Origin of the sequence: Polynucleobacter wuianus (assembly GCF_001659725.1) — a bacterium.
In the GTDB taxonomy this organism is placed as follows: Bacteria; Pseudomonadota; Gammaproteobacteria; order Burkholderiales; family Burkholderiaceae; genus Polynucleobacter; species Polynucleobacter wuianus.
On sequence record NZ_CP015922.1, the window covers coordinates 565679 to 621658 of the forward strand.

The window sequence follows — 55980 nt, forward strand, 5'->3', positions numbered from 1 at the left end:
GCTCAGGCAATAAAGAATGGTCTACAGATTTGTGGACATAGCGATTTCACAACTTTTGAGCTTGGTCTCTTGGCTAAAACTGGTGCCATCACTTTATCTGGCCCTATGCTCAATTACGATTTTGGAAAAATTGATGAGGCTGGCAAAGCGATTGCCCCGGACGAGTTTATGTGGAAGCATTTCTTGTCCGCAGTGCAGGATCGAAAATTAGATTGCGTTATTCATTCAAAGCAAGTCTTCTTAGGTCAAGCAAGCTCAGGTGTTAAGGCTGGAATGCTTTGGGGCGGTAATCTGACGGTGCTTGCGAGTCTCATCGGCACCCCATATTTGCCCTCATTAAGCCAAACAAAAGGCGGTATTTTGTTCTTGGAGGATGTAAATGAGCATCCCTATCGCCTTGAGAGAACTCTGATGCAATTATTGGATGCCGGAGTACTTGGCAATCAATCGGCAATATTGTTAGGCGGCTTCTCGGCATATCGTTTGTATGAGAACGATAAGGGTTATACGCTTGAACGTGCAATTGAGATGATTCGAGAGCGCTTGCCAAAAGACATTCCAGTATTGACTGACTTACCGTTTGGTCATCAGGCTAATAAGTTGACCTTGCCTGTTGGCGCAAACGCAAGCCTCGATTACAGCGCTACAGGATTTACTCTTAAAGCAAGTTGGTAAACATGTTTCTGAGAAGATTTATCTCTCACAGCATTCTTTTTATAGGATTGATTTTTACTGGGACTGCAATGGCGATCGAAGAACCAAAATACACCGTTCTCGAAAAGACGCCCCCATTTGAGCTTCGCTCTTATGCGCCTATGATTTTGGCTGAGGTTCAGCTTGAAGGCGATCTAGATGAGGCCTCAAGCCAGGGCTTTAGACTAATTGCTGCTTATATCTTTGGGCAGAATCAGGTAAGTGAAAAAATTGCCATGACTGCGCCAGTTGCGGTAGAAGAGCAAGCCGTAAAAAGCGCCAAGATAGCCATGACTGCGCCAGTCAACATTGAGAGCAATGCTGGTCAATGGACAGTTTCCTTTGTGATGCCCTCTGAATACACCATGGAAACTTTACCCAAGCCATTAAATTCAAAAGTACAGCTCAGGCAAATTCCTGCAGTAAAGAGGGCTGTTATTACCTTCTCTGGTTTTTATAACAGCCAAAAGGTGGCTGAGAAGACGCTTGAGCTAGAGGAGTGGATGAAGACCAAAAATCTGCAAGCTACTGGGGCACCTAAATTTGCTCGCTATAACCCGCCTTGGACCTTGCCATTCATGCGGCGTAATGAGGTCATGATTGATGTGCGTGACTAGTGAGCGTCACAGTTCATTTTAGGCTTCAAAACTCTTCAGTAGGAACTGCGCTCCACCATCAATACCCAAGGCTTTAGTAATTACTGGAAGTGCTTCAGCCAGATGCTTTTCAAGAGTCCATGGTGGATTAAGGATGAACATGCCACTAGCTTGTAGACGTCGCTCTCTAGGCGCATTCTCAACTCGAAGTTCGGCGTGAAGCCAGGAACGTATATGCAGAGCACAAATCTTTTTCATGCGATCGGGCAGAGCGGCTGATTCTCTTCTAGAAAGAATCGGATACCAGATTGCATAACAGCCAGTAGCGAAGCGCTGTAATGCTTCTTCAATAGCCTCTTCAAGATAACGATAGTCTTGTTTGTCTTCATATGAAGGGTCAATCAGCACAAGACCGCGCCTACTTGGTGGCGGTAGTAAACCTTTAAGTCTGCTAAAGCTATCTACTGCGTAAACATCGATTTGCTTTGCGCATTCTAATTCGTCAATATTGTGGCGAAGAATATCAATCTCTTTAGGGTGTAGCTCAAATAACTTTAGGCGATCTTGTGGTCTCAGAAGTCGAGCCAAGATGAATGGGGATCCAGGGTAGGTATTGAGCTCTTCAGCAGTATTTTCCGCTTCAATATAGTCCAAATATTTTTGAATACTCTCTGGAATGGGGTTGCCCGCTTCTTTGAACTTCATCAAGCGAAATATTCCGCCTTCAGCTTCTTTGCTCACGGTTGCAAAACCATCTTGAAGGCTATAAATGCCAGCGCCAGCATGAGTATCAACTATTGTTAACGCAACGGGTTTCTCCTGCAAATACTCTACTAGATGAACTAGGGTGAGATGCTTCAGAATGTCAGCATGACTGCCGGCATGAAACGCATGTCGATAGCTAAACATAAGGAGTTATTTGTTAGTACCAGGCAAATGGTTGAATTGTGCTTTTACATAAAATACCAATGTGATTGCCACGATAGCAATAGATGCATACTGCAACGGTAGATTCAACTCTAGATCCATGATCTGCGTATAGTGTGCATAGATTGCTGCAACCCCACCTAGCGCAATCAAGTGAGACCAAATACTTTTAGGCTTAAGTTGGAATTCTGAAACATGTCCAGCCAGAAGTGCACCAATCATGCCGCACCAAATGCCAAAGCCGGCTCCACCAAGTACATCTGTCAGCCAGTGTGCACCAACAGCATTACGAGATAAACCCACTAATGCAGCTACAAAAAAGACAATGCTTAGATGGCTACGCTTACCTTGGGCAGAAACGAAATAAAAAGCGCTTGCAATGGAAAATGCAGTCAAAGTATGACCGGATGGAAATGCGTTATGAAGCAATGGATCGCCAATGCGATAGAAGCTCCCATCCTCTAGTAGGCCTGCTGGTCTTGGTAGATCAAATAGATTCTTGAGCATAATACTGACAATTGCAGAAATTGCTCCCCCAAATATTCCAGCGGTTAACAGTCGTGGTGCTAAAAGTATTAATGGAAAGGCGAGAGCAAAAGCACCCCAGCCATTACCCAAGAAAGTTAGCCATGCCCAAATGATGTCTGGCAGTGATCTAGTAAAGCGATTGATGAATAAAAAACTACCGCTCTGTAATTCGCCAAAGTAAATTGCTGCTGCTAGAGCTAAAGGAATAAGCGGTACAAACCAAGCTAGCTTGGGGATTGCTCTATTACTCATCCGGCTTGGCGACCTTTTGCCTTATCAACTTCTTCTAACTGGAATGTGACTTTATCTAATACTTGTGCAACAGTAATAGCCTGCATACAAATATTTTCTTGACAGGGTGTCTTGCGGTGGTTTGCAGCACTTACACAGGGAGAGCAAGCAAGATTGGCAGTAATGGCAATGGAGTTGCCTACTGAGCCATACAGGGCCGGAGTTTCTGGGCCAAATAGTACGACCGTTCTCAGTGGCGTCACTGCAGAGAAGTGTCCTGGCCCAGAATCATTGGTTACCATCACATCGGATAATGTGTACAGAGGCGGCAATTCAGAGAAAGTAACTTGACCTGCAAAATTCAAGGCATTTTTCACATTCGCAACAGAGCGTACTTTGTCGACATAAACAAATTCTGCAGGCGACCCAGTAACCAGAATCAAATCATTTGGATAGCGTTGATTTACAGCTTGAATCAATTCAGAAAAACGCTGTTGTGCCCAGCGACGCTGTGGCAAAAGATCACTAGCGTTTGGGTTGATCAGAATCAAGCGATTTTTGCCATGGGAATATGTAATTCCTGCTTCAGAGGCTTTCTGCTCAATTCGTGAGAGTACTTTTTTCATGACATCTGGATTGATGACCGCTTGCTCTAGCTTCACTTCTGAATCTGCAATATGAATTTTGCTAAAAGGCACTTCGATCTCTTTGGCAAAAGCTGCATGAATCAGGGACAGAAAGTTTTTAGTAATATGAATATGTGGGTTGTAATGAACTTTGCGAGTGAGCATGAAGCCACGCCATAAGCCTTCGCCATGGAAGATGTGATAACCAACGCGACGACGTGCACCGCAAAGGCCGGTGAGTAGGGCGGTAAAGCGGGAGAAGAGCTCAAGATCAATCACGGTGTCAATGCGGTGAGCGCGTGCCACAATTAAAAAGCGCAAAGTATCTTTAATTAATCCACCTAGACTTGAAGAGTCAATGGTGAAAATATTTTCTGGTTTAACAGTATTTAAGAGTGTGAGACTGGCGCGATTGCTCTTAAAGATTAAGAAGAACAATTCAGCACCACGAGCCTGGGCATTACGCATTGCTGGGTCAACTAAGATTGCACTTCCCATTTCTGAGAGCTCAATAAAGAGTAATTTTTTAGGTGCCTGAGGTCTACGGCTGAAAATATTTTTGATGCCATCGATCAAAGCTACCAATGGACTGGCAATAGCGCAAAGCGGTACTCCAACCCAATGATCAATGGCACGCATGGTATTGACGCTAATAGTCATAGTTTTTTTCTGAAAGAATTATTTTCGTTTTAGTAAAAAGTACGCACCAGGTAGCACTGAGATAACTGTAATGGCGCCGTAACTCATGGAGGCCAATACTGTTAAGGAGGGATTGACGCCCCATAAAGCTAGCACGGAAGATAAAGTAGCTTCACGCAAGCCCCAGCCGGAAATACTAATTGGTAGCATCAGCAAAAGACTTAATGCAGGCAGGCCAATCATCAGGCTAGAGACAGGCGCTTCAGCACCATATGCGCGAAGACAAAAACCAAAGGCCAAAATAATGAAACCATGTATGCCGATTGCAAACAGCGCTTGGGGAATATTCATCGGCCATGAAAAAGCCAGGTGAATGCCAGGCATTGCATTATTCATGCGCAAGCGATCCAGTAATTTTTGCAAGAGCTGGCGAGTAGGCGTCCATGCTAAAACGAAAGCAATAACAAGGCCCGCTAAAACCATGATAGCTACCACTGCGTAACCTAAGTCTTGCCCCCAAACTGCGAGTGTTGCGCCACCGAGAATCAAGCCTAATCCACCAAGTAAGTTATTGCCAGCCAAACCCAATAGGCGATCCACCAATACCATTGCAAAGCTCAGACGAAGTTTGGGGGTCGCATGCTCTAAATCAACGGAGTGATGAAGTTCTTCATTAAGCTCTTTTGTCTCGCTCAGATTTCCGGCGCTGGTCAGGTGGGTTGCGGTGATGGCGCGGTAGCTATCTCCACCGAGCGTACTTGGTAAACCTTGATTTATTAAGCCACCCGCAAAGTAAAGTGCGACATATGTTTTAAGGCTGCCTTGAAAGCCCACACTGCGCATTAAAAATCCCCAGCGTAAACCACCACAAATAAAGGCACAACAAATTGCTACCGCGGCTGCGATGAGCCACATTGGCTGCATCTTGATTTCGGAATCTAATAGGGTGTGCCAATCAATTCCGCTGGTTGCTTTCCAGAGTAGGGCAATTGACAGCAAAATTCGAATAGTGGGCCATGCCCGCTTGAGAATTGATTTCCACCCGCATGGGGTTTCAGGGGTGGATTCGGGTATTGAACTCATAGGCGTAAGGATAATGCTTTGGGCGCCTAAGGTCTTGAATTTGGGTGAATTACTCCGTCAATTCAGGGCCTTGCCAGTTGCGGCAAAGGCTAAAGTCAAATTTAGACAGAATTTGTCCGAATCGCTCGATCTCTAGAGTCTCCAGGGGCTCACAGCGTTCAAAAGCAGGCCCACTCCCTACTGGGGGCGCAAAAGACATCCCAGACCAGTTAATGAGGAGAATGTTCGCTCCGCGTGGTAGTTGACCAAACCACAGATCGAATTGATCTTTTCGAGCATCCAAAACAAATACAGGGATGGGTTGGGCATACCAAGCCGCGCGACTGCCTAAAGTCCAGTTTTGAACAGCAATCCCATTTGCTTTGCTTGCTTGCGTTAACTCAGCCGCTCTTTGACCTGCGAGTTTCCAGCCATAGAGATCTGCAATTGGATTAGATTTAAATGCTGCCGAACTGATGCCACCAGAAAGAACATAAGTAAAACCCATACAACATATTGCTATCTGTGTAATGAATAAAATTCGAATGAGGTGATGATGTTGTGTTGACCACGCTTTTGCTAAACCAATTCCAGCAAATGGTGCCAAGCAAAACCATGCGGGTGATGTCCAATGTGGCAAGCCACCACCACCAGAGAGACTTATGAATACTACAAAAGGGATCACAAAGAATCCGAGCAGTGCCAATAAAGAAAGTTTGGTGCCGTGAATGAAGTGCTTAACAAAGAGATAAGCACCCAAAATCATCAAAGGTCCAAAGACCAAAACCTGAATACCTAAATAAGCGCCTAGTCGACGCCAAAGCCACACGCTGCCAGCCCCATGGGCCATTTGATATTTAAAGGAAATCCAATCATTTATCCAATTCCAATAGAGCACGGGACTGATTAAGATAAGAGCAACAACCACAGCAATCCAAAAACCAAGCTTATTAATCCATGGCTTTCTAGGATTGCTTAGAAAAATGAGCAGGAGGGCAATAGCGGTAAATGCGGCGGTGTATTTACTTAAGCCTGCCAATCCCAACAATACTCCAGTAACCAGCCAGTCTGCAATGCTGAAATGATCTTTGATTAACCAGCGTAAGGCCACGAGCATCAGACCAAGACTTAATGGCGCAAGTAATGTATCTGGTAATAATCCAATCGCCAATACATGAGGCATTGGTGCGGCAATGATGGCAAGTACTGCCATAAGACCGCAAGTATTGGCTGAAGGTAATGCGCTGGTAAGGTAGCCAGTATTCCGACCTTGAATGAAGTGATGCACTTCCAAAGTCACTTGATAGACTAAGTAACAAGAGAGGATCCAGAGTAATTCCGGAAGCAATCGGATGATCCCCTCGCAAGAGGTAAGTGTAACTAGTGGCCACTGAATCCAACCTACTAGAGGAGGGTGATCAAAATAGCTCCAGGCAAGATGCTGTGCATACAGAACGTAGTGAGCCTCATCGACCGAGAATTCAATCGCAAAGCCTAGGGCAAAATGGACTAGCGCTGCAATGCAGACACAGATTGCGGCCCAGCTTGAAGGGGATTGTTGGCGCATGATCTGATTTTAGACTCACTTTATGTATCAGCTATAGCATTAATTTGGGACAATGAGCGCATGCTGAAGTCTGTCTTTTTCTCTCTGTTTATCTCGATAGTGTTTGCTCTTACAGGCTGCGCAGGTCTTGGCGGCGGCTCGGTTCAAAACGAATCAGGACAAACATTCAATGTGGATCAAATGCCAGCTCAAGAGGAGCTTCCCAAGTTTTCGGCAGAGACTGCGCGTGATGGTATGCCGAATGGTTGGAATTTCTATCGTATCGCACCTTATAAAAAGAATACGGTTTATCGTTTAGAAAACTATCAAGGTAAAACCGTTCTAAGTGCTAACTCTAAAACCTCTGCCTCTGGTTTGGCTGTGAAGTTGCGCCCACGCCAAGTAAGCAATTTATGGCTTCAGTGGGAATGGAAGGCCTTGGATGCGTTGCCAGAAGCAGATAACGCTGAAGGCGTGCGCGATGATGCTCCTTTGCGTATCTTGGTTGCATTTGATGGGAATAAGTCCAAACTCCCCCTCAAAGAAAAAATGACTTTCGAGATGGCCAATCTCATTAGTGGTCAAGAAATGCCATACGCAACCTTGATGTATATCTGGTCTGGAAAATCTCCAGTCGATACCATCATCACTAATGCACATACCTCGCGCATCAAAATGATCGTTGTCGACTCTGGTTGGGATAATTTAGGCCAATGGCACAAACATCAACGCGATTTGGCTGCAGACTATAAGCGTGCTTATGGAGAGGCCCCAGGTGAATTGATTGGGATTGCTTTACTTACTGATACTGATAACACCAAGTCTGAGACGCGAGCTCTGTATGGGGACATTGAGCTAGTGCGTAAGAATTCAAAATAATCAGATTAGCGGTGGGACGGGCGCCAGCGTTTTAATAAGAGGGCGTTGCTCAAAACACAAAAGCTAGACAGCGCCATTGCACTACCAGCAAGCATAGGTGACAGATAACCAAGGGCTGCCAATGGAATGCCAGTGGAATTAAAGGCAAAAGCCCAAAATAAATTCTGTTGAATCTTCTTCCAAGTTCTTTTAGAGATATCAATTGCGTCAGCAACCAAGCTTGGGTCTCCCCGCATCAAAGTAATGCCGGCAGCCTGCATGGCGACGTCCGTGCCTGTAGACATTGCCATGCCAACATCGGCCGTAGCTAACGCCGGGGCGTCATTGATGCCATCGCCAACCATGGCAACATATTGACGCGGATGCTCTTTGCTTGAAGTTTGCAGTTTGAGAATGATCTCCGCTTTATTGCTTGGCATGATTTGTCCAAAGACTTTATCAATACCAATCGATTGCCCGACGCGATTAGCAGCGGCAGAGTTATCGCCTGAGAGCATCACTGTGCGGATATGCAATTGATGTAAAGAATGAATCGCATCTTTTGCATTGGGTTTGAGCTCATCGCCAAATGCAATGATCGCTAGCGGTGAGGGTGGCAACTCTTGATTCATCAATATCGATACGGTTTGCCCTGCATCTAAAAGGGGTTGGACTTTACTTGATATTTCTGCCCAGCTTCCGGTGCCAGTCAATGAGGCAACGCTCTGCAGGGCAATGTTTTGACCCGCCCAGGGTCCAGAGTTCGGCTTGCCGGTAATGCCAATTCCTGCGATAGCTTGACTATCTGAAGGCGGTATCGGTTTAACACCAGCATCTTTAGCAGCATCTAACAATGCTTTAGCGAGAGGGTGTTCGCTACCCATTTGCAATCCCGCTGCAGTAGCAAGCAGAATATTTTCTTCTGATACATCGGTAACGGGTATAAAAGCCAATACCCTTGGTTTACCGATAGTGAGAGTGCCCGTCTTATCAAACGCCACAATATTTAAACGATGAGCAAGTTCCAATACCTGGGGATCTTTGATTAAGATACCGAACCGTGCTGCCACACCCGTGCCCGCCATGATCGCAGCTGGGGTTGCTAAACCTAGAGCGCAAGGGCAGGCAATAACGAGTACTGATACTGCGCGCAATATCGCAATCGAAGCGGAGTCCAAATAAAACCAATTGGCTATTCCAGTAATAATTGCAATAGCAATAACGCTGGGAACAAAAATCTCGCTGACGCGATCTACTAATTTCTGAATTGGCGCCTTCTGTGTTTGTGCATCCTCGACCAAAGTAATGATCTGAGATAAAACACTTTCTACGCCTACTGCGTGCGCATCAATCACCAATACGCCTTCGCCATTGAGTGAGCCGCCAATTACTTTTGTGCCAAGTAATTTCTTGACAGGCTCGCTCTCGCCAGTAAGCAAGGACTCATCGATATGACTATTGCCAAACACAATCACGCCATCAACCGGAATACGTTCGCCAGGTAGAACTAGAATGCGGTCCTTCGGAAACACTTGATCTAAAGGAAGCTCATGGTATTGCTCTAAGAAAGTGCCTTCGCCAATTGCAACATTTGGATTGAGAACCTTGGCGTTTTCTGGCCAGAGTTTTTGTAAAGCGCGAATAGCTTCACTAGTTTGTTGCTTTGCTCTCGCTTCAAGCCACTTGCCTAGCAAGACCATGCAAATAATGACAGTTGAACCTTCAAAGTAGAGTTCATGACTTGCGTGAGGTGATGCAATCATTTGATACACGCTTAAGCCATAGGCCGCACTAGTGCCTAGCGCAACGAGTAAATCCATATTGCCCGCGCCTGCAAGCAGTGATTTAAATCCAGCCTTATAAAAGCGCCAACCCAAAATGAATTGCACGGGAGTTGCTAAAAGAATTTGCCACTTTGGTGAGAGGGCCCAATGAATTCCAAAGGGCATCAGGAACATTGGTAAGAAGAGTGGGGCTGAGAGGGTAAAGCTAAGCAGAACCCGAGCCAAGCCATCCGAACCCCAAAAAGAGTGCGATTGTTTTGTTTGGGTATTTCCGTGGGGGGTGCTTAACTTGGCCTCGTAACCTGTTTTTTGGACGGCAGCAATGACCCCGGCAAGCATTGTTTCTGAGTTGGCTTTTAGGCGAACTTTTGCCTGCTCGGTAGCTAAATTGACGCTGGCAGCCTCTACCCCGGGAATTCTGTCTAACGCTTTTTCAACCCGTCCCACACAGGATGCACAGGTCATACCAGTGATATCGAGGGTAAGAATGGATGAATTTGGGTCGTTTTGACTGCTCATATAGAAGATAATCCACTAGATAGAGTACAAATTCAATGCAAACGGGGGGTTGTATGTTGAATCTCAAAGTATCAGGAATGACCTGTGCCGGCTGTATTAATGCCGTGACTAGAGCAGTTCAGTCTCAGGATCCAAGCGCGAAAGTCCTAGCGGATCTAGCAACCCAGACTGTCACCTTAGAAACCACCTTGTCCTCTGCTGAGGCAAGCCAGCTTATAACAGATGCTGGTTTTCCAGTTGTTCAATAGGTGTTTGTTTAGAATGTCGGCAAACCTAACAAAAACAGTATTTTGTTCCTAAAGGATCGTGATTTATGTTCTTCAGTAAGTTAATGCCTCACGATGGTAATTTCTTCGAATTGTTCAATGAGCATGCTGGAAATATAGTTGCCGCTTCAGAATCTTTTCTGAAGTTTGTTGAGCACTACAACGATGAAGCCTTGCGCGCAAAATACACTCAAGAAGTAGACAAGGCAGAGCATGCTTGCGATGATGTGGTGAAAGAGGTGCATCGCCGCCTTCACAAAACATTTATCACTCCAATCGATCGTGATCAAATCTTCTCGCTTATCAATACGATGGATGACGTAGCGGATCTTTTGCAAAACGGTACGGAAGCAATGCATTTGTACGATGTAAAACAAATGACCCCAGAAATGTTGCAGATGGCTGAGTTATGTAATCAATGTTGTATCAGCATGAGAAATGCCGTTGCGACATTAAAAGATATTTCTGATCCCGAAGTAGCTAAAGCGGCCCTGAAGACTTGTGATGAGATTGATCACTTGGAATCTGGCGCTGACCGCCTGCTATCAACCGCTATCACGAGACTTTTCCGTGAAGACATTGAAGTGCGGGAGCTCATTAAGTGCCAACGTATCTACGAATTGCTTGAGGAAGTAACTGATAAATGTGAAGACGTTGCCAATTTGGTTGAAGGCATCGTTCTTGAAAACTCTTAAGGCGAAATAAGTTGCCAGCGACAGATGTAGCTTTCTGGGTAGTAGCGCTACTAGTAATCCTAGCGCTTGGATTCGACTTCATGAATGGATTTCATGATGCGGCTAACTCCATTGCTACAGTTGTTTCAACAGGCGTTCTTAAGCCACAACAAGCGGTAGTCTTTGCCGCCTTCTTCAATTTCCTTGCAATCTTTATCTTTCATTTAAGTGTTGCGGCGACAGTTGGCAAGGGAATTGTTCATCCTGCAGCAGTAGATTTGCATGTCATCTTCGGCGCTTTGGTTGGCGCAATCGTTTGGAATATAGTGACTTGGTATTACGGCATTCCATCGAGTTCATCCCATGCTTTGATTGGCGGTCTAGTTGGTGCTGCACTACCAAAAGCAGGAGTTGACGGCTTGGTGTGGTCTGGAATCATCAAAACCGTATCTTTTATTTTCATTTCGCCACTGGTAGGTTTCTTGCTAGGTTCACTCATGATGTTGTTGGTGGCCTGGGTGTGCAAGAACGCAAACCTTGCCAAGACAGATCGTTGGTTCCGTCGCTTACAGTTGGTTTCAGCTAGTGCTTACAGCTTGGGTCATGGTGGTAACGATGCACAAAAAACGATCGGTATTATTTGGCTGCTCTTGATCATTACAGGCTACGCTGAAGCTGGTGCAAAGATGCCTCCAACCTGGACCATTATTTGTTGTTATATCGCTATTGCGATGGGGACGATGTTTGGTGGTTGGCGGATTGTGAAAACGATGGGACAGAAATTAACCAAGCTTAAGCCCGTAGGGGGCTTCTGTGCTGAGACTGGTGGCGCAATTACATTGTTTGCTGCAACAGCCTTGGGTGTACCTGTCTCAACTACCCACACCATTACTGGGGCTATTGTTGGCGTGGGTTCCACTCAGAGGGCAAGCGCAGTACGTTGGGGTGTAGCCGGAAATATCGTGTGGGCATGGATTTTCACCATTCCAGCAACTGCATTGATGTCGATGCTGGTTTATTACCTCAGCTTAATGATCTTTTAATTTAGCCTCTAAAGATCTCTCTATCTCATTTCAAGCAATTTTTGGCTGGTGCGGTTAATCTACCTGCTATTCAATAAAAAATTCCATTTAGCAAGTCTGGGTTGATATCTCTAGATTTGCACATTCTAGGAGAAGGTAGTGTCAGTGACTGTAGAAGCTGTTCAGGGAGCTTTAAAAAGCTTAATTGATCCAAATACCAAGATCGATTTTGTAACGGCAAAAAATGTAAAGAACCTAAAAGTAGACTCTGGCGATGTCTCGATGGATGTCGTGCTGGGCTATCCTGCAAAAAGTCAATTTGACACAATCCGCAAAGCGATCATTAATAGTATTCGTGAATTGCCTGGCGTCAAGAATGTTAGTGTCAATGTCTCTAGTCAAATTGTTGCTCACGCAGTACAGCGTGGTGTGAAGTTACTTCCTGGTGTAAAAAATATTATTGCGGTGGCAAGTGGCAAAGGCGGTGTTGGTAAATCCACTACTGCAGTTAATTTAGCATTAGCGCTTGCAGCAGAGGGTGCGCAAGTTGGTATGTTGGATGCAGATATTTATGGTCCAAGTCAGCCAATGATGTTGGGCATTACTGGTAGGCCAGAATCGATTGAAGAGAATACGATTGAGCCGATGGAAGGTCATGGACTTCAAGCAAGCTCTATTGGCTTTTTGATTGAGGAAGATGCACCCATGGTATGGCGTGGCCCAATGGTGACTTCTGCTTTGGAGCAATTGCTGCGCCAAACTCGCTGGCGTGATCTAGATTATTTGATTGTTGATATGCCTCCGGGCACCGGTGACATTCAGTTAACTTTGTCGCAAAAAGTTCCCGTGACTGGTTCTGTCATTGTGACGACACCGCAAGATATTGCTTTGCTAGATGCTCGTAAGGGTCTCAAGATGTTTGAGAAGGTTGGTGTCCCAATCATCGGCATTATTGAAAACATGAGTACTTATATTTGTCCTGGCTGTGGCCATGAAGAGCATGTCTTTGGTAGTGGTGGCGGCGAAAAGATGTGCAAAGAGTACGGCGTCGAATTTTTGGGTGCATTGCCTTTGAATCTCTCGATACGTGAGCAAGCTGATGCAGGACGTCCAACTGTCATTGCTGATCCTGAAGGGGCTATTAGTGCAATCTATAAAAATATTGCCCGGCAGGTTGCGATTCGAGTCGCCACCCTTGCCAAAGATATGAGTAGTAAATTCCCAAACATAGTGGTTCAAAACACTTAAGGCTCTGAGGACTTATGCGCTTTGCAGTATTGATGCGTAAACAAAATATGGATAACCCATGGGTTTCATACCGATGGGCCCCTCACGAGGTAATGCCTGATTTCGGAGAGTTCAACAGCAATTCGAGCAATTCGATTACGGGCCAGTTTTTAGGGCGCGATAACGAAGGCGAATCTTGGTTGTTTACTGGCTTTGAATTGAATCTTTTTCCTGATGAGGCTGAGGGCTACTATCTCAATGTGACTGCTACAACACCATGTTGGTTTGTGATGTGGCGCTTAGAAGAAGATATCGATCGTTATGTTGATGCCCAGTCTCTTGAAATTGCAAAAGCAGATGCAAATATCGCCGTTCCTCATCGTATCTGTGTAAGTTATAACGAGGCCGCCCGTTTGCTGGATGGTGGTGAGTCTGTCGATACCGTTCCGATGAATGATGAACACACCTCTTGGCTGCAGGAGTATGTAAACGAAAAATATCGACCTGAGCCTAAAAAACGTCATAAGCCTGCATCATTTAAAGGTGCTGAGCGTCCTGCGGAGAAATAATGACTGATGGTTTTCTAAGTCGCTGGTCGCGCCGCAAGGCTGGCAAACAAGATGAGCTTCCTGAGCAGGCAAAAGAAGTTGCTCAGACATCTGCGTCGATCCCTTCTGAAGTTAAGGAGCCCAATGGCGATAAACCACCGGTAACCTTAGATGATGTGGAAAAGATTGATCGGTTCGACCCTGATTTTTCTGCATTCATGAAATCCGATGTTGATCCCGCCGTGCAGCAGGCTGCTCTCAAGAAAATGTTTACGGATCCGCACTTCAACGTGATGGATGGCCTTGATATTTACATTGACGACTACTCCAAGCCAGATCCATTGCCGCCTGGAATGCTCGAAAGAATGGCGCAAAGCGGTATGCTCAATTTGTTTCAAAAGACTGATGAGGGAGGCACCAAGGCGAGCGATCAGGCTGTTGGAGCGGCAGGCCCTGATAAACCAGCTTTAGAAGCTTCTTCTGAAAGTGATTTAACATCCACTCAATCCCAAGAACTGGAAAAATCCACCAACTTGGATGAAATGCCGATAGAGTCAGATAAGAAAAAAACCTAAGAAGGTTGTCAATGAGTCAAAAATTAGTCTGTAACTGCAATGGCACGATGCCACTAGATGCGAAGGCTTTGGGAGTTACTGTTCATCAATCTCTATGTAGGCAAGAGCTTGGATCTTTTATTAAGGCTCTTGATGGCTCTGAAGAGTTAGTTATTGCTTGTACACAAGAAGGCGCCCTGTTTACTGAGATAGCAGAGCAATCTGAAAAGCCCTTGGTGGCGCCACTGCGCTTTGTCAATATTCGTGAAGTAGCTGGCTGGACGCAAGAAGCAAAATTATCGGGACCAAAGATTGCGGCTTTATTGGCCTTGGCCGATATGCCAGAAGCAGAACCCGTGCCCGTAGTGAATTACGAAAGCCAAGGAAGGTTATTGATTGTTGGTCCTGGATCACAAGCAATTCCTTGGGCAGAAAAGATTTCTATTTCTTTAGATGTTTCTGTTCTCTGTACTGAGCCAGGCGATTTACCGCTGACACGTAACTATCCAATTTATAGCGGACTCATTACAAAGTTGGATGGGTATCTTGGCAATTTCTCGGTGGATTGGGATCTACAAAACCCAATTGATCCAGAGATGTGTACGCGTTGCGGGGCTTGCCTTGAAGCTTGTCCTGAAAATGCGATTGATCTTTCATTTCAAATTGATTTGGAGAAATGCAAATCGCACCGAGCTTGCGTGACAGCGTGTGCCAGTATTGGCGCTATAGCTTTTGATCGATCTGATCGTAAACGTAATGCTGAGTTTGATTTGATTTTGGATTTACGTGCCGATCCTAAAATGCGCATGAGCCAAACTCCGCAAGGTTACTTTGCTCCAGGCAAGGATCCACTTGATCAAGCTTTGGTAGTCAACCAATTGCTAGAGATGGTTGGTGAGTTCGAGAAGCCAAAGTATTTTGTCTACAACGAAAAAGTCTGTGCGCATGGCCGCAACGGCAAGGTGGGGTGCAGTGCCTGTATTGATGTCTGCTCAACTGGTGCTATCAGTTCTATATTTAAGAGTGGGCAGGGCACTGTTGAGGTCAATCCAAATCTTTGTATGGGTTGCGGCGCTTGTTCCACAGTCTGCCCGTCTGGCGCAATGCGCTACAACTATCCGAGCGTTCCGCATCAAGGTAAAGAATTAAAAACTCTCGCCACCGTGTTTCAGGCGGAGGCGAAGAAACTCGATCAATCAGCAGCCCCAAGCTTGCTTCTGCATACCCTGAAGGCTGGCACTCAAATGATTGATGGCCTAGGCCGCTCTGCCCATGTGATGCCAAAGCAATATGAGGCATTACCATCTTTTGTGATCCCGTATGGTATTGAACATATCGCTTCCACTGGTTTGGACCTTTGGTTGGGCGCTCTGACTTACGGCTTTGCTGAAGTAATCTTGTTATTGAGTGGGGATGAAGATCCTGCATACCGTGCTGCTCTCGAAGAACAGTCTCAATTAGCAAACGCCATCCTAAAAGCTTATGGCTTTAACGAGCGTATCCAATTGGTCATGGCCAATTCGGTAGAAGACTTGCAAGTAATCTCTCAGGCGATGGGCGCTTTGCGTCAGCGAGGTGCACTAAATTCAATTTGTACGCCTGCCAGTTACGGCTTGTCAAATCAAAAGCGCGAAACTTTAGAAGCTGCTCTAGAGTATTTGCAAAAGCAAGCAAAGACTCCATTGCCAGAAGCGGGCGTTGCTCTACCTAAAAATGCATTATTAGGCGGCTTAGCGATAAATAAAGATGCCTGTACTTTATGTATGTCTTGTGTCAGTAGCTGTCCAGAGGGCGCGCTCCTCGATAATCCTGATGAGCCCATTCTGTCCTTCATTGAAAAGCAGTGCGTGCAATGTGGCATCTGCGCGCAAACTTGCCCTGAGCATGCATTGACCTTAGAGCCCCGTTTGCAAACGGTTGAGCAGCGTAAGCAAAAAGTGGCACTCAATCAGACTCAAGCGTTCCATTGCATTAGTTGCGGAAAACCCTTTGGTACTGCGAAGATGGTTGATCTCATGTTGACCAAGTTGGGGGCGCACGGTGCTTTTGCTGGAGCAGCAATGGATCGTCTAAAGATGTGCGGCGATTGTCGAGTGGTAGATATGGTGAAAAAAGAAATATGAGCACAAAAGAGAATGCATCAACCGAAGTAGGTGAAGTGGGTTTGCCAGAAGATTTAGCGAGAGCCGACCTTTATGGTTTGATTGCGAGATTTTTTCATTTGCCACCAGATCAAGAGTTACTAAATCAAATAGCTGCAACTGCCGATCAACAGGATGCGGCTGATGAGGCGCCTTTAGCTAAGGTGTGGATGGATGTAGTTGAAGTAGCTAAAAATAATCCGGCCAAGGCCTGGCATGATGAGTTTGATCTAAATTTCATTAGCGTAGGTAAGCCCAATGTGGTGCTCAATGGCTCTTTCTACATGGCCGGTCACTTGAATGAAAGGCCATTGGTCAATATTCGTAATGCTTTGGCGGAATTTGGTCTGGAATCAGCAGAAGAAGTTACGGAAACTGAAGACCATATTTCTGCGCTATGTGAGGTGATGCGTTATCTCATCGCGGGGGATGATGTTGAGGTATCAAACCTTACAAACCAAAGGGTTTTTTTCAATGAGCATATTCGCCCCTGGTATGAGGAGATGTGCGATGCCATTGAGGCCATTCCTGAAATGCACCTTTATCGTCCAGTAGCCGCTCTTACAAGAGAATTTCTGGCTATTGAAGGCCAAGGTTTTGACATGCTTTAATGTTGCACCGCATCAAAGGGAATGTCCTAGCAACTCCTTGTGAAGCCAATATGTCAAAAGTGCGATTTCCTATTACACTTGATCGAGATCAAGAATAAATTAATAGGAGCATGCATATGAGCACTAAATCTAAAGTTGCTTTAAGTGGAGAAAACAAGCCGTCGCGCCGTAAGTTCTTTATTGGTGCAGGAGTCGCTGTCGGCGCTGTTGCTGTGGCTTCTCAAACTTCGGTTGGCAAAGCAGTCATTCAAGAAATTGGCAGCACCGTTAAAGACAAGCGTGAAGGCCAAACGATTACTGCCCACATGCGCAAGTATTACGAAAGCACCATGCTTTAACTAGTTCATTGCATCGATATTGTTTTATCACTAATAAATAAAAAAACTTTCTCAGGGACAACATATGAGTCTGACTCGTAAATCTAATACCCCACAAAGCAGCCGCACTACATCACGTCTGATCGGCAGCCTATCGCGCGGCTTAAAAGCGGCAGTGCCTACGATGGATCGCCGAACATTCCTAAAACGTTCAGGTGTTGGCGTTGGTGCTGGTATCGCTGCAAGCCAATTGAGCTTGGTGCAGAAAGCGGTAGCTGAGCCAAGCAAGGCAATGCTCGATGGCAAGGGAAAGATTGAGGTTAAGAGATCTATCTGTACCCACTGCTCTGTAGGCTGCGCGGTAGATGCTACCGTTGAGAATGGTGTTTGGGTACGTCAAGACCCAGTGTTTGATTCTCCGATTAATATGGGCGCCCACTGTGCTAAGGGCGCAGCCTTGCGTGAACATGGTCACGGTGACTATCGTTTGCGTTATCCAATGAAGCTGGTTGATGGCAAGTATCAGCGGATTTCTTGGGACCAAGCGCTGACAGAAATTACTGCTCAGATGAAGAGTATTCGAGAGAAATACTCTCCGGATGCGATGTTCTTTATTGGATCATCAAAGCACAACAATGAACAGGCCTACTTACTCCGTAAGTGGGTCTCTTTCTTTGGCACAAATAATACAGACCATCAAGCTCGTATTTGTCACTCAACCACAGTTGCCGGTGTTGCAAACACCTGGGGCTATGGTGCGATGACCAATAGTTATAACGACATGATGAATGCGAAGGCAGCTTTGTACATTGGTTCCAATGCCGCTGAAGCTCACCCAGTTTCGATGTTGATGTTGTTGCACGCCAAGGAAAATGGTTGCAAGGTAATCGTGGTTGATCCACGTTATACCCGTACTGCTGCCAAGTCAGATCAATATATTCGTATTCGTTCGGGTACCGACATTCCATTCCTCTTTGGCATGCTGTACCACATCTTCAAAAATGGCTGGGAAGATAAGAAGTACATCAATGATCGCGTCTACGGTATGGATGAGATCCGCAAAGAAGTGATGGAGAAGTGGACTCCAGCTGCTGTTGAAGAGGCTTGCGGCGTTCCAGAAGCACAGGTTTATCAAGCCGCTAAAACGATGGCCATGAATCGTCCAAGTACGGTTGTTTGGTGTATGGGCCAAACCCAGCACACGATTGGTAACGCAATCGTTCGTGCATCTTGCATTTTGCAGTTGGCATTGGGTAACGTTGGTAAATCCGGCGGCGGTACAAATATTTTCCGCGGCCACGATAACGTTCAGGGTGCTACTGACGTTGGTCCTAACCCAGACTCATTGCCTGGCTACTATGGCTTGGCAGCGGGTTCATGGAAACACTTCGCAACTGTTTGGGGTGTTGACTATGAGTGGATTAAAGGTCGCTATGCGCCAGATATGATGGAGAAGTCTGGTACGACCGTATCTCGTTGGGTTGATGCTGTTCTCGAAAAGAACGACATGATCGATCAACAGACCAACGTTAAGGGCTTGTTCTTCTGGGGTCATGCGCCCAACTCACAAACTCGTGGCCTCGATATGAAGCGCGCGATGGATAAGTTAGATCTCTTGGTAGTTGTGGATCCATATCCAAGTGCTACTGCTGCAATGGCAGCAATGCCTCCTGCAGAAGGTCAGACAGTCAATAAGAATCGCAATGTTTACTTGTTGCCTGCTGCAACTCAATTTGAAACCTGTGGCTCCGCTACGGCATCAAACCGTTCATTGCAGTGGCGCGAGAAAGTCATCGATCCATTGTTTGAATCAGTACCTGACCATGTGATCATGCAAGCATTTGCTGATCGCCTTGGTTTTGGTGAAGAGTTATCCAAGAATTACAAGATTCTCAATTCCAAATTTGCTGGTAAGCAATGGAAAGAACCGCAGATTGAAGACATCTTGCGCGAGATCAATCGCTCATGCTGGACTATTGGCTACACCGGTCAAACTCCTGAGCGTCTCAAAGCGCATATGAGAATGGTTGCAACCTTTGATCCGAAGACCCTCAAGTCTCGTGGTGGCGTTGACCCAGTAACAGGCTACGACACTACTGGTGATTACTATGGCTTGCCTTGGCCTTGCTACGGCACAGCTGCTATCAAGCATCCCGGTTCACCAAACCTCTATGACACTAGTAAGAGTGTGATGGAAGGTGGCGGTAACTTCCGCGCGAACTTTGGTGTGGAGCGTGATGGTGTCAGCTTACTTGCTGCTGACGGTTCTCACTCTAAGGGTGCTGCTATCACGACAGGTTACCCAGAGTTTGATCACGTATTGATGAAGAAGTTAGGTTGGTGGGATCAGTTGACCGATGACGAGAAAAAGCTTGCCGAAGGTAAAAACTGGAAGACCGACTTGTCTGGTGGTATTCAGCGCGTGGTCATGAAGAATGGTTGCCATCCATTTGGTAACGCTAAAGCGCGTGCTGTAGTTTGGAACTTCCCAGATCCAGTTCCGATTCACCGTGAGGCGCTCTACAGTACTAACGCTCCGATGATGCGCAAGTATCCAACCTCCGCCGATAAGAAGAATTTCTGGCGCTTGCCAACTCTCTATAAGACTGTTCAAGATCAGAACTTGAATCAGAAGCTATACGAGAAGTTCCCAATCATTCTGACCTCTGGTCGCTTGGTTGAGTACGAAGGTGGTGGTGATGAGACTCGTTCTAATCCATGGTTGGCAGAACTCCAGCAAGAAAACTTTGTGGAGATTAATCCAAAGGCTGCAGCTGATCGCGGTATCAAGAACTGGGATTATGTTTGGGTTAAATCGCCTACTGGCGCCAAGATCAAGGTACGCGCATTGGTAACAGAGCGTGTTGATCAAGGAACCGCATTTGTGCCATTCCACTTTGCTGGTTGGTGGCAGGGCGAAAACATTCGTAAGTACTACCCAGAGGGTGCTGCTCAGGTAGTTCAGGGTGAGGCGGTCAATACTGCAACGACATATGGTTACGACCAGGTGACGATGATGCAAGAGACCAAAACCACCATGTGTCAAATCGAGAAATTTGCCTAAGTCAAAAAATAAAGTCAGGAGAACACAATGGCAAGAATGAAATTTATTTGCGACACAGAACGATGCATTGAGTGCAACGGTTGTGTCACTGCTTGTAAGAACGATAACGAAGTACCTTGGGGCGTAAATCGTCGCCGTGTAGTTACTGTTAACGATGGCATCATCGGTCAAGAAAAATCAGTTTCAGTTGCTTGTATGCACTGTACTGATGCTCCTTGTATGGCAGTATGTCCAGTAGATTGCTTCTACCGCACTGATGAAGGCGTTGTCTTGCATGACAAAGATATTTGCATCGGTTGCGGATACTGTTCATTTGCTTGCCCATTCGGCGCTCCTCAGTTTTTGAGCAAAGGCGCCTTTGGTTCACGCAGCAAAATGGACAAGTGCACATTCTGTAGTGGTGGCCCAGAAGAGAACGGTAGCGTTGCAGAATTCGAGAAGTATGGCCGCAATCGTTTGGCAGAAGGCAAGTTGCCACTCTGTGCGGAGATGTGTTCAACCAAGGCTTTGATTGGTGGTGATAGCGACATCATTTCTGGCATCTTTAATACACGTGTTGCGAATCGCGAGAAGAATGGCAAATATCCTGGCAGCCAAGCATTTGGTTGGTCCACGGCTTATGGCGGTCCAGGTACTCCAGCGCCAGCACCTACGCCTGCAGACAAAATTCCAGGAGCTAAATAATGAAAGTCAATTTCAAAACTCTCGGGCTATGTTTTGCAACAGCAACTTTGTTAGCTGCTTGCTCTGAGCCTCCAGAAATTGCAGCCAAGGTTGCAAAGCGTCCTGATGTTGCGCCTTACATGGGTGCTAATAATGGCTTCGTGACGAAAAACTGGACCCCAGGTAATCAAGCGAGTTGGACTGAGTCGGTTGACAAGCGCACTCAAGGTCAAAACGAATATAGTCGCGTCAAGTGATCATCTAAATAACAATAAATAAAACGAAAACGTTTAAGGACATGTGTATGAAACGATCATTTTCTAAAGTTCTACGCACTTTGGTGGTGACTGCAGGTTTGTCACTCACACTAGCAAGCGGCATGAGCTTTGCTGAGCGTGCACCGATGCCGCCTTTGCCATCACCGAGCGGTGTTGATGTTCCGCCATTGTCAGTGCCAGCGAATCCTAATGCCTTGGCTAATGGAACACAAGCACAGGCGCAGCCAGCAAATCCATCGATATTCACTACCGCTAATAGCGATCCGTACAACTACGTCAGCATTCCAGATAAAGAGGCGAGTGTATTGATTCAGCGTTCTGGTCAAGAGTGGCGCGTGATTCGCAATGGCGTTATTACTGTGTACGGCGGTTGGTTACTTGCAATTGCCTTCTTCGGCATTATTGCGATGTACACCATCAAGGGTTCTATCAAATTACACGAGCCAATGTCCGGTGTAAAAATAAAACGCTTTAGTGCACTTGATCGTTTAGTTCACTGGTTGATGGCGTTTAGTTTCCTTGCATTGGCCTTCACTGGCTTATTGATTTTGTACGGCAAATACTTCGCCATGCCATTGATGGGTGGCACAGCTTACGGCTCATTCTTAATGGTCTGTAAGAACATCCATAACTTCACCGGCCCATTGTTCACGATTTGCATCGTGATCTTCTTCCTGCTCTTTGCGCATAAGAATTTGCCTGGAAAAGGTGATCTGCAATGGTATTTAACTTTTGGTGGCATGTTCAGCGGCAAACATGTACCAGCGGGATTCTTTAACGGCGGAGAAAAGATCTGGTTCTGGTTTGGCATGACCTTCTTGGGTCTGGTAATTTCAGCATCAGGCTTTGTGCTCGATATGATCGTGCCATTCATGACGATTGAGTACACCCGTGGCACGATGCAAATTGCCAATATCATTCATAGCAGCGCAGCGATTTTGATGTCTACCATGGCAATGGGGCACATCTATATCGGCACGATTGGTATGCAGGGCTCAATCGATGGCATGAAGACTGGTTATGTTGATGCTACTTGGGCTAAAGAGCACCATGAGCTCTGGTATGACGAACTCAATAAAAAAGGTTAAGCCATGAAAAAAATCATTGCTTTCGCATTCTGTGCATTTGCTGGATCTTCGGTATTCGCAGCATTACCCCCTTTGACTCCTGAACAGGCAGATGCTGCAGCTTTGGCTAAAGCTAAGGCTGCTTATGGTGACAAGGTTGGTGCTTATCAACTTTGCCAAGCTCAAAATAGGGTGGCAGATCGCTTTAAGGTAGCTGGAACTCCTGCGCCTGCAGCTTGTGTAGCGCCGCCTCCATTTGTAGCGCCAGTTGCTGCTGCAGCCCCAGCCGCTGCACCGGCAGCAAAGTAATTGTTAATGCTTAATCAGTAATTAATTCTTGCTGCAGGTAGCGTTTAGCTGCAGAGGTTTCGGGATTGGTGAAGAAGGGGCCTACAGGCCCTTTTTCTTTTATCTCACCTTGATCAATAAAGAGAATGTACTCAGCCAGTCTTTGGACTTGCGCTAATTGATGTGATGAAAAAATGACATCAGATCCCTGTTGAGTCAATTCTTGAATAATTTTTTCAACTTGCTCGGTAGCATTGGGGTCTAGGTTGGCTGTTGGCTCATCTAATAAAACTAAATTAGGCTTTTGTAAGATAGCTCTCCCTAGGCATAGCTTTTGTCTTTCACCAGCCGATAGCTTGTGTGCAGGACTATTGGCCAAACCCTTTAATCCAACCCGTTCAATTACTTGATCGATAGCTCTCGCATCAATAGTGGGATCCACATCTTTGACTAGGCTGATATTGGTTTTGGTGGATGCCTTAATCATGGGTGTGTGATGTAAGACCAAAGACGTCTTACTGGCGAATGAATAACTCACCGTTCCAGTGTCAGGTTGAATTAATCCATCCAATAACTTTAAGAGGGTAGTTTTACCGGCTCCATTGGGGCCTATGCAGGCAGTGATTCGATCTGCCGGGATGATGGCATGGGGTATGTTGAGAATGGTGCGGCCATTACTGTTAACGGTGATGCCTTTAAGCTCAATGAACTTCTCAAATAGGTTTGTCATATTAACCATAGCGACGCTCCACAATTTGACGAACAACAAAAGTAAATAGATTGGCGATCAAAACAATTCCTAACAAGACGATCCCCAATGCAAGCGCTAGCGGTAAGTCACCCTTGCTAGTCTCCAAAGCAATCGCAGTAGTCATCGTTCTGGTGGAGTTTTGGATATTGCCACCAACGATCATGACTGCGCCAACTTCTGAAATGGCTCTAGCAAGCCCGGCTAAAACTGCAATAGTTAGCGAGAAGCGGCAATCCCAAATGAGCCATTTGTAGCGTGAGAGCGGGGGTAGTCGTAAGCTTAAAAACGAGTCTCGCTGAATCTTCCAGGAGTCCTCTAAGATTTGGCGGCTTAAGGCTGCAATTAAGGGGGTTGTAAGCAGAGTTTGGGCAACTATCATGCCCTTGGGTGTAAATAACCACCCCCAGGCTCCTAGAGGCCCAGATCGTGACAAAAGCAGGTAAACAATGACCCCAACAATGACGGTGGGCACTCCCATGAGGGTGTTTAGGGTAACAATAACAACCTTCTTACCGCTAAATTCTTCTGTGGCAAGCAGGGCGCCTATGGGAAGCCCTATGAGGGTACCAAGGAAGAGGGCTGTAAAGCTAACCTGAAGAGAAACCATGACAATACCCAGCAACCCCCCATCGAGATGGGCAAGCAGTGCAAAGGCATTAGAAAAAGCAGTCCACATGCGTTCGATTCTATCAAGGCAATGGCAAAATGCGTTTAATGAGACCAATACCCCAATTTTTTGACTTATGGCTGATGTAGTTTGTTTATGCAACAACGTCTTTGATGTTGATTTGCGTGAATATCTCGATGCGCATTCCATTAACTCGATTGATGAGTTGAGGGAGCAGGCGTCTATTTGTAATAAATGCATGCAATGCCAAGAATTAGTTGAGGGCGAGATATATTTGGCGCGTGTGCGACGGCAGCGTGCAGCAGGGCAGTTTTAATGACACAAATAAAAGCTCAGCGTTTTACGGTGATGAGCATGAATGTCCACAAGGGCCTGTCGCCCCTACATCGCCACTCCACCATTTATCAACTGCGTCAAAAAATGCGCAGTCATCATCCTGATTTATTATTTTTGCAGGAATTGCAGCAAGAGCACCGTGGAAGAGTTCGGCGCTTTGGACAGTGGCCTTTGACTGAGTTGACCCATTTTCTATCTGAGGATTTTTGGGGTGACTGGCACTATGGTAAGAACGTTGAGTATCCAGACGGCCATCACGGCAACGCTATTCTTTCTAAACACCGATTGCACAAAGGAAATAACTACGATATTTCTGCATATCGGTTTGAAAAACGGGGGCTCTTGCACAGCGTTATTCAATTCAATGAGGCAGATTCGCCGATTCATTGTTTCTGTGTCCATCTTGCCTTATTTGAACGAGGTAGAGAGCGCCAGCTAGCAGAGATTATTCGCTATATTAATGAGTTAACCAATGACGCTCCGACAATTGTGGCTGGAGACTTTAATGATTGGCGCAACCGCGTGGGTGAGCCAATGCGTGAGGCTGGCTTTAATGAGGTCTTCGAAACTTTGACTGGGGCTCCCGCAAGAACTTTCCCTAGTATGAAACCATTGTTACCGATGGATCGTATCTATGTCCGCGGTCTGAAAATCCATTCGGCAGAAATTTTGCATGAATGGATGAAGTTATCTGATCACCTTGGAATTACTGCCGAACTGGAATTGCTATGAATGACTTATTAGGATTTTTTATCAATACACATTCAGTTCTCAATTTGAGATTAATTTTTCTAGCCCATTTCTTATTAGTCACATATTTTATTTTCATCATTATTTCTGTAAGAAGGCCGGTTGGCGTCGCCTTTGCGTGGATATTTATTGTGATGACATTTCCTTTGCTGGGAATCGGTTTATATATTTTGATCGGTGAGCGCCCAGTTGGCAGGGCTTTAACTCGGAAGATTATTCGCATGAATCGCGAATACGAGAACATCACAAAACTCATGAGACAACAATTTATTGGCGATCGGGAGAAATTACCTCTTGAGGGTAGAGCTCTTAGCCTCTTGGCGGAATCGAAGAATGGTTCCCCTGTGGTTGCCGGAAATAAGATCGAATTGCACTCAAATTCATTAAAGATCCTACAAAACTTTGTTGATGAAATTAACCAAGCCAAAAAAAGTCTGCACTTAGAGTTCTATATTTGGGCTCTAGGTGGTGATGCGGATCGTGTTTGTGAGGCCTTGATCGCTGCAGCTCAGCGCGGGGTCGCCTGCCGCGTTTTATTGGATTCACTAGGAAGTAAGGATTGGTTTAAGTCTTCTTGGCCTGGGCGTTTTAGGAAGGCGGGCATCCAAGTAACTGAAGCCTTGCCAATTCAGGTGGGTCGCTTTCAGTTCAGACGCGCTGATTTGCGTTTGCATCGAAAGATATTTGTGATTGACGGTGCTGTTGTTTGGACTGGAAGTATGAACTTGGTTGACCCTCGAACTTTTAAGCAAGATTCTGGAGTGGGTGAGTGGGTCGATGCCATGGTGCGTATTGAAGGGCCTGTCGCATCACAGTTTGAGCTCACATTCTCTTTTGACTGGAGTGTTGATAATCCAAAAATTACCCACTTTGATGATCGTGAGCCGCCAGTCTCTCCACATGAAGGCGGCGCATTAGCACAAGAGTTTTCATCTGGTCCAGTGTACCGAGACGATATTCTTTATCAGGTGCTGTTATCGGCCATCATGGATGCGCGCGAAGAGTTAACTATTACTACGCCTTACTTTGGCCCTGACGATGGCTTACTTCAGGCTTTGATGGCGGCTGCTGCACGCGGAGTAGAAGTTACCTTAATCGTCCCTAAACTCAATGACTCCAAATTGGTTGCTTGGAGCAGCAGGAGCTTCTATGATGACTTACTCAACGCGGGGGTGAGGATTGCGGAGTTTCATGGAGGCTTACTGCATACCAAGAGCCTGTTAATAGATAAGAGAATCGCGATTTTCGGCTCTGTGAACTTTGATCAACGCAGTCTGCGCCTAAATTTTGAGATCAGTCTTATTGTTTATAACAATGATTTCTGCTCTAAGCTTGAAAAATTGATTAATTCTTACTTGGCGCAATCTGATTTTGTGGATTCAAAAATTTGGGCTAAACGACCACGGTGGCATCATTACCTCGAGAACGCAGCCCACCTTACATCACCATTGCTTTAGATCGCTCCGCTGGCGCGCATGCTGGCGATTTCAGTTTCTGCTAAGCCAAGCTCTTTGAGGATGGCGTTGGTATGCTGTCCCACGGATGGAACAGGATCCATCCGATATTCGTAGCTATCGTTCAATCCTGGGGGGAGCAGAGCAGGAATATCACCATTTGGAGTTCCCACTTCGGTCCAGCGCTTGCGGGCCTTTAATTGCTCGTGTTTCCACAAACCTTCCATGTCATTCAGATGCGCATTGGCAATTTGAGCCTTCTCCAATCTAGCAATCAGTTGTTCGGAAGTAAGTTTGCTAAAACAGGCATTAATAATCTCGAGCAACTCAATCCGCTTTTCATTGCGTTTAAAGTTTTTATCAAAGCGCTCATCTTTCGCAAGCGAAGGATTTTCGAGAACGATTTCGCAGAACTGTACCCACTCACGCTCATTCTGAAGACCTAACATTACAGTTTTACCGTCACCTGCCTTAAAAGGGCCGTATGGGTAAATGGTTGCATGCGATGCACCGTTTCGAGAGGGTGGGTTTGCCCCTTTGTAGGCGTAATACAGTGGAAAGCTCATCCACTCACTCAGTGCTTCGAGCATAGAGATATCAATCACAGTGCCTTTACCAGTTTTACCTCTTTGCAGTAGCGCTGCCAGAATGTTGGTATAGGCATACATGCCGGCTGCAATATCTGCAATTGAGTTTCCAGCTTTACTAGGCGTCTCAGGGGTGCCAGTAATCGACAGAAAGCCTGCCTCACTCTGAATTAAAAGGTCGTATGCTTTTTTATCGCGATAGGGACCATCATTGCCGTAACCAGAGATGGCGCAAAGGATTAAGCCAGGGTTATCTATATGGAGTGCTTCGGGAGTAAGTCCCATGCGGGCTGCAGCACCCGGGGCCAAATTTTGGATAAAAACATCCGCTGTCTTTAGAAGATTCTTTAGTACTGCTAATGCTGATTCCTGTTTGAGGTCGAGCGTTAAGCTTTCTTTCGAGCGATTAACCCATACAAAGTGCGAGGAAAGTCCTTCTACTTGCTGATCGTATCCTCGTGCAAAGTCGCCATCACCTGGGCGCTCAATCTTAATAATGCGTGCACCAAGGTCAGCTAGCTGTCGAGTACAAAATGGCGCTGCAATTACATGTTCTAGTGCAACAACAGTAATTCCATCTAAGGGGCGAATGTTCATATTTGATATTCTAAATATGGATTAGAACGATCTTGGTAAACCAAGAATATGCTCGGCAACATAGGAGTAAATCAAATTCGTTGAAATTGGTGCCACTTGATAGAGGCGAGTTTCTCTAAATTTACGTTCTACGTCATATTCATTTGCAAAGCCAAAGCCGCCATGGGTTTGAAGGCACACGTTTGCCGCTTCCCAAGATGCTTTAGCAGCTAAGAATTTGGCCATATTCGCTTCAGGACCGCAGGGCTGGTGATTATCGAAAAGATCACAAGCCTTAAAGCGCATTAAGTTTGCCGCTTCCGTTTCGATATAGCTATCTGCAATCGGAAATTGAATTCCTTGGTTTTTGCCGATTGGACGATCAAAGACCACGCGATCATTGGCATAGCGACGGGCGCGGTCGATAAACCAGTAGGCATCACCAATACATTCGGCTGCAATCAGCACGCGTTCAGCATTGAGTCCATCCAAAATGTATTTAAAGCCTTGACCTTCAGTGCCAATCAGGTTTTCAGCAGGAATTTCTAAGTTATCAAAAAAGACTTCATTAGTTTCATGGTTCACCATATTGGCAATAGGACGAACTTCCATGCCTTTACCAATGGCATCTTTAAGATTGACGATAAAGATCGACATGCCTTCTGATTTACGTTGCACTTCACTAATAGGAGTAGTGCGGGCCAATAGAATCATTAAATCAGAATGCTGAATGCGAGAGATCCAAACCTTCTGACCATTCACAACATACTTGTCACCTTTTTTAACTGCAGTAGTTTTCAGTTTAGTAGTGTCGGTGCCAGTGGTCGGTTCGGTTACAGCCATACTTTGTAAGCGCAACTCACCAGTAGCGATTTTGGGGAGATACATTTTCTTTTGCGCTTCGGATCCATGACGAAGGAGCGTGCCCATGTTGTACATCTGCCCATGACATGAACCAGAGTTGCCACCAGAAAAATTGATTTCTTCCATGATTACGGAAGCATCCGCAAGACCTAATCCTGATCCACCATATTCCTCTGGAATCAAAGCAGCCAGCCAGCCAGCCTCAGTCATGGCTTTGACAAAAGCCTCGGGATAGTCGCGTTCGTGGTCAATCTTTTGCCAGTAGGCCGAATCAAAACTACCGCAAAGATCACGCAATGCTTCGCGCATCTCTTGATATTGATCAGGTTTAGGAATGGGGTGATTCATGAATGTCTCGTTTTATAGGATTGATGTGGCAAATACTGCTAGCATTAGTTTAAGCAAGATTTGAAATTCTTGGAGAATTGATAAAACAAGGCAAAATAGACCAATTAGGGTTAATGAATCCTTCGAAAGCAATACATAAGGGGTATGCGTTTTATGGAGCACGCACTTGCGCATTTTTTTGGTTGGTTTGGGATGCCCTCAGTTGGCTTGCCTGCGGTATTTATCAGTGCTTTTGTTTCGGCAACATTACTTCCGGTTGGTTCAGAGCCCATTCTTTTTGGCTACATCTCTCTCAATCCTCATCTATATTGGGTTGCTATTTTTGTAGCAACCGTTGGCAATACCATGGGCGGTATGCTGGATTGGTGGCTTGGCCTCATTGCCCGTAGGAGTATGAAATCGGTTGGAGAGCCAAAAAATGAACGTCTCAAGGACTGGCTAGAGGCATGGGGCCCAAAAATTCTGTTACTTTCTTGGCTGCCTGGCTTCGGTGATCCCTTATGCCTTGCTGCTGGATGGTTAAAGCTTGCTTGGCAGCCGTGCTTGATTTACATGTTCATCGGCAAGTTGTTTCGTTATCTCACTTTAACTTGGCTTCTGACTTTGGTGCCAGATAGTTTCTGGCACCAGCTGGGACATTGGTTACACCTGATTTAATGTAACCAGATCAAGACTTTAAACGGCGCAATACTTCTGTTGAATCTCATCGTTATTAAGTAGATTCTGTGCGGTGTCATGAAACACAATCTCGCCTTGATCTAGGATGTAAGCACGGTCAGAGATCTTTAAAGCTTGTTGCACATTTTGCTCCACCAAGAGAATCGTTAAGCCTTGCTGCTTAAGTTTGGCGAAGAGCTCGAACATTTCTTCCACCAATACCGGCATGATCCCCTCAGAGGGTTCGTCTAATAGGATTACTTTTGGTTTGGCAATCATCGCGCGGGCAATGGCTAACATTTGTTGTTCGCCGCCTGACATTGACGTTCCATCTTGGTGGAGGCGTTCTTTGAGTCGCGGAAAGGTTTCAGCAATTTCATCTACCAGTGCACTCATATCGCCACGGTTCTTTTGGGCGATGACCCCAAGTTCTAGATTCTCTTTAACGGTAAGACCAGGAACAATGCGACGATCTTCTGGAACGTAAGCTAGGCCCAAGTGGAAGCGCTCGTGTGCAGGTAGATCCAAAAAGGATGTGCCATCGATCGTTGCTTTTCCTTGGCGTTTTGAGAGTAGACCCATGAGTGAGCGCAGAGTAGTGGTCTTACCAGCACCATTGCGACCCATCAAAGTCACAATTTCTCCTTTGTTTACCTCTAGGGAGATGCCTTGCAAGACGTGACTGCGGTCATACCAAGCGTTTAAGTTTTCAATATGCAACATAGCTGACTCTCAATTAACCTTGACCTAGGTACACGCGACGTACCTCAGCATTATTTTGAATTTCTTCTGGGGTACCTTCGGCCAAGAACTCACCATGATGCAAAACAATGATGCGTTTGCATAAGCCCATAATGAGTTTCATCTTGTGCTCAACTAAGATGACAGTGCGCTCGCTTGCTAGGGTACGAATGAGCTCCATCATGACTAAAGTTTCCTCAGGAGACATGCCTGCCGTAGGTTCATCGAGAAGCAAAAGGCTAGGGTTGCAAGCCAATGCCATCGCTATTTCAAGCGCACGCTGTTGCCCATGTGCTAAATCCCCAGTTTTCTTGTTGCGAAGATGCTCTAAGTTCACACGGCGCAATAATTGATCAGCAACTTCAATCGGGCCTGGATAGCTTTGGGCATTGCGGAGAAAGTTGTAACGAGCAGTTTCCATCTGCGCAGCTACACGAACGTTTTCATGAACAGTGAGTTGTTTAAAGACATTCGTAATCTGGAAGCTCTTGGAAATACCAATACGAGCAAATTCATGTTGCTGCATGCCAGTAATGTCTTTGCCATTGAAGAGTATTTGTCCGCTTGTTGGAGGGAAGGCGCCACTCAAGACATTAAAGAAAGTACTCTTGCCTGCACCGTTAGGGCCAATAATGGCTGTTAAGGTGCCTGGCATAAAGCTTGTTGAAACATTCTGAAGTGCTTTGAATTTCCCAAAACTTTTACTGACGTTGCGCGCTTCAAGAATAGGAGTATTTGTTGTGCTATTCATTATTTAGAATCCTGATGAATTTGTAGCTTGCTCAGAATGGTTCCCCAAATACCCCTGGGGAAGAACAGCACAAAGAACATAAACACTAAGCCAATGACTGCCATCCAGTGCTTTGTAAAGGTGGTCACTACATCCTCGAGGTAGAGCATGACGGCTGCGCCAACGAAGGGGCCAAAGAAGGTGCCCATGCCACCAAGAATACTCATCATCACAGCTTGGCCAGACTGTAGATAGTGCAATGAGTCAATTGGTACGATTGAAAGATGTAGGGCACGTAATGAGCCCGCTAAACCGCAAATGGCAGCCGACAAAATAAATACCAATAACTTAGTTTTAGCTACGTCAAAGCCGCAGGCAGAAGCGCGCTTTTCGTTTTCACGTATTGCTTCCATCACAGCACCAAGAGGTGAATTGAGGATGCGAGAAATGAGCCAAATAGCCGCCACCACAAAAACGAGAATGATGTAGTACTTCACCAAAGGATTCAGAAAATCTACTGGGATGCCGAAGATATTGAATGAGTCAACACGTACACCGCGCAGACCATTTTCTCCGCCGGTCAAACTCTCTGCTTTGTAGAAGATGTAATAAACGATTTGACCAAGCGCTAAGGTCACCATGGAGAAATAAATTCCTCGGGTACGAATAGCTAGGAAACCCATGATTAAGCCGCCAATAGCAGCGCCAATCACTCCAACCAAAATAGCGGTACCCCAACCTAGGCCATAGTGAACAATGCCGATACCAGTGAGGTAGCTACCGATGCCCAAGAAGGCTGCGTGACCAAAGGAGAGCAGGCCCATGTATCCAAACAGCAGGTTAAAGCCCATGGCAAATAAACCAAAGATGAGGATATTAATAGCCAATGCCTCATACGGCATGATGAAGGGAAAGATTGCTAAGAACAGGGTGCTCGCTAAGACACGATGACGAGCAATAAGTTGAAAAAATGCATTCATAAATATACGGAGCCTTAGCCCATCGTCCCCGCTTTACCAAATAGACCTTGTGGCCGAATCAACAAGACCACAGCCATCAATACAAAAATGGACAGTTCAGCAAGGTCCGGGAGGAATAAAGAAGTCATGCTGTAAACCACGCCAACCAGTAAGCCAGCAACGACAGCGCCAACTGGTGAGCCCATGCCACCAACAACGGTCACCACAAATGATTCAGCCAGAATGGGAATACCCATTTCTGGATTTACTGAACGAGTAGGGGATGCCAAGATTCCAGATAGGCCGGCGATTGCGCAGCCTAAACCGAAAACCAAGAGCCAAACCTTAGCAATATCAACACCAAGTACCTTGACGATCTCTTGATCAGCAGCACCGGCTTTGATGATGAGGCCGTAGCGCGTCTTCTGAATAAAGAACCACACACCAAAAATAATGACTGCAGTTGCGGCAATTAAAAAGAGTCTATATTTGGGGAAGAAACCAATGCCCACATTAACGGTGCCACTCAGTCCATCGGGAGTAATCGATGGCAGGCCTTCAATACCAAAGGTCACGCGCATGACTTCAATTAATACATACGACAGGCCAAAAGTGAGGAGTAATGGGTAGTCAAGACCCCTTCCGTAGAGCGGCCTCACTAAGAAGCGCTCAGTGACTAAACCAAGGCAACCAGTTAACAATGGTGTTAGCACCAAACTAAACCAAAAATTACCAGTAACGCCTAAAAAATAGACGCCCAAGAATGCGCCCACCATAAAGAAGGCACCATGTGCAAAATTCACGACATTGAGCATGCCAAAAATAAGGCACAGGCCCAAGGCCAAAAGAGCATAAATACTGCCAAGGGCAATGCCCGTCAGCAGTTGCATGCATAAAAGTTCAAATGTCAGACCAGTCATAAATGTACTCAGAAAAACTCCCCAAGACCCAAGGGTGCAAGGGGAGTGATCCAGGGAAGATCAAGTGATCCTCCCTGTTTTTGGTATCAGGCTTTGTGGCCTAGCTCTGCGCAAGAGCGCATGTTCTTCTCAGTAGTAGGTTCAATAGTCAGAATATTAAAGACGTCATACTTATCTTTCATGTTCTTTGATTTGGACTCTACGATGATCACGGTTTGAACGGCTTGGTGATCACACTTGCGATAGTACTCAGGACCTTTGTACCAGTCATACTTCAAGTTCTCCATCGCAGAAACCACTTTCATGGTGTCGGTAGATTTGGCAATCTTGATAGACGCTAAAACACTCTTCACGCCAGCGTAACCTAATGCACCATAGTCAGAGGGAACCGAGCCGTTATACATTTTACGGAACGCGTCGTTAAATGTTTTGGCTGTTGGAATGCGATCTTCCAAGCCCCAGTAATATGAAGTGCCGCCAATGATGCCTTCAAAGGCTTCAGGACCACCTGCAAGACGTGAGGTGTACAACAAGACTGGAGTCACAATCTTCATGCTGGATTTAAGACCAAAGTCGGTGCATTGTTTTGCGGCATTGACCAAGTCACGGCCAAAGTTACAGAGCACCAAGATATCTGGATTCAGCGCTTTAATACGTGGCAAGAATGCGGAGTAGTCAGATGCACCCAATGGATGGCGAATATCAGCCAAAGTAGTTGCGCCCATTTCCTTACCGGCACGCTCGAACGCACGAACCATCTCGTGACCATAAGCATAGTCAGCTGTTAGGAACACAATCTTTTTACCAAAACGAGGGATAGAGTAGCGTGCTACTGCACCTGCAGTCATAGTGGGGTTCAATGCCTCATGGAATGTATAGACACTCCAGTCTTTTGCTTCATTAATTGCATCCGATTGGCTAATCGAGTTAAAGAGCACTTTGCGTTCTTTGCACACTGCATTAATAGAAAGTTGAGTAGCAGCAGAAAGTGAGCCAACAACAAAGTTCACCTTATCTTTTTCAATCAACTCGAGCGTACGAGTAGCCGCTTCGCCTGGATTGAGTTTGTCATCGCGTACCAATAATTCAGCTTTGCGACCATTAAATCCACCAGCATCATTAAATTCTTTGATCGCCAGTTCAGCCGCTTTAACTTGGTCTTGCGCTTCAGCGGAGAAGGGGCCGGTTAATGGAGTTGGGAAACCAATTTTGATCGTGTCAGCCTGTGCATTGGCAACATTGAGCCAAAGTGGTGTGCTTGCTGCGGCAGCGCCACCAATTAACATCTTTCTTCTGGTTTGATTCGTTACTTTTTGTTTCATGGTTGTCTCCTCCATATAAAACTTTGATTAAATAAGAATACTTTTTTGTTTATCAAATCTTAACTGAATGCACCTTTTAATGGGCGGATTCAGGCACTGCTCTCCCTTGGGCTAATAAATCACTAATGTCGATAGCGGTTTCTGCCATCACAGTGCCAGCATTGCGTTTGAGATTCTCGGCATCCCTTGACCCCTTGCTTCCCTGTGCCTGCATATAGCGCCCTAAATACTGAGCGCGAGCAACCACTTGTTGACCTAACTTGAGGCGCTCATCGCTATAGGCTTGCAAAGCATCTGGAGTGGCACCCAAGTTATTAATATGCTTAGCAATGACCATTGCCTCATCACCGGCTTTTGTTACACCCATGCCTACATGTGGTCTACCGACAAACGCGGCATCGCCCATGAGAGCTATTCGGCCAAAGACGATTTGCTCAGAGCGCACGTCATAAATTGCTTGCAAAAAAGGAGCGGCAGTCTTCTCTAATATCTCTGCGTATTGAGGTGCCAAAATTTCACGCGCTACTGTCCGCATATGCGCAATATGCTTCCAAGAAACTTTTAATGGTGGAATGCCAATAGGATAGTAATGGCCATCATCATCAGTCAATAAACTAACAAGCTCTTCATTCTCGGAAGCAGGTCGATACCAAACAAAGTTGTAACGACGTTTACCAGGTCGAGTGTCATTACCAGAGCCTGCGACGGGATAGCCTAGCATCTGCTCTCCATTTGGAAGGCAAAACCCAAAGTAATCAAAGAGGGTGTCCAGTGTGTACTGAGAGAGACAGGCTTCATCGCAGACGCCGCGCCAGGCAATGTAGCCGGCGTATTCAGGCTGAATTTGGGGAGCGACTTGCGCTCTCACTCCAGAGCGAATGCCATCGGAGGCAATTAATAGATCCCCAGAGTATTCGCTGCCATCTTCGCAACGTACCTGAACTGATAGGGTATCTTGCGATACCGCTTTTACTGCTTTGCCTTGTAGATAGCGCCCAACTGGGAATGCCTCTTTGAGCATGTGATAGAGGCGACTCCAAGAGGTGAGGATTTGTGGCAATTCTATTTCGCCTAGGCTTTGGCCGTCAGAGCCCAAAGTTACTCGCTGAGTCACTGGTACACCAAGTGTGTGATCGACTATCACGCCCGCGGCACGCAATGCCTGAGCAAGTGCATCGTGTGTCACGATGCCTGCGCCACGACCATCAAGGGAACCAGTAGCTTTTTCTAGAAGTGTGACGTCATGGCCTTGGCGTAGCAAGATATTTGCTACGAATAAACCTCCCAAGGAGCCGCCCACAACTAGTATTTTTGCCATCGGTATTTCCTTATGCGGCCTTTGCGTCTAGCGCTGCTTTTTCTTCGGCTGGGTAATTGAGCTCAATCACAACACCATTAGGATCATCTAGAAAAATTTGATGCAGTTTCAGTACAGGAACTGTGCGCTCCCGATAAGGAATATTGAGTTGTTTTAACAATGCAATCTTTTCTTCAAGTCCATTTGCAAAAAAAGCAATGTGATCTACAGCGCCAGAACCATGCAATGAACTTGGATCGCGATCACCAAGATATTTTTTCAAACCATTTGGGTCATTCTTATCTATTGCAATCAGGTGTAGAACTGCATTTGCATAGCTATCATGAGCGCCGTTGTAGAGCCAAACACCTGGAAAAGGAAAGTCTGGTCTAGGGCCCACTGTTAAGCCCAAGACCTTACTAAAAAATTCTGAAGTTTTTTCAATCTCTAGGCTACGAATGGAGAAGTGATTAAGGCTTAGATTGGACATGTTGACCTTTTCAATTAAGCAAATAGGGTTTTGGCGGAATGTAGGTAAGACTGAACGCGATCGCGAATGATTTCTTGTTCGGAGTTGGGAATATCTGGGGCATAGATGGCTTGGCCATAGATCCAGCGGCGCATGCCGATATAAAAGATGCCACCATGTAAGCCCATCAAAAATTCCAGCTCGCGCTCGGTTGGCTTTGGCTCTACGGGCCGTTTGCAATACTTACGAGTCTCACGAATGAGTCTTGGTAATAAACGCGAGCGGAGCATTTCAAAGAAACGGTCACTGATTGAATGGTCACTCAGACCAGAGAACATCAGAATACGTACGAAGTCATATGTGAGTACGGTATTGGTGTAGTCCAAATAGAAAGCGTTGAACTTTTCCTCCGGCGTAAGTTTGGGGTCATCCAATAATTCTTCCCACTCTGTTTTCCAGCGAGATTCAAAAACTTCCTTATAGACTTCTTGAATTAATGCCTCTTTAGTTGGGAAGTAGTGATAAAGCAGGGTATGCGTAACACCCAGTTCTTTCGTGAGATTGCGCAGCTGGCCATCAATACCGTATTTAGCGAAAAATTGGATGGCCCGATCTAATATTTGACGTTTGCGATCGGCAGTGTTCATGCGCCGACGTGCTGGCGTTAAGGATTGGGCCGGATTTTCGGTCTGATTTGGGCTAGAAACGCTGTCTTCGCTAAAACGCATGGGTTCTCAGGGTTTATCCGAATTTGGACTTATTGACCAAAAGTTAAATAATGGTACATTGTTGAACAATTGGTAGATAAGACTCTATCCGTACAAACCCCAAGGAAGCTAAATGGAACTGAATGGCGAACAATTAATAGCCGCCCCAATCCCTGATGTGTGGAGGGGGTTGAACGATATTGATGTGCTCGCCAAGTCCATCCCAGGGTGCGAAGAGATCAGTCGAGTCTCGCCAGAAGAGGTGCACGCCAAGGTGATGTTCAAGATTGGCCCAGTGAGAGCCCGATTTTCCGGCAAGCTCTTACTGAGCGACATCATCCCAGACCAATCTTGCTCTATGGCTTTTGAAGGGTCAGGGGGTGCTGCAGGATTTGCTAAAGGTAAATCTCGCGTGGAACTCAAACAAGCCGAAGGCGGCACTTTAATTTCATATACGACTGAAGCTTCCATTGGCGGAAAGCTAGGTCAAATTGGCGGGCGCTTGATAAGCGCTTCTGCAAAAAAAATTGCGGATGACTTTTTTCAAAAGTTCGCACAAGAATTAGGCGGGGAGACAGCAGCGCTGGAGTCTAGCGCTGGTAGTGAGTAAAAAAGTAGTTCAAAAATAAAAACAGCAGTTGTAGTACAAAAGAAATTAAAAGTAAGAGTAGTCAATATAAAAATAGCCGAAAAGGCTTACTTCAATTGGCGGTGGAGGAGACGTAATGAAAGCAGCAGCATTTGACTATGTAAAGCCGAAAGCTTTAAACGAGGCCTTGTCTTTGCTGGAGCAGGGTGGCGATGACGCAAGATTAATTGCTGGTGGACAAACCCTCTTGGCGACACTCAATATGCGACTGTCGGAGCCAAGCATCTTGATCGACATTACCGATGTTGCAGAGCTCAAGGGTATTTCTGTGGTGGGGGACGCATTACGCATTGGCGCTTTAGTCACCCATACTGAAATCGAAGATTCTGATTTAGTTGCCAAGCATGCGCCGCTCCTGAAAGCAGCAGCGCCTCATATTGCGCACCGTGCGATTCGTAACTTAGGAACCTGGGGTGGTTCGCTTGCCTATGGCGACCCTGCCGCTGAGTGGCCTGCTTGTAGCTTAACTTTGCAAGCCACCATGGTGATTCATGGCCCTAGTGGCGAACGCAAAATTTCTGCAAAAGATTTTTTTATTGATTTGTACACCACCTCCCTAGAGCCGGATGAGATTTTGGTGGCGACTGAAATTCCACTTGCCAAAAGTAATCAAGTTTTTTATTTCCATGAACTCGCAAGACGCCATGGGGACTATGCGGTAGCTGGATTAGCAGCTGTAGCTGAAAAACAAGGAAATGTTTTGAGCAACTGCGCATTTACGTTCTTTTCAGTCAGCTCCACGCCAGTGATGGCAACGGCCGCTCAAGATCTTGTTAATGGACAAGCTCTCAATGATCAAGTGATCGCAAAGGCAGTGGAAGCTGCGCGTCAAGAGATTGATGCGATAGCCGATATCACCAACAGCGCAGAAGCGAAGACCCATTTAATTGGTGTATTGCTTGAGCGTGGTCTTAAGCACTTAGTAGCCTAATTACTCAGATTGTTCGGAGATTTGAAATGAGTTTGAAGAAAAAAGTATCAATGACGGTTAATGGCGTTACTGTAAATGCAGAGATTGAGCCACGCCGTCATTTAGTCGATTTCTTGCGTGAGGATTTACATCTGAAGGGCCCTCACCTAGGTTGCGAGCAGGGCGCTTGTGGGGCTTGTACTGTCAAGGTGGATGATCAAATCATTCGTGGCTGTTTGTTTCTAGCTGTTCAGGCTGATGGATGTGTGGTGGAAACCGTTGAAGGCCTCACCAAAAATGGTGTGCTGGCTGATCTGCAAGAATCATTTATGCGCCACAACGCGATGCAGTGTGGATTCTGCTCTTCAGGTATGTTGTTGGCAGCTGCAGAGTTGATTGAAATGCAGCCCAAGGCGAGTCGTGAAGAAGTCCGTGAATGGATCTCTGGAAATTATTGCCGTTGCACTGGCTATCACGCAATTGTCGATGCCATCGTTGACGTGCTTGATGCCCGTGCAAAGGGTCAGAAAATTAAACCTGTCGTTGCTCACGCTTAAGGGATTTGGAAACGCATTATGAATAAGCCAAGCGATTTAAAAGGACTCGTTCTCGACCCCGTCACAAATGATCAGCGCTATATTGGTAGTAGTGAACCAAGGCATAGCGCTCGCCGATTATTGGAAGGTCAGGGCACTTATATTGATGATATTCAATTGCCACGCATGGGCCATGTTGTCTTTTGGCGATCACCAGTAGCGCATATGAAGATTGGCAAGATCCACACGGAGCAAGCCAGCAAGATGCCAGGAGTACTGGCAGTGGTTGATGGTGTGCAGATGGCCAAAATTTGTAAGCCTTGGGTTGCAACCCTAGGCCACTTAGCTGGTATGAAATCCGCACCTCAACATGCTTTAGCAATTGATAGAGCTTGCTGGCAGGGTGAACCTGTGGTGGCTGTAGTTGCTGAGACCAGGGCCCAAGCAGAAGATGCTTTGCAGCTGGTTGACGTAGAGTGGGAAGAGTTACCTGCTGTCATCTCGATGGAGTCTGCATTAGATCCTAAAACACCATTAATTCATCCTGAGCTTGGCGATAACTTGTGTTTCACTCGTAGCTTGGATGTGGGTAATGTTGATGAAGCTTTCGCGAACGCTGATGTAGTGGCTGAAGCCACATTTGGTTTTGGTCGTCACACGGGTGTCACGTTGGAGCCCCGTTGCCAAATTGCGGATTACAACCCAGGCGAGCGTCGCTTGACGGTATATCACTCGCAACAAGCACCCCACATGATGCAAGACTTGTACTGCCGTCAGTTTGGTCTATCAGAATCAGATGTGCATGTGATGTGTAAAGACGTTGGCGGATCTTTTGGCATTAAAGTGCATGCCTATCCAGACGATTTTGCAACGGTTGGTTTGGCAATGATGCTTGAGCGCCCAGTCAAGTTTGTGGCCGATCGCTTGGAATCTTTTACAAGTGATATTCATGCGCGTGAGCATCGTATCAAGGGTCGAATTGCTGCTAATAAAGCGGGCGATATCCTCGCTTTTGAAATTCATGATTTGACTGGTATCGGCCCTTACTCCATGTTCCCTAGAACCAGTGCGATTGAAGGCAATCAGGTGGTGAACTTGGTGGGTGGCCCGTATAAACATCAAAATTATCGCGCACACTTGGATGTTGTCTTTCAAAATAAAACACCTACTTGCCAATATCGTGGCGTAGGACATCCGATTGCCTGTGCGGTCACTGAAGGTTTGGTGGATTTAGCCGCACAAAAATTACAAATGGATCCATTGGAGTTTCGTAAACGGAACGTGATTCCCGATGATGCGTATCCATGCTCCGGAATCTCTGGTATCAAATTAGAAGTTCTGTCTCATGAGCAATGCTTGCGTACGATTGAAAAAATGATGGATTACCCAGCATTACGCAAAGAGCAGGCCGAGTTGCGTAAGAAGGGCATCTATCGCGGCATTGGTTTTGCTACTCTTATTGAGCTGACTAATCCAAGTCCTGCGTTCTACGGCGTTGGTGGTGCACGGATTGCTTCGCAAGATGGCGCCTCAGTTCGACTGGATCCAAGTGGCGTAGTTTCGGTATTGGTTGGTGTTGGCGAACAAGGTCAGGGTACTGAAGGCATCTATGCGCAGATCGCCGCTGATGCAGTCGGTGTATCCATCAACCAGGTGCGCATTGTTACAGGGGATACTGATGTAACCCCATACGGCGGCGGTACTTGGGCCTCGCGTGGCGCTGGTGTTGGCGGCGAAGCAGTATTGCTAGCTTGCCAAGCCTTGCAAGAAAATATCTTGAAGCTGGCGGGCGCGATTTTGAATCGACCTGTTGCAGATTTAAGCGTGCATCGCAGCCATGTTCTTGATAAAGCGTCTGGCGAACAGTTATTGCCTTTTAGCGAAATCGGACGTATTGGATATTTCCGTACCGATACTTTGCCTGCAGGTTTTTCTGCAGACTTAATGGTGACCCGTCACTACACCCAAAAAGATTACCCATTCATCTTCACCAACGGTGTACAAGCTTCCTATGTTGAAGTAGATCCTGACACTGGCTTTGTCAAACTGCTGAAGCATTGGGCAGTGGAAGATTGCGGTCGAGTCATTAATCCGATGTTAGTTGATGAGCAGGTTCGCGGTGCGATTGTTCAAGGTATTGGCGGTGTTCTCTTTGAAGAGTGTCTCTACGATGAAAGTGGTTTGCTCCGTAATGGCAGCATGGCTGATTACCTTGTGCCGATGGCTAATGAGATGCCAGACATTGAAGTCGCGCACGTCGAAACCCCAACCCAATCATCCAAGTTGGGCGCAAAGGGTGCAGGAGAGGCGGGTACGGCTGGGGCTCCAGGCGCAGTACAAAATGCTATTAATGATGCTTTGGCACCCTTTAACGCTACGGTATTTGATCAGCCTATTACCTGCGAAAAGATCCTGCGGGCCCTCAAGAAAATCTAGTTTTCTGGGTTTACTGTCCTTCTTTGTGCATAAGCCCGTTATTGGGCTTTGCACATCCTGTAACATCAAGTTTTAAGGATGCCCTGGCTTAGGGTGCCCACTAGTTAACTTGATACGGTAAATAATATGTCTTCATTAAAAGGTAAAACAGCTCTAGTTACAGGCTCAACTAGCGGCATTGGTTTAGGTATGGCAATTGCGCTAGCCAAACAGGGCGCCAATATTATGGTTAATGGCTTTGGTGAAAAAGACGAAGCGATTGCCAAGATCAAGGCATGTGGCGTAGAAGTGGATTACCACGGTGCTGATATGAGTAAGCCTGCAGAGATCGAAGATCTCATTAAGCAAACAGAAAAGCGATTTGGTTCAGTAGATATTTTGATCAATAACGCAGGCATTCAGTACACAGCGAATATCGAAGACTTTCCAACCGATAAGTGGGATGCCATTATTGCGATTAACTTAAGCTCCGCGTTTCACACAACACATCATGCGCTGCCAGGCATGAAGAAACGCAATTGGGGTCGCATAATCAATGTTGCCTCTGTACATGGCTTAGTCGCTTCAACTCAAAAGGCTGCTTATGTTGCCGCTAAGCATGGCATCGTAGGCTTGACTAAGGTAACCGCACTTGAAAATGCACGTACTGGTATCACTTGTAATGCGATTTGCCCAGGTTGGGTATTAACGCCCTTGGTTCAAAAGCAGGTGGATGCACGTGCTGAGCGTGAGGGGATTTCTAATGAAGCTGCTAAAACTGCTCTCGTATCTGAAAAGCAGCCTTCGGGCGAGTTTGTGTCACCTGAACAGTTGGCTGCGCTCGCAGTATTTCTCTGTGGTCCTGACACCTCTGAAGTGCGTGGGGTAGCTTGGAATATGGATGGCGGCTGGACTGCTCAGTAAGTAGATATCTCAGAGTACCGAGCTTTAAAGAATAACCGCTAGGTAACGCATAGCTTACTCAGCGGTTATTTTTCTATCCGCAATAATCTTGCCCCACATCGCAGACTGGCTCGCAATATATTTTTGTAAGTCTTCACGGCTTCCGGGATTGGGGGTTAAGCCGTGCTCTGCTAATTGTGCATTTGTCGCTTTATCTTTAAGGACTGCTACTAGTGCTTTATTCCATTTATCCAAAATCACATCCGGAGTTTTAGCGGGCGCAACAAAAGCGTACCAATTGCTGGCATCAAAGCCTGGATAACCCGATTCTGCAATCGTGGGCACATTGGGTAGCGTAGGTGCTCTTTTTAACCCAGTGGTTGCAATTGGAATAAGCTTGCCATTTTTAATGTAAGGATCAGCAGTAGCTAGGGCTGAGTAATAAGAGGACACTCGACCACCAAGGAGATCCACCATGGCTGGGCTGCCGCCCTTATAGGGTACGTGCACGGTATCAATATCCGCACGAACGTTTAAGAGCTCGCCCTGAAGGTGGGATGCTGATCCGCTGCCAGTAGAGGCAAATGTGATCTTGCCTGGATTCTTTTTGGCTAGTGCGATGTACTCTTTAAAGTTTTTCACACCCAGTTCCGGAATAACCACTAAGACGTTCGGAAAAGTGACACCCATAGTCAACGGCGCTAAATCTTTTTGCGGATCATAAGGTAATTTCATCAGATGCGGTGCAATTGACAGCGGTCCAATTGAGCCAAACAAAATTACCGATCCATCTGCTGGAGCAGTAGCGGTGTAGGCATGGGCAATGTTGCCGCCTGCACCGGGTTTGTTATCCACAATGACATTTTGTCCAAGATCTTCACTCAGTTTTTTAGCGATGACACGAGCAGCGCTATCGGCAGATCCGCCTGCCGCAAAACCGACCACAATCGTGATGGTTTTTTTGGGCGGGAATTCTTGGGCGTAACTGATGGAAAAGCATCCTAGTACCAATAAGGTCAGACAAGTAACTACTTTTGAAAAAGATAGGGAAGGCATATTTTGTCTCGTTTGAATGATTGTTTTTTGCTTATTTTGCACCCCAAACTGGGCTAAGTCACTACCGAAATCGCAATTTTCAGGAAGAATTCAGAATTTTTGGCTACCTGAACAAAGCTCCCAGAATCGTTTATAGTTACATCGCATTCTTATATATAGGAGATCCATTCATGGCTTCAATTTTGACCTCATTGGGACGCACAGTGTTTGCAGGTTTTGTGCTCCTCGTTTTAATCATTCTCGCTTTGGGCGGTAACTTTAGCTCTGCTGAATTGCCTTTCGTATTCCGTTGGTTGCATGTGATGTTTGGTGTGATGTGGATTGGTTTGCTCTGGTACTTCAACTTTGTGCAGATCCCTTCCATGCCAAAAATCCCTGATGAGCAAAAGCCAGCGATTGGTAAAGTTATTGCTCCAGCAGCATTGTTTTGGTTCCGTTACGCAGCACTCTTCACAGTGCTCACAGGTTTGATCGTTGCAACATTAAACGGTTACGCTCATCAAGCCTTCACATTGCAAGCTCCATTCCGCGCGATTGGCTTGGGTATGTGGATTGCTTTGGTAATGGCATTTAACGTGTGGTTCATCATTTGGCCTAATCAGAAACGTGCTCTTGGCATCGTGACTGTTGAAGCGGATGTAAAAGCTAAGTCTGCACGCGTAGCGATGTTGACATCTCGCTTGAATACATTGCTTTCTATCCCAATGTTGTTCTTGATGGTTGCTCAGTCTCACAACACTACTTGGTTTGTGATCGTTTCTTAATCGCACCCAAAGTACTAAAGAAAAGGCCCGCGATGCGGGCCTTTTTGTTTGCTGACGAACTAGGTTTAAGCCAGAATAGCTGGTAATTCCTTAGTAAGGGCGCCGCGCTGTGCGGTGGCGGTACCCATTAAAACAAATCCCAAGAGCTTGCCATCATTAGACTCAAAACGTGCCTCAAGGCCGCCTTCAACGGGATTGGTTTTCCACTGACCAGTAGCACCTTTGGCTGGTGGTGAAACAATTGTTGCTAATGCAGGTGTTTTCACCATCACTGGCATTGCGGGATAGGTGAGGGCGGTACGCTGACCTGTCAGTGTGACTGCCAACGCTCTAGCTGCTTGTATGATGGGCATCACATATGGAAGCACTAGACCTTCTACTTCTGCGCAATCACCAAGCGCATACACATGCGGCATATTGGTTTCTAATTCGCGATTGACTTGAATACCAAGGTCTGTAGCAATACCAGATGCTTTAGCAAGATCTAGCCTAGGCCTTAATCCTACAGCCGATAGAACCACATCACTTGAAATAAGAGTGTCATTGGCTAAGGTGATATTGAGTTGATCATTGGTGCGATCTATCGTCTGAACTGTCGTGTTGAAGTGCCAGCGTACACCCGCAGCACTCAATTTGTCTTGTAGATCAGTAGCCGCAGTCTTCGGAATTAAACGCCCAAGAGCTTGTGGTGCCAGGTCAATCACATCGACTTCGTATCCACCTAAAACTAGATCATTAGCAAACTCACAGCCAATCAGGCCTGCACCCAGAATGGCAATCTTCTTCTTGCCGTTAATAGCATTACGAAACTTTGCATAATCCTCAAGATCATTGACGGTCAATACTTCATTGGCCGCATTGCCTTGCAGTGGCAAACGGATTTGATCGGCGCCTAGTGCCAAGACAAGCTTGCAGTAGGTAATTTCACCTTTGCTAGTGCTGATGACTTGTTTAGCGCTATCGATCGTAGTGACATCAGTTTCAGACAAGATGTTGAGCTCTAATTGAGTAGCCATTCCATCGGCTGGTGTCGAAATCAATTGAGTAGCATCTTTTTTACTGGCGAGGGCCGTTGATAGCATCGGTTTGGAATAAAAATATCCTGGCTCTTTTGTTACGAGCGTAATCGGAATTTCTTTATTGAGTTTACGAATCTCTCGTATAACGGTATACCCAGCCAATCCGCTGCCAATGATGACGATCGCGGATGAGGATTGTGACGTATTTTGATCCAAGACTAGGCTCCCTAGTAATGCGTTAAATGAGGTGATTCAATTGCTTGAGTAATGACCGCTGGTTTAAATCTGAACCATCTCAAAGTCTGATTTTGCTACGCCGCAGTCAGGGCATTCCCAGTCTTCTGGGACATCAGCCCAAGCAGTGCCTGGGGCAATTCCGTCTTCTGGTAAGCCTTTAGCTTCGTCATAGATAAAGCCACATACGATACATTGCCATGAGTTCATGTTAATTCCTTTAGTAATAGATATCAGTTTAAATTCAGTTGAGTTTTATTTCTTGCCAGCGCTTATTTGACAGCAAACACTTTTGCTTTCTCTAAGGCCTGCTTATAGTGGTTAGCATGACGCTCTTCCACATTTGCCAAGGCTGCAAAGCGTTTTGCTGCTTTTGCTAATACCGCCTGAAACTGCTCGGCATGCTCTTTGGATTCTGCAATTTGCTCATCAATTTCTTGAATAGCCGCAGCATTTCCTTCCTCAACAGCAGTTTTTCGAAAAGAGGGGTACATCTCGGTGTACTCGTAAGTTTCACCTTCAATCGCGATCTCTAAGGCGCGGGCTGGAGTGATCGTGTTAGCAGGGTAGAGTAAATCTAAGTGACCGAATGCATGCATGACTTCTTGGTCTGCAGTAGCTTCAAAGATCTTGGCAGTTTCTTCATCGCCAGCCGCGCGTGCTAACTTCGCGAAGTAACGATATTTGACGTGAGCCATAGACTCACCGGCAAATGCGGATTCCAAATTTTGGATGGTTTTAATTTCTGGACGTGCCATTTCGATTCCTTTACTTAATGTTTAAAAAGTTTGTTGGGTTTGCGTTACCGCTTTAATTGCTTACTCAACCATGGAATAGATTGTGGGCTTGAGTTCATAATCAGTCCAATGAATAATTATGCTACTATTTATCAAATTATTCGATAAGGAGGCATTATGGCCTATTTACCGTCATTAAGGCAGCTTAGTTATTTGGTTGCTTTAGCCAAAGAACTCAATTTCACCCGAGCAGCAGAGGCCTGCTTTGTAGGGCAATCCACATTGAGCGCTGGTTTGAAAGAGCTAGAGGACGGCTTGGGCATCAAACTGGTTGAGCGGGATCGTCAAAATGTATCGATTACGCCTGCTGGTTTAGAAGTGCTTGAGCGCGCTAAAACAATTTTGACTGCATCGGAAGATTTGGTTGAGTATGCGGGTGCCTCAGGTAAGCCTATGACAGCGACGATTCGTTTGGGGGTGATTCCAACAATTGCACCTTTTTTATTACCAACCGTTTTGCCGGAAGTTCGCAAACGCTTTCCAGAACTCAAAATTACCTTAAGAGAAGATCTCACGGCAAATTTATTATCTAGGCTGGCTGATCATAAGTTGGATTTCGCATTAATTGCATTGCCTTATGATGTCAGCGGCCTTCTCGTAGAAAAATTATTTGACGACCCTTTTTGGTTGGTAGCACGCGAAGGTGATCCAGCACTCAAGGGTAAAGAAGTTACCTTACCTGCCAAAATGGCTGAGCGCTTATTGCTTTTAGAGGAAGGGCACTGCCTGCGAGAGCACAGTTTGCAGGCATGCAAGAAGGCGGACATTCGGAAAGATGAAGGCATGGAGGCTACTAGCTTGTTGACCTTATTGCAAATGGTGGAGTCTGGCTTTGGTATTGCCTTGCTTCCCGAAATGGCTGTGAAAAGTAGCTTGCTCAATAATAGCGACCTCGTTGCTAAAGCGATGGCGCCGCCGGCCCCTAATCGGGTAATTGCACTAGCTGCGAGATCCTCTACTGCACATACTGCAGAATTTGCGGCTCTAGCAGATTGCATTCGAGAACGACTTGGAGCGAATCTCAATAAATCGAAGTAATTGCAGCAAAGTTATTCAAAAATGATTAGAGTCATTCTTGTTGTCTAAATATCCATAAAGAAAGTAATTCATGTCCGGTAAAGAGATCATGTTCACCCCAGTTAAGTTGGGCTCAATTCAATTGAAGAATCGTCTTGTCATGGCTCCGCTAACAAGGATGCGTGCAATTGCTGGCGATGTTCCTAATCCTTTGGCAAAAATCTACTACGCACAGCGTGCCAGTACGGGCCTCATCATTACGGAGGCTACCCAAATTTCACCATTAGGAATGGGCTACCCAGCAACGCCAGGCATTTATTCACCAGAGCAAACAGCCGCCTGGAAAGAGATCGTGGATGCCGTGCACGCCAAAGGCGGCTCCATCGTCGCGCAGTTATGGCACGTAGGGCGTATTTCCCATTCCTCATTACATCCTGAACAAGGGGTGCCAGAGGCCCCATCAGCAATTGCTGCTTCAGGACAAACTTATGGAGCGGATTGGAAGTTGCATAACTATGAGACACCGAAAGCGATGACGCTTGATGATATTGCGCGTCTGTTGAAAGAATTTGAGGCAGCCGCCAAGAATGCAAAGGCAGCTGGCTTTGATGGCATTGAAATTCACTCAGCTAATGGATATTTGTTAGACCAATTCTTGCAAGATAAAACTAATCAACGTAGCGATCAATACGGCGGTTCGATTGAAAATCGATTGCGTTTATTGGGCGAAGTCATTGATGCGGTAAGCAAGGTATTTCCAAGTGATAAGGTCGGCGTGCGCCTTTCTCCTTATGGCACCTTTAATGATATGGCTGACAGTGATCCAGTAGCTTTGTTTACTGCGGCGATCCATAAGTTAAATGCATATAACTTGGCGTATGTTCATATGATAGAGCCTCGCTCGACCAGTGCCGGTGGTGGCGATCAGGTTTTTGAAGATGCACCAATTACCTCAGAAATGTTCCGCAAATCCTATCAGGGTAAATTTATTACTGCGGGTGGATACGATCAAGCTATGGGTGAGAAAGTATTAGAGGATGGCCTAGCTGATGCAGTGGCGTATGGTCGCTTGTATATTTCTAATCCAGACTTAGCAGAGCGATTCCAGCGGAATGCTTCTCTAAATCCTTATAACCGTGCAACCTTTTATGGTGGGCAAGAAGTAGGCTATACCGACTACCCGACCCTTTAAAAACTGCAGCACATAAGATGCTTGTATAAACCCCGTCAAAGTAGGCGGGGTTTATTTTTTGTCTTCAGGATCTTTGAGGAGACCGTAATGATTGGCTACCAGCAAAAAGGCTAAAGAGGCGCAGCCCATCGCAAAGAATTCCCATTGATGCAGCATGGCAGTACCAACAACAGTCATTAACACTGTCCAGCCAATCGCCATCTTGGCTTTTTTAGATAGTGGTTTCATCCCAGGCATTCCTTAAGCGTGCGCTTTAATTTTATTTAACATGCGACGAAGTGTATCGTCTTTCACGACGTAATGTTGCCACAAGCCAGCTAGCGCATGAAGACCAATTAAGAAATACAAAGAGTTTCCTAAAAACTCATGTATATCCTCGACGATTTTTTTCATCTCTGGATTAGGGGTGAATAGTTGTGGCCATACCAATCCAAAGAAATGAATTGCCTTGCCAGCATATTGAAAATACAGGATGCCGAAGATGGGTGCTATCAATAGTAGGGCGTACATTAGCCAATGCATTGCTTTGGCTAAGGAAGTCAATACAGGTTTTGGATTTGTAGGGCTTGGCACACCATATTTAAAGCGAACCACTAGGCGAAGAGCCATGGCAACGAAAATGAGTTGTCCAAAGACGCCATGGATAGATTTACAAAGTTCGCGTGGTTCGCTGCCTTTGGGGAATTGCCCTTTGAGTTCAATGGCAATAAAGGCTGCAATGACCAGCAGGAATACAAACCAATGCAGGAAGATGGAAAAAGGGTGATAGCGAGTTTTAGACATACTAGGGCTCTAATGTGGGTAGATTCATCATAAATGATAATGAATCTCATTAACAATAACAACCCTAGGGTTAATTCCCCGCAATGGGGCTTTTCAGTGCCTAATTGAGCCTTACTTTGGCGCTCAGCTCGCTGGCTGGACCTCTTTTATCAAGCTGAGATAGTCGCAAGGCCTCAGCCTCAAAATCAAGCTGGCCAGGATGAAATTCTTCATCGTTTTGGAGATGGATAACATAAGTCCAAACCAATTCACGTCCACGGTTCTTAAATACATCAACTACACGTTTCATGGTTACCGCCTATTTGATAAATCTTGATTACTTGTTGAAGATGAATTTGTCGGACTCGTCTTGGGGTTTAAGTTTTGCTTAAGGGTAATAAGATTGCGTGGCTCAATTCGGATCACCCCGCCTCTTGGACTATCGATGTCAGCAATTAAGAAGAATGAAACTGCGGTGACAAAGGGGAAGATCATGAACAGGCCAATATTTTTCTTAAAGTTGCGAGCACCAAAGCCAACTAACATATTTGCGCATAAAGCAATTGCTGCCATCAGCGCCCATGCGGGGTAGGGGATGCGATTCCACCAAGCTGCTTGTACATAACCTTGAGAATTCAAAACATCGTTCATACCGGATAAGACGAGAGCCATTGTGGGTGATGGGTGAGTGCGGGCTATAGGGAGAACTTCGTTCCAGAGTGCGTTTTGAAGTTCATCTGTTTTTTGGTGGATTTCCGCAATCTTCCCTCTACTCTGCCTTGAGTAAAAAAGAATACGCTGATCTAGGTATTGATTTAGCAAGTCTTTTGTTCTTGCTGAGGCATTTTCAGGAAGAAGGTCCACTCTGAGGTATTCGGTGCCAATTGCATTCGCTTCGCCTTCTTCGAGGGTTTCACGATTGTCATGGCGATCAATAGCCATTGAAAAGGTAAAGCCAATGATGAGCGCCAATAAAGTCAGTGTTGCCGTTTGAATAACACCTAGATCTTCAGAGGTTTCCGTATCTTTAGTGCGATAACGGCTTAGTACTGCATTTCCAAACCAAACAGACAAAGAAAAGCAAAGGAAAGAAATTCCAAAGACTAAAACGGGGTGGTTAAGGAGATAAGAAATTTAGAAAGTTCCTGGATATAAGATATCTTTGGTCACATTCTGAATATCGCGATGACCTGTAAAGGCCATAGTGATATCTAACTCGTTGTGAATAAGCTCTAAGCACTTGGTAACACCTGCTTCACCCATGGCGCCTAAGCCATATAAAAATGGGCGACCAATCATCGTACCGCGAGCGCCTAATGCCCAAGCCTTTAGAACATCTTGTCCCGAACGAATTCCGCCATCCATCCACACTTCAATATCTTTACCAACAGCATCCACAATTCCTGGTAAAGCCTTGATACTAGAAATTGCCCCATCGAGTTGACGACCACCATGGTTAGAAACAATGAGCGCGTCTGCGCCAGAGTTTGCTGCTAGACGCGCGTCCTCTTCATCCAAGATACCTTTAATGATGAGCTTGCCGCCCCAGAGTTTTTTAATCCACTCCACATCACCCCAGTTCAGGCCTGGATCAAATTGCTCTGCGGTCCAAGAGGAGAGAGAAGACATATTACCCACGCCTGTAGCGTGACCGACGATATTACGGAAGGTTCTGCGGGGCGTCATGGCCATACCTAAGCACCAGCGTGGCTTAGTAGCCATATTGATCATATTGGCGATAGTCAGTTTTGGAGGGGCTGATAAGCCATTCTTTAAATCTTTATGGCGTTGCCCCAAAATTTGCAAATCGAGTGTCAAGACTAATGCAGAGCATTTAGCCGCTTTTGCGCGCTCAATGAGGCGTTCAATAAAGCCGCGATCTTTCATGACATAAAGTTGAAACCAAAATGGTTTGGTAGTGCGCTCTGCCACATCTTCAATCGAACAAATACTCATGGTGGATAAACAGAAGGGCACGCCAAACTTCTCGGCAGCTTTAGCTGCCAGAATTTCTCCATCGGCATGTTGCATACCAGTGAGACCAGTTGGCGCTAGCGCTACAGGCATTGCAACCTCTTCGCCCACCATCGTTGTTTTGGTGGTGCGATTGATCATATTGACCGCTACCCGTTGACGTAATTTGATTTTCTGAAAATCAGACTCATTCGCGCGGTAAGTAGATTCTGTCCAAGAGCCAGAGTCGGCATAGTCGTAGAACATCTTGGGGGTACGTTTTTGGTGGAGAACCCGCAGGTCTTCGATATTGGTGATGATAGGCACAGTAAATCCTTATTTAATAGGCTCTATCTTAGCAATACCAAGAATTTGTTTCTACAATGCTAGGGTATCCCTATTAATAGCGCCTTCACTGGGCGCCCTCTACTAACGATTGCATGCCGAAACTGACTTTTGCTACTGCCGCTTATCTATTGATCGCAACAGCCTTATGGGCTGGAAATGCGATTGCAGGGCGTTTGTTGGTAGGAAGTGTGTCGCCAATAACCTTGAGCGCAGTTCGTTGGGGTTTGGCAGCCTTACTTTTATTGCCCTTAGGTTGGCGTGTATTTAAACCAGAAAGCGCCCTATGGCAAAACAAGAAACGTTTCTTATTGTTGGGACTTTTTGGGGTTGGTAGTTATAACGTTCTGTTGTATCTTGCCCTGCAAACCTCAACAGCTATCAACGTAACTTTGATTGGCGCTAGCATGCCAATTTGGATGCTATTCATTGGCGCTGTCTTTTATCAAGTCAAACCAAATATGCTTCAGTTGATTGGAGCGCTGGTTTCGCTTCTCGGGGTTGCAATTGTGCTCACGAGAGGTGAGCTCGCCACACTTCTATCTATGCAAATGGTGATTGGTGATTTACTGATCATGTTGGCGACTATATTGTGGGCCTTCTATAGTTGGATGCTTAGTCGACCAGGAGCTAGTACCGAGCGTCAATGGCCGTGGGCAGATTTCTTAATGGCACAAGTATTGGTGGGTCTGTTGTGGACAGGATTTTTCGATGGGTTTGAAATTGCTACCGGTCATGCCTATCTTGAATTAAATCTCTGGACTGCCTCACTGATTTTATTTGTTGCAGTTGGCCCATCGCTAATTGCCTACCGTTGTTGGGGTATGGGTGTAAGTGGAGCAGGCCCTACAGTGGCAGCTTTCTTTGCCAACTTTATACCTCTGTTTACTGCCATCTTGTCTGCAGCGATGTTGGGTGAACCGCCTCAGTTATTCCACGGCATGGCGTTTGCCTTGATTGTTGCTGGGATCTGGATTTCATCAAGCCAGAGTCGATCTACTAGCGCTTGACCTGCGTCTAGGTAAAAAAGCCAAAAAAACAGTAAAGTAATTTCTTTTCTATCAAAGTCTTGGCCATGGTTGATGTATTGGTGATTGGCGGCGGTAATGCCGCTCTGTGTGCTGCCCTCATGTCGAGGGAGTCGGGCGCCAACGTCATGCTGCTTGAGGCGGCCCCCAAAGTATGGCGCGGTGGAAATTCTTCTCATACGCGCAATATCCGCGCAATGCATGATGAGCCGCAAGATGTGATGCTTGAGTCCTATAAGGAAGAAGAGTATTGGCAAGACGTCTTAAAGGTAACTGGCGGTATCACAGATGAATTTTTGGCAAGATTAGTGATACGCGCCTCCTCTCAATGTCGAGATTGGATGCGTCACCATGGCGTTCGATTTCAGCCGCCACTGTCTGGCACTCTTAACCTCTCTCGTACCAATGCATTCTTTATGGGTGGCGGTAAAGCTTTAGTCAACGCCTACTATCGCAGCGCAGAAAAGTTGGGCGTACAAATTCGTTATGAATCTCCAGTTTCATCAATTGAGATTCGTGATGGAAAATTTATAGCTGCTTATGTCGGTGCTGAGCGCATTGAAGCTAAAACATGTGTTTTAGCTGCTGGGGGTTTTGAGTCCAATCGCGAATGGCTCAAAGAGGCTTGGGGCATCAATCAGTATGGCGAGTCTCCTGCAGATAATTTTTTAATTCGCGGTACTCGATATAACAATGGCGTGCTACTGAAGCAACTTATTTCTCTGGGGGCTGACTCGGTAAGCGACCCCACCCAAGCTCATATGGTTGCCGTAGACGCTCGTGCACCTTTATACGACGGCGGCATCTGCACTCGTATTGATGCAGTTTCTTTTGGCATTGTTGTGAATAAAAACGCGCAACGCTTTTCAGATGAGGGTGAAGATTTCTGGCCCAAGCGCTATGCATTTTGGGGCAGATTGGTTGCGCAGCAACCGGGGCAGATCGGATACTCCATTATTGACTCCAAAGTATTAGGCCGCTTCATGCCGCCGGTATTTCCAGGTGAGAAGGCGGATACCTTAGAGGAATTGGCAGGCAAATTGGGCTTGGATCCTAAAGCACTTCAAGAAACGGTGAAGACTTATAACGCTGCTTGTCGAGTTGGTACTTTCGATCACACCATCTTAGATGATTGTCATACCGAAGGTTTGGAGCCAGCAAAGACTCACTGGGCTTTGCCAATAGACACAGGACCTTTTTATGGTTACGCAGTTCGCCCTGGGGTGACCTTTACCTATTTGGGTTTAAAGACTGATGACACTGCTGCTGTGCGCTTTAAGGGCGTACCCAGTTCAAATTTATTTGTTGCTGGAGAGATGATGGCGGGGAATGTCTTAGGCAAAGGATATGCCGCCGGTATTGGCATGGCAATTGGCACCGTCTTTGGTCGCATTGCAGGAACGCAGGCTGCTAAGGCAGTAAAAAATCAATCTCTGAAGGCTGAATATGCAGCAACTTAATTCGCTTATTCGGGAAGCAAGTGATTTGGCAATGGGAACACCAGAGTCAGAGGCGGATCGTATGCTTCAAATTTGTAATGCTTGTCGGTATTGCGAAGGATTTTGTGCAGTGTTCCCTGCAATGACCCGTCGCATTGAGTTCACGCCGAGCGTGGTTTACTATTTAGCCAACCTGTGCCATAACTGTGGCGCCTGTCTTCATGCCTGCCAATATGCGCCTCCTCATGAGTTTGCGGTAAATATTCCGATGGTGATGGCGCAGTTGCGCAAAGAAACTTATATGAGTTATGCCTGGCCACGCATGATGGGTGAGCTATACAAAATCAATGGTGTGGCAGTAGCGCTGAGTGCCTCAGTTTCAGTGATGGTTTTTCTGTTACTCGCGCTTGCACTAAACGGAAAATTTTTTGGTGGCGTCCTAGATGGAAACTTCTATGCTGTTTTTCCACACAACACCTTAGTTATGATCTTTGGCATCGTATTTGGGTTTGCCATTTTGGCGCTGGCAATTGGGCTCACTCGTTTTTGGCAGGAGATGTCGCCAGGTAGGGCTTCGGGTGGGGCAGTTGCTGAAGCTACTCATGATGCGCTGACTCTGAAGTATCTTGGCGGTGGCCATGGAGATGGTTGCAATAATGAAGATGATGCATTTTCTTTATGGCGCAAGCGTTTTCATCATTTCACTTTCTATGGCTTCATGCTGTGTTTTGCAGCAACAAGCGTCGCAACGATTTATCACTACTTCTTAGGCCTGCATGCACCGTATGCACTCAATAGCTTGCCTGTTATTTTGGGCACGCTTGGTGGAGTGGGGCTAGTAATCGGGCCAGTTGGTTTGCTCTATTTAAATATCCAAAGAGATCCAGCTCATGGGGATCGTTCCCAGAAGCCTATGGATAGAGCATTCATTGTGCTGCTCCTGTTGATTAGCATTTCTGGTCTTGGACTATTGGCATATCGAGATACTGTTTCAATGTCGATCTGGCTAGTTGTCCATCTTGGTTTTGTAATGGGCTTATTTTTGACCATGCCATACGGTAAATTTGCGCATGGCTTTTATAGGCTTGCCGCTTTATTGAAGAACTCAATTGAAAAGCGCCAGAAAAACCATTTGCAATTTGGAGCGGATTAATATTTCACTAGCCATAAAGTATTAGCAGTAAAAATAAAATAAAACAGAAGAAAAGAAAATGAGACTAATTACCTTTACCCGTGCTGGTTCAAATCACCCTGAAATCGGTGCTCGTTTACCCAATCCATCTGGTGATCAAATCCTGCCCTTTGTAGATGTTGCGAAGCAGTTGGGGATTGCTGATTTCCCAGGCGATATGAAATCTTTTCTGCGCGCCGGAAGTGGGGCGATGGAACAGGCCAAGTCATGGGTGGCTAGTTCAGGTGATTACACATCTTTATTGATCAGCCCCAAAGCGATTAGCTATTTGCCGCCAATTACTGATGCCGAGAAATTTCTCTGTGTTGGAAAAAACTATCGTACACACTTAGAAGAGCTTAAGCGTACAAACTTGATTAAAGAGATTCCTCAAGAACCCACCTCATTTATCAAGTTGAACTCTTGCTTGTCTGGTCATGAAGCAAAAGTAGTGCGCCCCAAAGGAATTACGCGTTTGGATTACGAGCCTGAATTGGTTTTTGTGATTGGCAAAAGAGCCTTGGGGGCAAAAAAGGCTGAGGCCATGGATTATGTTGCTGGCGTCACTATTCTGAATGATTTGACTTGCCGTGATTTGCAACTGCGCGAAGTGGCATCAGGTTCTCGTTTTTGGACCGGCAAAAATATTCCAGGCTTTGGCCCTTTAGGCCCTGAGATTGTCACCATTGATGAGATTCCAGATGTCTATAACTTGTGGATGACCTGTTCTGTTAACGGACAAGAGCGCATGCGTGTCAACACAGTTGATCAGATTTGGAAGATCTCCGATATCTTGGAGCATTTCTCTCGCTTTATCCCAATCGAAGCAGGGGATATGTTTTCTACGGGCGCGCCTGGAGGCGTTGCTGTCGGCAAAGAAAATGCTGAAGACTTATATCTAAAGCCAGGCGATGTTGTTGAGTGCGCAATCGATGGAATTTCTACTTTGCGTACCACCATCGTTG

60 protein-coding genes (2 of these 60 only partly in view) are annotated in these 55980 nt (G+C 46.0%); 33 read left to right on the plus strand and 27 right to left on the minus strand.

Translation table 11 applies throughout. The features are described from left to right. Together A8O14_RS03035 and A8O14_RS03040 are read left to right on the plus strand one after the other, a co-directional pair. Nucleotides 1–675 carry the 3' portion of an LD-carboxypeptidase gene (locus A8O14_RS03035; RefSeq protein WP_068948164.1) on the plus strand. 270 nt of this gene lie to the left of the window's left edge, so 675 of the gene's 945 nt are visible here — the last part of the coding sequence; its start codon lies beyond the left edge, outside the window; it ends in the stop codon at nt 673–675. A gap of 68 nt (nt 676–743) precedes the next feature. Next, a complete protein-coding gene (locus tag A8O14_RS03040; RefSeq protein WP_068948165.1) occupies nt 744–1310 on the plus strand; it encodes an SOUL family heme-binding protein in 567 nt (188 codons plus the stop codon). Between the two features lie 18 nt (nt 1311–1328). On the opposite strand, the gene A8O14_RS03045 is transcribed toward A8O14_RS03040, so the two are convergent. From A8O14_RS03045 to A8O14_RS03065, 5 genes are read right to left on the minus strand one after another with little or no spacing between them, the layout of a single operon-like run. Then, complete coding sequence (locus tag A8O14_RS03045) at nt 1329–2198, minus strand: 23S rRNA (adenine(2030)-N(6))-methyltransferase RlmJ (protein ID WP_068948166.1); 870 nt, start codon at nt 2196–2198, stop codon at nt 1329–1331. A gap of 6 nt (nt 2199–2204) precedes the next feature. After that, complete coding sequence (locus A8O14_RS03050) at nt 2205–2996, minus strand: phosphatase PAP2 family protein (protein WP_068948167.1); 792 nt, start codon at nt 2994–2996, stop codon at nt 2205–2207. Beyond that, a complete protein-coding gene (locus A8O14_RS03055; protein ID WP_082913082.1) occupies nt 2993–4261 on the minus strand; it encodes a glycosyltransferase family 9 protein in 1269 nt (422 codons plus the stop codon). The genes A8O14_RS03050 and A8O14_RS03055 overlap by 4 nt, the downstream gene beginning before the upstream one ends. Nucleotides 4262–4279: 18 nt before the next feature. Continuing rightward, complete coding sequence (locus A8O14_RS03060; protein WP_068948168.1) at nt 4280–5323, minus strand: lysylphosphatidylglycerol synthase transmembrane domain-containing protein; 1044 nt, start codon at nt 5321–5323, stop codon at nt 4280–4282. 49 nt (nt 5324–5372) lie between these two features. Continuing rightward, on the minus strand, nt 5373–6869 hold the full coding sequence (locus A8O14_RS03065; RefSeq protein ID WP_068948169.1) for a glycosyltransferase family 39 protein: 1497 nt from the start codon (nt 6867–6869) through the stop codon (nt 5373–5375). A 60-nt stretch (nt 6870–6929) separates the two neighbouring features. On the opposite strand from A8O14_RS03065, the gene A8O14_RS03070 reads away from it, so the two are divergent. Beyond that, complete coding sequence (locus tag A8O14_RS03070) at nt 6930–7727, plus strand: DUF3047 domain-containing protein (RefSeq protein WP_068948170.1); 798 nt, start codon at nt 6930–6932, stop codon at nt 7725–7727. A 5-nt stretch (nt 7728–7732) separates the two neighbouring features. Here A8O14_RS03070 and A8O14_RS03075 read toward each other — a convergent pair whose 3' ends face one another. Then, nucleotides 7733–10009, minus strand: coding sequence for a heavy metal translocating P-type ATPase (locus tag A8O14_RS03075; RefSeq protein ID WP_068948171.1), 2277 nt, complete (start codon nt 10007–10009; stop codon nt 7733–7735). A 53-nt stretch (nt 10010–10062) separates the two neighbouring features. Between A8O14_RS03075 and A8O14_RS03080 the strand changes: the two genes are divergently transcribed. From A8O14_RS03080 to A8O14_RS03145, 14 genes are all read left to right on the plus strand, one after another. Continuing rightward, entirely contained in the window at nt 10063–10257 is a 195-nt protein-coding gene (locus A8O14_RS03080; protein WP_068948172.1) for a heavy-metal-associated domain-containing protein, read from the plus strand. Between the two features lie 65 nt (nt 10258–10322). After that, nucleotides 10323–10970, plus strand: a complete 648-nt coding sequence (locus A8O14_RS03085) for a DUF47 domain-containing protein (RefSeq protein WP_068948173.1) — start codon at nt 10323–10325, stop codon at nt 10968–10970. Between the two features lie 80 nt (nt 10971–11050). Further along, entirely contained in the window at nt 11051–11992 is a 942-nt protein-coding gene (locus tag A8O14_RS03090; protein ID WP_228385123.1) for an inorganic phosphate transporter, read from the plus strand. 138 nt (nt 11993–12130) lie between these two features. Next, entirely contained in the window at nt 12131–13219 is a 1089-nt protein-coding gene (gene apbC / locus A8O14_RS03095; RefSeq protein ID WP_068948175.1) for an iron-sulfur cluster carrier protein ApbC, read from the plus strand. 14 nt (nt 13220–13233) lie between these two features. Next, entirely contained in the window at nt 13234–13767 is a 534-nt protein-coding gene (locus A8O14_RS03100) for a DUF3305 domain-containing protein (RefSeq protein WP_068948176.1), read from the plus strand. After that, nucleotides 13767–14321, plus strand: a complete 555-nt coding sequence (locus tag A8O14_RS03105) for a DUF3306 domain-containing protein (protein ID WP_068948177.1) — start codon at nt 13767–13769, stop codon at nt 14319–14321. Before A8O14_RS03100 ends, A8O14_RS03105 begins: the two co-directional genes overlap by 1 nt. 11 nt (nt 14322–14332) lie before the next feature. Then, nucleotides 14333–16423 (plus strand): 4Fe-4S binding protein, encoded by a 2091-nt coding sequence (locus A8O14_RS03110; protein ID WP_068948178.1) that lies wholly within the window; start codon nt 14333–14335, stop codon nt 16421–16423. Beyond that, complete coding sequence (locus A8O14_RS03115) at nt 16420–17052, plus strand: TorD/DmsD family molecular chaperone (protein ID WP_068948179.1); 633 nt, start codon at nt 16420–16422, stop codon at nt 17050–17052. The genes A8O14_RS03110 and A8O14_RS03115 overlap by 4 nt, the downstream gene beginning before the upstream one ends. Before the next feature lie 116 nt (nt 17053–17168). Continuing rightward, entirely contained in the window at nt 17169–17390 is a 222-nt protein-coding gene (locus A8O14_RS03120; protein WP_068948180.1) for a hypothetical protein, read from the plus strand. 64 nt (nt 17391–17454) lie between these two features. Continuing rightward, complete coding sequence (locus tag A8O14_RS03125; protein ID WP_068948181.1) at nt 17455–20433, plus strand: formate dehydrogenase subunit alpha; 2979 nt, start codon at nt 17455–17457, stop codon at nt 20431–20433. Between the two features lie 27 nt (nt 20434–20460). Next, the gene (gene fdh3B, locus A8O14_RS03130; RefSeq protein ID WP_068948182.1) at nt 20461–21117 is read left to right on the plus strand and encodes a formate dehydrogenase FDH3 subunit beta; all 657 of its coding nucleotides are present in this window, start codon (nt 20461–20463) and stop codon (nt 21115–21117) included. After that, nucleotides 21117–21353, plus strand: coding sequence for a hypothetical protein (locus A8O14_RS03135; protein ID WP_068948183.1), 237 nt, complete (start codon nt 21117–21119; stop codon nt 21351–21353). The genes fdh3B and A8O14_RS03135 overlap by 1 nt, the downstream gene beginning before the upstream one ends. Before the next feature lie 47 nt (nt 21354–21400). Continuing rightward, nucleotides 21401–22462 (plus strand): formate dehydrogenase subunit gamma, encoded by a 1062-nt coding sequence (locus A8O14_RS03140; RefSeq protein ID WP_068948184.1) that lies wholly within the window; start codon nt 21401–21403, stop codon nt 22460–22462. Nucleotides 22463–22465: 3 nt separating this feature from the next. Next, nucleotides 22466–22750, plus strand: coding sequence for a hypothetical protein (locus A8O14_RS03145; RefSeq protein WP_082913083.1), 285 nt, complete (start codon nt 22466–22468; stop codon nt 22748–22750). A 10-nt stretch (nt 22751–22760) separates the two neighbouring features. Here A8O14_RS03145 and A8O14_RS03150 read toward each other — a convergent pair whose 3' ends face one another. Beyond that, nucleotides 22761–23468 carry an ATP-binding cassette domain-containing protein gene (locus A8O14_RS03150; RefSeq protein WP_068948185.1) on the minus strand — a complete coding sequence of 236 codons (708 nt, stop codon included), beginning with the start codon at nt 23466–23468 and terminating at the stop codon, nt 22761–22763. Continuing rightward, on the minus strand, nt 23461–24156 hold the full coding sequence (locus tag A8O14_RS03155) for an ABC transporter permease (protein ID WP_068948186.1): 696 nt from the start codon (nt 24154–24156) through the stop codon (nt 23461–23463). The genes A8O14_RS03150 and A8O14_RS03155 overlap by 8 nt, the downstream gene beginning before the upstream one ends. Before the next feature lie 67 nt (nt 24157–24223). Here A8O14_RS03155 and A8O14_RS03160 point away from each other — a divergent pair, with 67 nt between their 5' ends. From A8O14_RS03160 to cls, 3 genes are read left to right on the plus strand one after another with little or no spacing between them, the layout of a single operon-like run. Then, nucleotides 24224–24424, plus strand: a complete 201-nt coding sequence (locus A8O14_RS03160; protein WP_068948187.1) for a (2Fe-2S)-binding protein — start codon at nt 24224–24226, stop codon at nt 24422–24424. Further along, nucleotides 24424–25176: an endonuclease/exonuclease/phosphatase family protein gene (locus A8O14_RS03165; protein WP_068948188.1), complete on the plus strand. Its 753-nt coding sequence runs from the start codon at nt 24424–24426 to the stop codon at nt 25174–25176. The genes A8O14_RS03160 and A8O14_RS03165 overlap by 1 nt, the downstream gene beginning before the upstream one ends. Beyond that, on the plus strand, nt 25173–26651 hold the full coding sequence (gene cls, locus A8O14_RS03170; RefSeq protein WP_068948189.1) for a cardiolipin synthase: 1479 nt from the start codon (nt 25173–25175) through the stop codon (nt 26649–26651). The genes A8O14_RS03165 and cls overlap by 4 nt, the downstream gene beginning before the upstream one ends. On the opposite strand, the gene A8O14_RS03175 is transcribed toward cls, so the two are convergent. Together A8O14_RS03175 and A8O14_RS03180 are read right to left on the minus strand one after the other, a co-directional pair. After that, complete coding sequence (locus A8O14_RS03175) at nt 26648–27832, minus strand: CaiB/BaiF CoA transferase family protein (RefSeq protein ID WP_068948190.1); 1185 nt, start codon at nt 27830–27832, stop codon at nt 26648–26650. The two genes, cls and A8O14_RS03175, sit on opposite strands and share 4 nt — an antisense overlap. A 21-nt stretch (nt 27833–27853) precedes the next feature. Continuing rightward, the gene (locus A8O14_RS03180; protein WP_068948191.1) at nt 27854–29023 is read right to left on the minus strand and encodes an acyl-CoA dehydrogenase family protein; all 1170 of its coding nucleotides are present in this window, start codon (nt 29021–29023) and stop codon (nt 27854–27856) included. Nucleotides 29024–29176: 153 nt separating this feature from the next. Between A8O14_RS03180 and A8O14_RS03185 the strand changes: the two genes are divergently transcribed. Next, nucleotides 29177–29680 (plus strand): YqaA family protein, encoded by a 504-nt coding sequence (locus tag A8O14_RS03185; protein ID WP_068948192.1) that lies wholly within the window; start codon nt 29177–29179, stop codon nt 29678–29680. Nucleotides 29681–29698: 18 nt separating this feature from the next. Here the strand turns inward: A8O14_RS03185 and A8O14_RS03190 are convergent, their stop codons facing one another. The 8 genes from A8O14_RS03190 to A8O14_RS03225 all read right to left on the minus strand — a co-directional run bounded on the left by A8O14_RS03190 (nt 29699) and on the right by A8O14_RS03225 (nt 36846). Further along, on the minus strand, nt 29699–30403 hold the full coding sequence (locus A8O14_RS03190; RefSeq protein ID WP_068948193.1) for an ABC transporter ATP-binding protein: 705 nt from the start codon (nt 30401–30403) through the stop codon (nt 29699–29701). Nucleotides 30404–30416: 13 nt separating this feature from the next. Then, nucleotides 30417–31172: an ABC transporter ATP-binding protein gene (locus A8O14_RS03195; protein ID WP_068948194.1), complete on the minus strand. Its 756-nt coding sequence runs from the start codon at nt 31170–31172 to the stop codon at nt 30417–30419. Further along, nucleotides 31172–32131, minus strand: coding sequence for a branched-chain amino acid ABC transporter permease (locus A8O14_RS03200; RefSeq protein ID WP_068948195.1), 960 nt, complete (start codon nt 32129–32131; stop codon nt 31172–31174). Before A8O14_RS03200 ends, A8O14_RS03195 begins: the two co-directional genes overlap by 1 nt. A gap of 14 nt (nt 32132–32145) precedes the next feature. Next, entirely contained in the window at nt 32146–33000 is an 855-nt protein-coding gene (locus tag A8O14_RS03205; protein WP_228385103.1) for a branched-chain amino acid ABC transporter permease, read from the minus strand. 116 nt (nt 33001–33116) lie between these two features. Then, on the minus strand, nt 33117–34352 hold the full coding sequence (locus tag A8O14_RS03210) for an ABC transporter substrate-binding protein (protein ID WP_068948197.1): 1236 nt from the start codon (nt 34350–34352) through the stop codon (nt 33117–33119). A gap of 76 nt (nt 34353–34428) precedes the next feature. Further along, nucleotides 34429–35670, minus strand: a complete 1242-nt coding sequence (locus tag A8O14_RS03215; protein ID WP_068948198.1) for an FAD binding domain-containing protein — start codon at nt 35668–35670, stop codon at nt 34429–34431. Nucleotides 35671–35680: 10 nt separating this feature from the next. Further along, a complete protein-coding gene (locus A8O14_RS03220) occupies nt 35681–36139 on the minus strand; it encodes a VOC family protein (RefSeq protein ID WP_068948199.1) in 459 nt (152 codons plus the stop codon). Nucleotides 36140–36153: 14 nt separating this feature from the next. Then, entirely contained in the window at nt 36154–36846 is a 693-nt protein-coding gene (locus tag A8O14_RS03225; protein WP_068948200.1) for a TetR/AcrR family transcriptional regulator, read from the minus strand. Nucleotides 36847–36958: 112 nt separating this feature from the next. Here A8O14_RS03225 and A8O14_RS03230 point away from each other — a divergent pair, with 112 nt between their 5' ends. The 5 genes from A8O14_RS03230 to A8O14_RS03250 all read left to right on the plus strand — a co-directional run bounded on the left by A8O14_RS03230 (nt 36959) and on the right by A8O14_RS03250 (nt 42259). Beyond that, nucleotides 36959–37435 carry a CoxG family protein gene (locus A8O14_RS03230; protein WP_068948201.1) on the plus strand — a complete coding sequence of 159 codons (477 nt, stop codon included), beginning with the start codon at nt 36959–36961 and terminating at the stop codon, nt 37433–37435. Nucleotides 37436–37550: 115 nt separating this feature from the next. After that, nucleotides 37551–38405 carry an FAD binding domain-containing protein gene (locus A8O14_RS03235; RefSeq protein WP_068948202.1) on the plus strand — a complete coding sequence of 285 codons (855 nt, stop codon included), beginning with the start codon at nt 37551–37553 and terminating at the stop codon, nt 38403–38405. A 26-nt stretch (nt 38406–38431) separates the two neighbouring features. After that, a complete protein-coding gene (locus A8O14_RS03240) occupies nt 38432–38941 on the plus strand; it encodes a (2Fe-2S)-binding protein (protein WP_068948203.1) in 510 nt (169 codons plus the stop codon). A gap of 18 nt (nt 38942–38959) precedes the next feature. Next, complete coding sequence (locus A8O14_RS03245; protein ID WP_068948204.1) at nt 38960–41356, plus strand: xanthine dehydrogenase family protein molybdopterin-binding subunit; 2397 nt, start codon at nt 38960–38962, stop codon at nt 41354–41356. A gap of 126 nt (nt 41357–41482) precedes the next feature. Next, complete coding sequence (locus A8O14_RS03250; protein WP_068948205.1) at nt 41483–42259, plus strand: 3-hydroxybutyrate dehydrogenase; 777 nt, start codon at nt 41483–41485, stop codon at nt 42257–42259. 54 nt (nt 42260–42313) lie between these two features. On the opposite strand, the gene A8O14_RS03255 is transcribed toward A8O14_RS03250, so the two are convergent. After that, nucleotides 42314–43294 carry a Bug family tripartite tricarboxylate transporter substrate binding protein gene (locus A8O14_RS03255; protein WP_082913191.1) on the minus strand — a complete coding sequence of 327 codons (981 nt, stop codon included), beginning with the start codon at nt 43292–43294 and terminating at the stop codon, nt 42314–42316. Between the two features lie 170 nt (nt 43295–43464). On the opposite strand from A8O14_RS03255, the gene A8O14_RS03260 reads away from it, so the two are divergent. Continuing rightward, complete coding sequence (locus tag A8O14_RS03260; RefSeq protein ID WP_068948206.1) at nt 43465–44058, plus strand: urate hydroxylase PuuD; 594 nt, start codon at nt 43465–43467, stop codon at nt 44056–44058. A gap of 65 nt (nt 44059–44123) precedes the next feature. Here A8O14_RS03260 and A8O14_RS03265 read toward each other — a convergent pair whose 3' ends face one another. The 3 genes from A8O14_RS03265 to A8O14_RS03275 all read right to left on the minus strand — a co-directional run bounded on the left by A8O14_RS03265 (nt 44124) and on the right by A8O14_RS03275 (nt 46069). Next, nucleotides 44124–45293, minus strand: coding sequence for an NAD(P)/FAD-dependent oxidoreductase (locus tag A8O14_RS03265; protein WP_068948207.1), 1170 nt, complete (start codon nt 45291–45293; stop codon nt 44124–44126). A gap of 63 nt (nt 45294–45356) precedes the next feature. Then, nucleotides 45357–45521 carry a rubredoxin gene (locus A8O14_RS03270; RefSeq protein WP_068948208.1) on the minus strand — a complete coding sequence of 55 codons (165 nt, stop codon included), beginning with the start codon at nt 45519–45521 and terminating at the stop codon, nt 45357–45359. 62 nt (nt 45522–45583) lie between these two features. Beyond that, on the minus strand, nt 45584–46069 hold the full coding sequence (locus A8O14_RS03275) for a rubrerythrin family protein (RefSeq protein ID WP_068948209.1): 486 nt from the start codon (nt 46067–46069) through the stop codon (nt 45584–45586). 156 nt (nt 46070–46225) lie between these two features. On the opposite strand from A8O14_RS03275, the gene A8O14_RS03280 reads away from it, so the two are divergent. Together A8O14_RS03280 and A8O14_RS03285 are read left to right on the plus strand one after the other, a co-directional pair. Further along, nucleotides 46226–47146, plus strand: a complete 921-nt coding sequence (locus A8O14_RS03280) for a hydrogen peroxide-inducible genes activator (protein ID WP_068948210.1) — start codon at nt 46226–46228, stop codon at nt 47144–47146. A 70-nt stretch (nt 47147–47216) separates the two neighbouring features. After that, nucleotides 47217–48317 carry an alkene reductase gene (locus tag A8O14_RS03285; protein ID WP_068948211.1) on the plus strand — a complete coding sequence of 367 codons (1101 nt, stop codon included), beginning with the start codon at nt 47217–47219 and terminating at the stop codon, nt 48315–48317. A 51-nt stretch (nt 48318–48368) separates the two neighbouring features. On the opposite strand, the gene A8O14_RS11850 is transcribed toward A8O14_RS03285, so the two are convergent. The 5 genes from A8O14_RS11850 to A8O14_RS03305 all read right to left on the minus strand — a co-directional run bounded on the left by A8O14_RS11850 (nt 48369) and on the right by A8O14_RS03305 (nt 51359). After that, a complete protein-coding gene (locus A8O14_RS11850; RefSeq protein ID WP_191904668.1) occupies nt 48369–48545 on the minus strand; it encodes a hypothetical protein in 177 nt (58 codons plus the stop codon). A gap of 12 nt (nt 48546–48557) precedes the next feature. Next, on the minus strand, nt 48558–49100 hold the full coding sequence (locus A8O14_RS03290; RefSeq protein ID WP_068948212.1) for a cytochrome b: 543 nt from the start codon (nt 49098–49100) through the stop codon (nt 48558–48560). A gap of 100 nt (nt 49101–49200) precedes the next feature. Next, nucleotides 49201–49389, minus strand: coding sequence for a hypothetical protein (locus tag A8O14_RS03295; protein WP_068948213.1), 189 nt, complete (start codon nt 49387–49389; stop codon nt 49201–49203). Nucleotides 49390–49391: 2 nt separating this feature from the next. Further along, nucleotides 49392–50153: a bestrophin-like domain gene (locus A8O14_RS03300; protein WP_216861539.1), complete on the minus strand. Its 762-nt coding sequence runs from the start codon at nt 50151–50153 to the stop codon at nt 49392–49394. A 60-nt stretch (nt 50154–50213) separates the two neighbouring features. After that, the gene (locus A8O14_RS03305) at nt 50214–51359 is read right to left on the minus strand and encodes an alpha-hydroxy acid oxidase (protein WP_068948215.1); all 1146 of its coding nucleotides are present in this window, start codon (nt 51357–51359) and stop codon (nt 50214–50216) included. A gap of 113 nt (nt 51360–51472) precedes the next feature. Here A8O14_RS03305 and A8O14_RS03310 point away from each other — a divergent pair, with 113 nt between their 5' ends. The 4 genes from A8O14_RS03310 to A8O14_RS03325 form a co-directional block, all read left to right on the plus strand. Further along, nucleotides 51473–52387 carry a DMT family transporter gene (locus tag A8O14_RS03310; RefSeq protein ID WP_068948216.1) on the plus strand — a complete coding sequence of 305 codons (915 nt, stop codon included), beginning with the start codon at nt 51473–51475 and terminating at the stop codon, nt 52385–52387. Nucleotides 52388–52452: 65 nt separating this feature from the next. Beyond that, nucleotides 52453–53865: an FAD-dependent tricarballylate dehydrogenase TcuA gene (tcuA, locus tag A8O14_RS03315; protein WP_068948217.1), complete on the plus strand. Its 1413-nt coding sequence runs from the start codon at nt 52453–52455 to the stop codon at nt 53863–53865. Continuing rightward, on the plus strand, nt 53852–54997 hold the full coding sequence (gene tcuB / locus A8O14_RS03320) for a tricarballylate utilization 4Fe-4S protein TcuB (protein WP_068948218.1): 1146 nt from the start codon (nt 53852–53854) through the stop codon (nt 54995–54997). Before tcuA ends, tcuB begins: the two co-directional genes overlap by 14 nt. Before the next feature lie 58 nt (nt 54998–55055). Next, nucleotides 55056–55980, plus strand: partial view of a fumarylacetoacetate hydrolase family protein gene (locus tag A8O14_RS03325; protein ID WP_068948219.1) — the 5' portion only. 5 nt of this gene lie beyond the right edge of the window; 925 of the gene's 930 nt are visible here — the first part of the coding sequence; it begins with the start codon at nt 55056–55058; the stop codon falls past the right edge of the window.

Bases quoted from the DNA above. Each gene is read 5' to 3' on its own strand.
- A8O14_RS03135 (WP_068948183.1), top strand. From the start codon at position 21,117: ATGAAAGTCAATTTCAAAACTCTCGGGCTATGTTTTGCAACAGCAACT.
- tcuA (WP_068948217.1), top strand. From the start codon at position 52,453: ATGGTTGATGTATTGGTGATTGGCGGCGGTAATGCCGCTCTGTGTGCT.
- A8O14_RS03185 (WP_068948192.1), top strand. From the start codon at position 29,177: ATGGAGCACGCACTTGCGCATTTTTTTGGTTGGTTTGGGATGCCCTCA.
- A8O14_RS03210 (WP_068948197.1), bottom strand. From the start codon at position 34,352: ATGAAACAAAAAGTAACGAATCAAACCAGAAGAAAGATGTTAATTGGT.
- A8O14_RS03175 (WP_068948190.1), bottom strand. From the start codon at position 27,832: ATGAACATTCGCCCCTTAGATGGAATTACTGTTGTTGCACTAGAACAT.
- A8O14_RS03085 (WP_068948173.1), top strand. From the start codon at position 10,323: ATGTTCTTCAGTAAGTTAATGCCTCACGATGGTAATTTCTTCGAATTG.
- A8O14_RS03045 (WP_068948166.1), bottom strand. From the start codon at position 2,198: ATGTTTAGCTATCGACATGCGTTTCATGCCGGCAGTCATGCTGACATT.
- A8O14_RS03140 (WP_068948184.1), top strand. From the start codon at position 21,401: ATGAAACGATCATTTTCTAAAGTTCTACGCACTTTGGTGGTGACTGCA.
- A8O14_RS03075 (WP_068948171.1), bottom strand. From the start codon at position 10,009: ATGAGCAGTCAAAACGACCCAAATTCATCCATTCTTACCCTCGATATC.
- A8O14_RS03120 (WP_068948180.1), top strand. From the start codon at position 17,169: ATGAGCACTAAATCTAAAGTTGCTTTAAGTGGAGAAAACAAGCCGTCG.
- A8O14_RS03055 (WP_082913082.1), bottom strand. From the start codon at position 4,261: ATGACTATTAGCGTCAATACCATGCGTGCCATTGATCATTGGGTTGGA.
- A8O14_RS11850 (WP_191904668.1), bottom strand. From the start codon at position 48,545: ATGAAACCACTATCTAAAAAAGCCAAGATGGCGATTGGCTGGACAGTG.
- tcuB (WP_068948218.1), top strand. From the start codon at position 53,852: ATGCAGCAACTTAATTCGCTTATTCGGGAAGCAAGTGATTTGGCAATG.
- A8O14_RS03290 (WP_068948212.1), bottom strand. From the start codon at position 49,100: ATGTCTAAAACTCGCTATCACCCTTTTTCCATCTTCCTGCATTGGTTT.
- A8O14_RS03190 (WP_068948193.1), bottom strand. From the start codon at position 30,403: ATGTTGCATATTGAAAACTTAAACGCTTGGTATGACCGCAGTCACGTC.
- A8O14_RS03275 (WP_068948209.1), bottom strand. From the start codon at position 46,069: ATGGCACGTCCAGAAATTAAAACCATCCAAAATTTGGAATCCGCATTT.
- A8O14_RS03040 (WP_068948165.1), top strand. From the start codon at position 744: ATGGCGATCGAAGAACCAAAATACACCGTTCTCGAAAAGACGCCCCCA.
- A8O14_RS03110 (WP_068948178.1), top strand. From the start codon at position 14,333: ATGAGTCAAAAATTAGTCTGTAACTGCAATGGCACGATGCCACTAGAT.
- A8O14_RS03060 (WP_068948168.1), bottom strand. From the start codon at position 5,323: ATGAGTTCAATACCCGAATCCACCCCTGAAACCCCATGCGGGTGGAAA.
- A8O14_RS03090 (WP_228385123.1), top strand. From the start codon at position 11,051: ATGAATGGATTTCATGATGCGGCTAACTCCATTGCTACAGTTGTTTCA.
- A8O14_RS03100 (WP_068948176.1), top strand. From the start codon at position 13,234: ATGCGCTTTGCAGTATTGATGCGTAAACAAAATATGGATAACCCATGG.
- A8O14_RS03230 (WP_068948201.1), top strand. From the start codon at position 36,959: ATGGAACTGAATGGCGAACAATTAATAGCCGCCCCAATCCCTGATGTG.
- fdh3B (WP_068948182.1), top strand. From the start codon at position 20,461: ATGGCAAGAATGAAATTTATTTGCGACACAGAACGATGCATTGAGTGC.
- A8O14_RS03080 (WP_068948172.1), top strand. From the start codon at position 10,063: ATGTTGAATCTCAAAGTATCAGGAATGACCTGTGCCGGCTGTATTAAT.
- A8O14_RS03250 (WP_068948205.1), top strand. From the start codon at position 41,483: ATGTCTTCATTAAAAGGTAAAACAGCTCTAGTTACAGGCTCAACTAGC.
- A8O14_RS03245 (WP_068948204.1), top strand. From the start codon at position 38,960: ATGAATAAGCCAAGCGATTTAAAAGGACTCGTTCTCGACCCCGTCACA.
- A8O14_RS03155 (WP_068948186.1), bottom strand. From the start codon at position 24,156: ATGTGGACTGCTTTTTCTAATGCCTTTGCACTGCTTGCCCATCTCGAT.
- A8O14_RS03125 (WP_068948181.1), top strand. From the start codon at position 17,455: ATGAGTCTGACTCGTAAATCTAATACCCCACAAAGCAGCCGCACTACA.
- A8O14_RS03160 (WP_068948187.1), top strand. From the start codon at position 24,224: ATGGCTGATGTAGTTTGTTTATGCAACAACGTCTTTGATGTTGATTTG.
- A8O14_RS03215 (WP_068948198.1), bottom strand. From the start codon at position 35,670: ATGGCAAAAATACTAGTTGTGGGCGGCTCCTTGGGAGGTTTATTCGTA.
- A8O14_RS03240 (WP_068948203.1), top strand. From the start codon at position 38,432: ATGAGTTTGAAGAAAAAAGTATCAATGACGGTTAATGGCGTTACTGTA.
- A8O14_RS03235 (WP_068948202.1), top strand. From the start codon at position 37,551: ATGAAAGCAGCAGCATTTGACTATGTAAAGCCGAAAGCTTTAAACGAG.
- A8O14_RS03270 (WP_068948208.1), bottom strand. From the start codon at position 45,521: ATGAACTCATGGCAATGTATCGTATGTGGCTTTATCTATGACGAAGCT.
- A8O14_RS03150 (WP_068948185.1), bottom strand. From the start codon at position 23,468: ATGGTTAATATGACAAACCTATTTGAGAAGTTCATTGAGCTTAAAGGC.
- A8O14_RS03280 (WP_068948210.1), top strand. From the start codon at position 46,226: ATGGCCTATTTACCGTCATTAAGGCAGCTTAGTTATTTGGTTGCTTTA.
- A8O14_RS03260 (WP_068948206.1), top strand. From the start codon at position 43,465: ATGGCTTCAATTTTGACCTCATTGGGACGCACAGTGTTTGCAGGTTTT.
- A8O14_RS03205 (WP_228385103.1), bottom strand. From the start codon at position 33,000: ATGCAACTGCTGACGGGCATTGCCCTTGGCAGTATTTATGCTCTTTTG.
- A8O14_RS03165 (WP_068948188.1), top strand. From the start codon at position 24,424: ATGACACAAATAAAAGCTCAGCGTTTTACGGTGATGAGCATGAATGTC.
- A8O14_RS03065 (WP_068948169.1), bottom strand. From the start codon at position 6,869: ATGCGCCAACAATCCCCTTCAAGCTGGGCCGCAATCTGTGTCTGCATT.
- A8O14_RS03220 (WP_068948199.1), bottom strand. From the start codon at position 36,139: ATGTCCAATCTAAGCCTTAATCACTTCTCCATTCGTAGCCTAGAGATT.
- A8O14_RS03200 (WP_068948195.1), bottom strand. From the start codon at position 32,131: ATGAATGCATTTTTTCAACTTATTGCTCGTCATCGTGTCTTAGCGAGC.
- A8O14_RS03195 (WP_068948194.1), bottom strand. From the start codon at position 31,172: ATGAATAGCACAACAAATACTCCTATTCTTGAAGCGCGCAACGTCAGT.
- A8O14_RS03105 (WP_068948177.1), top strand. From the start codon at position 13,767: ATGACTGATGGTTTTCTAAGTCGCTGGTCGCGCCGCAAGGCTGGCAAA.
- A8O14_RS03310 (WP_068948216.1), top strand. From the start codon at position 51,473: ATGCCGAAACTGACTTTTGCTACTGCCGCTTATCTATTGATCGCAACA.
- cls (WP_068948189.1), top strand. From the start codon at position 25,173: ATGAATGACTTATTAGGATTTTTTATCAATACACATTCAGTTCTCAAT.
- A8O14_RS03285 (WP_068948211.1), top strand. From the start codon at position 47,217: ATGTCCGGTAAAGAGATCATGTTCACCCCAGTTAAGTTGGGCTCAATT.
- A8O14_RS03255 (WP_082913191.1), bottom strand. From the start codon at position 43,294: ATGCCTTCCCTATCTTTTTCAAAAGTAGTTACTTGTCTGACCTTATTG.
- A8O14_RS03050 (WP_068948167.1), bottom strand. From the start codon at position 2,996: ATGAGTAATAGAGCAATCCCCAAGCTAGCTTGGTTTGTACCGCTTATT.
- A8O14_RS03180 (WP_068948191.1), bottom strand. From the start codon at position 29,023: ATGAATCACCCCATTCCTAAACCTGATCAATATCAAGAGATGCGCGAA.
- A8O14_RS03145 (WP_082913083.1), top strand. From the start codon at position 22,466: ATGAAAAAAATCATTGCTTTCGCATTCTGTGCATTTGCTGGATCTTCG.
- A8O14_RS03295 (WP_068948213.1), bottom strand. From the start codon at position 49,389: ATGAAACGTGTAGTTGATGTATTTAAGAACCGTGGACGTGAATTGGTT.
- A8O14_RS03115 (WP_068948179.1), top strand. From the start codon at position 16,420: ATGAGCACAAAAGAGAATGCATCAACCGAAGTAGGTGAAGTGGGTTTG.
- A8O14_RS03225 (WP_068948200.1), bottom strand. From the start codon at position 36,846: ATGCGTTTTAGCGAAGACAGCGTTTCTAGCCCAAATCAGACCGAAAAT.
- A8O14_RS03070 (WP_068948170.1), top strand. From the start codon at position 6,930: ATGCTGAAGTCTGTCTTTTTCTCTCTGTTTATCTCGATAGTGTTTGCT.